Below are 57,033 nucleotides of genomic sequence, written 5' to 3' on the forward strand. Positions count from 1 at the left end.
GAGCCCCCTCCAGCCCGCGCTGGGCGAGCTGCTCGTGGGGCTCAAGTACGTGACGCTGGCGCAGCTCGAGGAGGCGCTCGCCCGCCAGCGCCGCGACGGCCGCAAGCTGGGCGAAATCCTCGTCGAGCTGGGCCACTGCACGTACAAGCAAATCTACGAGGCGCTCGGCCTGCAGAACCGCATCGCCGGTCGGCAGGAGGCCCCGCGGCCCTTCATCGACGGCCGCCGCCGCGTGGTGGTGGTGGACGACAGCCCGCTGGCCTGCGCCTTCGTGCAGGAGGGGCTCGTCGCGCTGAACTACGAGGTGCTCTGCTACCAGGACCCGTTCGAGGCGCTGGAGGGCATGAGCCGCCTGCAGCCCGCCATCGTCCTGAGTGATTTGGAGATGCCCGGCCTGGACGGCGTGGAGCTGTGCCGGCGGCTGAAGGAAGGCCCCAGCCGCGGCGTGCCGGTCATCATCCTCACCGCGAATGACCGCGAGGCCGAGCGCGTGCGCGGCCTGCGCGCGGGCGCCGACGACTACGTCAACAAGTCCGCCTCCATGGACGAGCTGGCCGCGCGAATCGAGAGCGTGGTGCGGCGCACCGGCGAGACGGAGCGCATGCGCAAGCTGTTCGCGCGCTACACGTCCGACGCGGTGGTGGACGAAATCCTCAAGAGCGCGGACGCGGTGGTGCTCACCGGTGAGAAGCGCGAGGTGACGGTGCTGTTCTCGGACATCCGCAACTTCACCGGGCTGGCGGAGAGCCTGCCGCCAGAGCAGGTGGTCGGCGTGCTCAACCAGGTGCTGGGGCGGCTGTCGGACGCGGTCTTCACCTGCGGCGGCACGCTGGACAAGTTCCTCGGCGACGGGCTGATGGCCGTCTTCGGCGCGCCGGTGGCCCGCACGGACGACGCGCTGCGCGCGCTCCAGTGCGCGAAGATGATGATGGACGCCATGGCGGACCTGCGCATCGAGGCGGAGTCGGAGTGGGCCGCCAACGGGCGCGAGGGCCGGCCGCTCGTGCTGGAGCTGGGCATCGGCATCAACTCGGGCGTCGTGGTCGCGGGCAACATCGGCAGCACGGTGCGCGCGGAGTACACCTGCATCGGCGACGCGGTGAATGTGGCCGCGCGGCTGTGCGCGCTGGCCGGCCCGGGGGAAATCCTCGTCGGCGAGCGCACCCGCGAGCTGGTCAACGCGAATGACACCGCCTTCGAGGACCTGCCGCCGGTGCGGCTGAAGGGCAAGCAGCAGCCCGTCCCGCTGTACCGCGCGCTATAAGGGCGCCCATGAGCCCCACCTCGGACGCCCTGCCGCCGCCTTCCCGACGCTCTCCCATCCTCTGGGTGGGGCTGGTGTTCGCGCTCGCGCTCATCGGCACGGTGCTGGGCTCGGCCCTCTTCCGCTCCCGCGCCATCCACTCGGACCGCATCCACCAGGACTTCGCGGTGCTGGAGGACGCGCTGGAGCGCTACCGCGCGGATGGGAACACCCTGCCCGAGGAAGCGGACCTCCAGCAGTTGCTGGTGCCCAAGTACCTCCCGTCCCTGCCGCTGGACCCGTGGGGCCATCCGTACCGCTACACCAGCAATGGCGAGCGGGTGATTCTCATCACCCTGGGCCAGGACGACCTGCGGGGCGGCAAGGGCGAGGAGCAGGACCACACCAACTCCGACGGGCACGGCACGCCGCGCGCGAAGTGACGCCCCGGCCGTCCCTCGAAGCAGGGGGGCGGGCGAGCGGAGGCGTATGCCGCCCGGCGGCGCCGTGTGCATCTGTTCCCTCACGGGGTGGCTCCCGCCACCCCGATGAAGGAGGGCGGCCATGGCCATCGTTTGTGCGACGAACCTCTCCCCCGAGTCGGTCGAGGCAGCGAACGTGGCGGCGGCGCTGGCGGCCAGGCTGGGCGAGCCCCTGCTGCTGCTCGGCGTCCTGGACGGTGAACCCCCCGGCCCCATGGGGAGGGACGCGGAGTCGGCTGCCCTCCAGCGGCTGGAGGCAGAGAGCGCCCGGCTGAGGCCGGTGGCCGGGGTGGTGCGGCCCGTGCTGCGCTCCAGCACCGCGGCGGAGGAGGTGCTCAGCGACGAGGAGTGCCGGCACGGGCGCTGGGTGGTGGTGGCGGCCGACGGGTGGCGCCCCCCGGCGTGGCGGCGCGCCTCCATGCCGGAGCGGCTGGCGAGGCACGGCTGCGCCCCGGTGTTGGCGGTGCGGCGCGAGGCGGCCCTGGTGGACTGGCTGCGCGGGCGCAGGCGGCTGTTGGTGATGGTGGGGGTGGACCCGTGCTCGGCCACCTCCGACGCCGCGGTGACGTTCCTCCGCGAGGTGCGCCGCGTGGGCCCGTGCGACGTGCTGGCCACCTACGTGTGCTCGCCGCTGGAGGCGCGTGAGCGGCTGGGCATCCACACGCCCGTGCACGTGGAGGTGCTGGAGCCGACGGTGCGGAACATGGAGGCGCTGGACCCCGCGGTGGAGCGCGTGCTGCAACGCGACGTCTGCGAGCGGGTGGGGATGCTCGAGGGAGAAGGGCGCCTGGAGGTGGTGCTGGAGCCCGGTTTCGGGCGGCCGGCGGACCACCTGCTGCATGTGGCGCACGCGCGCGGGGCGGACCTGGTCGTGGTGGGCACGCACGCGCGCGGCGGGCTGGGCCGGCTGTGGCACGGCTCGGTGTCCGCGGGGGTGTTGCGGCACGCGGAGCAGTCCGTGGCGTGCGTGCCGCCCTCGCTGCGCGAGCCGCGTCCGGCCGTGGCGCCTCGCAGCGTGCTGGTGCCGGTGGACTTCTCGGAGGCCAGCGCGCGAGCCATCTCCCAGGCGCGCTCGCTGGTGGGGCCCGGAGGCCGCGTCCACCTGCTGCACGTCCACCGCCGGCGCTCGGGGGAGGTGGCCTTCCACGACCACTACGGCGTGCTGCCCGAGCCGCCGCGGGAGAAGGACCGGGTGCTCCAGCGGCTGTGGGAGCTGGTGCCGCGCGACGCGGGGTCGCAGGCGGTGCACTGGAGCGTGGAGGGCGTCTCCGGGGACGACGTGACGCTGGCCATCTGCCAGGCCACGGAGCGCGAAGGGGTGGACCTGGTGTGCGTGGGCACCTCGCCGGAGCCCTCGCGGGAGCCGGATGCCCTCAAGGGCGCGGTGGCCCGCGAGCTGGTGGCCCGCTGCCGCCGGCCCGTCATGGTGGTGCCCACCGCCTGAGGGTAATTCCTGTCAGCCCACCTTGTCTCACGTGAAAGGGATTTCAGGTGGGATGCGATGTGACATACCTGTGAAGACGCGTCACCCATTGAACGGAGGACCCGGTAGGGCGTTAGACTCCCTCAGACACGATTTTCCAGACAGCAGGGGGTCATCCGGTGACACCGCGCGGGTATCGTGAAGAGGAACTCGTCTGTAACCGTTCGTCGCTGCTCATCCATGGCGGCACGGAGGAGGAGCGCCGCTCCTGGGCACAGGAGGCCGCGCGCAGCTTCGACGTGGAGCTGGTGGAAGTGAGGCAGGCGGTGGACCTGCCCGGAGCGCTCAAGCAGCCCAACGGGGTGGTGTTCATCCCCGACGTGGCGAAGCTGGGGCGTGACGCGCAGTTCGCGCTGCTGCGCTGCCTGCAGATGCAGGAGGAGCGGCCCAAGGTGGTGGTGGGCCTGTCCGGCGCGGCGGACGCGGCGCTGACGCGCGGCACGCTGCGCGAGGACCTGCACTACCGGCTGCATCAGGCACAGGTGGACCTGCAGAAGGACGGCCTGCGCGACCTGCTGCGGCAGCGGTGGGCGCGGCAGGCGGAGCAGCTCGCGGCGAAGCTGGCCGCGGCGAAGGCCGCCGAGGAGAAGGCCCGCGCGGCGGCCGACGCCCGACGCCCCGGTACGGTGACGCGAATCGCCCCGAAGCGGAAGGTCGTCGCCGTCACGCGCAAGGCGGCTTCGAGGAACGCGGTTCGCTGAGGCGCGGAGCGCGGTTCGCTGAGGCGCGGAGCGCGGTTCATCGAGGCGAGGCGCGTGGTCCGCTGAAGAAGGGGCCCGCGGTTCATCGAGGCGAGACGCGCGGTTCATCGAGGCGAGACGGTGCCCACCCGTGAGGGGCGCCGTGCTTCACCGAGACGGTGCCACCCGTGAGGGGCGCCGTGCTTCACCGAGACGGTGTCCACCCGTGATGGGGCACCCTGCGGCATCCGTGGCGCCCACCCGTGATGGCGGGCGCCGCGCCCGCGCGTCTGTTCTCAGCCCGAAGCTCGCGGCGGTGCGTTCCGCCATCGTCTCCCTTCCCGTCAGCCGGTGTGCTGGCGTGCCGTCTCCGGTGCGCCGCCATCCACGCGAGGAGGGAACGTGAAGCTGGAGCTCGTGCAGGGAGACATCACCAAGGTCGCCGCTGACGCCATCGTCAACGCCGCCAACAGCTCGCTGTTGGGTGGAGGCGGTGTGGACGGCGCCATCCACCGCGCGGCCGGTCCGGAGATGCTCGCCGAGTGCCGCACCCTGGGCCGCTGTCCTCCAGGTCAGGCGAAGCTGACGAAGGGCTACCGGCTCCCCGCGCTCCACGTCATCCACACCGTGGGCCCGGTGTGGCGCGGAGGGAACCAGGCCGAGGAGGCGGTGCTCGCGCGCTGCTACAAGAGCGTCTTCGCGCTGGTGGAGCAGCACGGGCTGCGCTCGGTGGCGTTCCCCTCCATCTCCACCGGCGCCTACGGCTTCCCCATCGAAAAGGCCGCGCCCATCGCCCTGCGGGAGATGCAGGCGGCGCTGGCGCGGCTGCCCCAGCTCGAGAAGGTCACCGTGGTGCTCTTCTCACCCTGGGATCTGGAGACGTACCAGCGCGCGCTGGCCTCGGCACCGGAGTCCAATCCGGGCGGGAATGTGTGAACCGGGAAAACTGGGCTAAGGTTGACGCACTGCCTCTCCCCACCCCATCCCGGAGCAAGACATGACGCAGGAGAACGCCAACAAGCCGAAGCGGGGTCTCAAGCGGCCCGTCGAGGTGGTCCGTGCCGAGCTGCTCAAGGACCCGGAGACGAAGAAGATCGCCGAAGCCGTGAGCATGAAGCTCGAGGACTACGTGGAGCTGGTCCTCAAGTACGCCCAGGACAAGGACAAGGAGCCCGAGCTCGCAGTCGTCTCCGACGAGGAGCTGAAGAAGAACGGCTTCACCCCCATGACCACCGACGAGGTCGCCACCCTCATCGTCAAGGGCATGAAGGGCGAGCTGCCCGGCTCACCCCCGGACTTCGAGGCGTCCAAGTTCACCCAGGAGAAGGGGTCCGCCGGAAAGCCCTCGCTGTCGCCGCAGCAGGAGCAGGCCGCCGCCCCGCAGGACCCCGCCGCCCAGAAGGCGCTGCTGGATCAGCTCAAGCGGGGTGGGAGCGGCGGTAACCGCGCGTAATGCCGTCCGGCAGGGCGTGCCGGGAATGAAATTCGAACGATAAATCTCGAGGAAACATTTCAGCGGCTCTCCCGAGAATCCTTTCGAGCTTCATCTCCGGCACAAAAATCCTCCTCAAACTTCAAGAAATCCAAGGGGTACTACCATGGGCGGCATCGCTAAGATCGTCAGCAAGGTCACTGAGACGGTTGGCAAGGTTGCGAGCACGGTCAGCAAGGTTGCCGGCGGCATCGCCGACATCGGTGGCAAGGCGCTCGAGTTCCTGAAGAAGCCGGTGGGCGAGCTGGTCGCCCCCATCGCCAAGAAGATTGGCGAGAAGGTCGGCAACCTCCCGTTCGTGGGCAAGTTCCTCGGCCCCATCGCCGAGGGCCTCGTGAAGAAGGGCGCGACGTCCCTGCTGGGCGAGGGTCCCCTGGGCGGCCTGGGCTTCCTCTCGAAGCTGGCCCCCAAGCTGGAGGACCTGACCAAGATCGCGCAGAGCGTGAAGACGGCGGCCGACAAGGTCGGTGCGTTCTCGGAGAACCCGTTCGGCCTCCAGAACTTCCAGAACATCATCGCGCAGAACCACGCCCGCTTCGTGGAGTGAGCGCTCGCGCCCCTGGCGCGATGAAGCAAACGAGAGGGCCGGCTTCCCGCGAAGGTGCGGGGCCGGCCCTCCGGCTTTGCGGGGTACATGTTTCGTGGGGCTGAACAGGGCCCGCGGTGCGCGAGACGGGAGCGACAGAGGCAGATCTGCTGGGGCCCGGCCCGTTTCCCGGGTGCTGCGCGCCCCAGCGACCCGCGTTTGCCGTTCCCATCACCGAGCGATGGGATCGCGGAGGGGAGGCTCATTCCGCTCCCACCCGTGAAGCGGGGCTGCCTCGCGGAATGAGGGTTCCTTCCGCTGCAGCCGATCGCCGGGAGGGGCTGCCTCGCGGAATGAGGGTTCCTTCCGCTGCAGCCGATCGCCGGGAGGGGCTGCCTCGCGGAATGAGGGTTCCTTCCACGGCAGCCGGTCGCCGGGAGGAGGCTGCCTCGCGGAATGAGGGTTCCTTCCACGGCAGCCGGTCGCCGGGAGGAGGCTGCCTCGCGGAATGAGGGTTCCTTCCACGGCAGCCGGTCGCCGGGAGGAGGCTGCCTCGCGGAATGAGGGTTCCTTCCACGGCAGCCGGTCGCCGGGAGGAGGCTGCCTCGCGGAATGAGGGTTCCTTCCACGGCACCCGGTCGCCGGGCGGGGGCTGGTTCCTTCCCGCGTCTTGAATCGGCCCGGACGAGAGCCCCGTATCGACGGAGGGCCTGTCCTGGAGATCGCTGCTCCGCTCAGCGCCCTTCGCGGTTCAGCCGCTCGACGTCGCGGATGAGGCGCTCGGTGGAGTCGCTGTCCGCGCTGTCGTAGTAGCCGCGAATCTGCCCGTCGCGGTCCACGAGGACGAAGTGGGTGCCGTGGAAGATGGAGAGCAGATCGTCCTCGGGTGCGCCGGCCTCGCGGCCCATGCTGATCTTGAATCCGTGGACGATGGTGTCCTTGAGCTGCTCGTAGTCACCGGTGAGGAAGCTCCACCGGGTGAAGTCGGCGCCGTGGCGCTGGCCGTACTCGGCGAGTCGCTCGGGCGTGTCGTACTTCGGGTCGACGGAGAAGGAGACGAGCTGGAGCCCCGTCCCGAGCGACGCGGTGCGCTCCTGCACGCCGACCATCTTCCGCGTGAAGGCGGGGCAGACGGTGGGGCAGCGGGTGAAGATGAAGTTGGCCACGAAGGGCCGTCCCCGGAGCTGGGCGCTGCCGAAGGGCTGGCCGTCATGCCGGGTGAAGGTGAACTCCGGCATGGCGCCGAGCTGGGGCAGCGGCTCGCTCCGGCCACGCACCAGGGTGGCACCCGCCGCGAGCGTGATGCCGAGCGCGACGACGGCGATGCCGGCCCAGAAACCGGGACGCTGGGTGAGACGGACCGGAGGGGCCGCGAGGGTGGATTCGGCGGACATGGGCCCCCAGGTAACGGAAGCCCGGGGCCGGCACAAGCGCGGGCGGCTTCCCTGCGACATCATGACTTCTCACGGGATGTAGGTGGCGCACGGCCGCCTCGGGAGCAGGCAGGCCCGCGGAGAGCGAGCAGGTCCGGCCCGCTTCCACGGTGAATGCGAGCCTGCGCGGTCCGCCAGGCGGCGAAGCAGGGGGAGGGTGGGAGTCGCCGGTGCCTTGAGGGGACCGGGTCCGCGTGCTACCCGAGAGGTGCCGATGCCCGCCGAGCGCTCCACCTCCGGCCGTGACGCGACACCCCACCTGCGGGGCAGGACGCCGTTCCCCATGGCGGCTTCGCTCTTCGCGCTGCTCCTGGGGGTGTTCCCCGCTGAGGTCCTCGCGTGTCCCTCCTGCACGCTGCGGGCACCCGAGTCGACGATGCGCTCGGTGCTGCTGCTCGGAGCGCTGGTGCTCGCGCCGTTCCTGCTCGTGGGAGTCGGTGTCTGGGCCGCACGGCGGGTGATGCGCGAGGAGCGCCAGTGAAGGCGCTGCCCCCTGGCACCGTCGCGGAAGCTCCGCGCACCGCCTTGACGCTGTCGCTCCCCGAGGACGCGAGCACGCACGGACACCGCATCGACGAACTGCTCGCGTGGAGCCACCGCTTCGACGAGGCGCTCATCGCGGTGGCACTCGGGTGGCTGGTGCTGGCCGTCTGGCGATTCCACCAGGCGAAGCAGGCCGCGTCGGACGGAGGCACGCGGCGCTCTCGGGCCTGGGTGCTGGGCCTGGCGCTCGGCGCGTTCGCGGTGGTGGATGGGACGTTGTTGCTCGGCTCGGAGGGCTACCTGCGCGACGTGCTGTGGAACTTCCGCGTGCCCGCGGAGGACCCGCGCACGGTGCGCATCGAAATCAACGCGCACCAGTGGTCCTGGGAGGCGCGGTACGCCGGCGAGGACGGCCGCTTCGGCACTCCCGACGATGTGGTGACGTGGAACGACCTGCGCGTCCCGGTGGGCGTGCCCGTCTGGGTGCAGCTCGTGTCCACGGACGTGGTGCACGGCTTCTCGCTGCCGCACTTCCGCGTGAAGCTGGATGCGATTCCGGGCCGCGTGAATCAGACCTGGTTCCAGGCCGCGCGCGAGGGTGCGTGGGAGGCGGCCTGCTACCAGCACTGCGGCACCAGCCACTACCGGATGCGCGGCGTGCTCACGGCCATGTCTCCGGAGTCCTACGCCACCTGGCTGCGGGAAGCAGCGAAGCAGGCCGTGCAGGCGTACGACGCGGAGGACCTCGCGGCCCATTGGGGCTGGGAGTGGAAGGCGCCATGAGCCTCTTCTCCTCGCAGTCGTACGACGCGGAGGACCTCGCGGCCCATTGGGGCTGGGAGTGGAAGGCGCCATGAGCCTCTTCTCCTCGGACCACAAGGACGTGGCTCGGCGGTACCTGTGGAGCGGGCTGGGCTTCCTGCTGCTTGGAGGACTGCTGGCGCTGCTCATCCGCTGGCAGTGGGCATATCCGGGGCAGCCGGTGCCCGGACTGGCGTGGGCGCTCCCCGAGTCGCGCGGCGCGCTGACTCCGCCGGCGTACACGGCCGTGTTCACCATGCACGGCCTCATCATGATTTTCTTCGCGGTGACACCGCTGCTCTTCGGCGCGCTGGGTCACTTCGTCCTGCCGCTGTCCATCGGCGCGCGAGGCCTCGCGTTTCCCCGGCTGTCGGTGGTGGGCTTCTGGCTCTACGCGCTCGGCGGAGCGCTGGTGCTGGGCTCGTTCGCGGTGCGGCTCGGCCCGGCGAGCGCGGGGTGGACGTCATATCCGCCGCTGTCGACGCCGGCCTTCACTCCGGGCCTGGGGCAGACGCTGGTGGCGGTGGCCGTGCTGTGCGCGGCGGCGTCCGCGTTCCTCTACGGACTCAACTTCGTCGTCACCGTGGTGCGCTGCCGTGCTCCGGGGATGACGTGGGGCCGGCTGTCGCTGACGGTGTGGGGGCTGTTCTTCGCCTCGGTGCTGAACGTGTTGTTCGTGCCGGTGCTGGCGGCGGCCACGGCGCTGCTGCTCATGGACCGGCTGCTGGGCACGCAGTTCTTCATCGCGGGCGCGGCGGCGGTGGGCGGAGGCGGCGATCCGGTGGTGTACCAGCACCTCTTCTGGCTGTTCGGCCACCCGGAGGTCTACATCCTGATTCTCCCCGCGTGGGGGATGGTGGGTGACTTCGTGGCCTTCTTCAGCCGCAAGCCCGCCCACGGCTACCGGCTGACGGCGGGGGCCATGGGTACGGTGACGGCGCTGAGCGGGCTCGTCTACGCGCACCACCTCTTCACGAGCGGGATGTCGCCGTTGCTCGGGCGCACGTTCATGGTGCTGACGCTGCTCATCTCCCTGCCCGCGGAGGTGATGTACCTCAACTGGCTGATGACGCTGTGGCGGGGAAGCGTGCGGCTGACGGCACCCATGCTCGCGGCGCTGTCCACCATGGTGGTGTTCGGCCTGGGCGGGATTACCGGCCTGGCGCTGGGCGCGGTGGCCACGGACGTGCCGCTGCACGGGACGCTGTGGGTGGTGGGCCACTTCCACCTGACGATGGGCGCGGCGAGCTTCCTCGCCGTCTTCGCGGGGCTCTACTTCTGGTTCCCGAAGATGTTCGGGCGGGCGCTGCACGAGGGGCTCGCGAAGGCGCACGTGCTGTCGAGCGCGGTGCTGTTCCTCGGCGTGTTCGGCGGACAGCTCGCGGCGGGCTACGCGGGCCAGTTACGGCGGCTGTATGACCCGTACCAGTACACGTACCTGAAGCACCTGCTGCCGCTGAACCAGTGGACGTCCGCGTGCGCGTTCCTGCTCGGCGCGGCGCAGGTGCTGTTCATCGTGAACCTCGTCTGGACGCTGGCGAGGGGCCGGGTGGTGGGGGCGAACCCGTGGAAGGTGGGGACGCTCGAGTGGACGTGCACCCCGAGCCCGCCGCCCGCCTGGAACTATGACCCCGTGCCCGAGGTCCTGCGCGGGCCGCATGCGCTGTCCCAGCCCGAGGTGCTCGCGAAGCTGGGACGGGACTGGATTGGTCAGGCGGAGCCCCTGCCAGAGGCCGCCGAGACGGAGCCGGGCACGGTGGACGCGGAGGCGCCGGGTCGCGTGTCCACGTCGGGAGGTGCCGCGTGAAGCCCAGGGTGTCCATGCGTGCGCCGTACGAGGAAGAGGTCTCCCGCGAGGACGTGGCGACGCGGTGGCTCGGCACGGTGCTGGGGCTCGCGGCGTGGACGATGTTCTTCGTCTCGCTGACCTTCGCGGTCGGCTGGTACCGGATGCGCGAGCCGTGGCCTCCGCTGCCCCTCTCTCCGTGGCTGCTCGCACTGTCGGGTCTGCCGCTCCTCCTGGGGAGCGCGGTGCTCTCACGGCGTCGCGACGAAGCACGGCGGCTCCTGCGCGGCCTCCGGGTGGCGCTGGTGCTGGGCGCGGCCTTCGTCGCCATGCAGGCGGCGTGGACGCACCTCGCCTGGTGGAACCACCACCTGCGCATCCCCGATGACGGCGTGCCCGCCTCCGCCTTCTACGGGCTCACGGCGCTGCATGGGCTGCACGTGCTCGCCGTCCTCGCGGGTGTGCTCTTCTCCGCCGTGCGCCTCAAGCGGGGCGCGGACGTGCGGGATGCCGTGCGGCGGCAGGCGCTCGGCTGGCACTTCGTGACGGTGATGTGGCTGCTCCTCTTCCTGGCGGTGTACCTCCCATGAAGCTTCCTGCTCCTCGCGCGGGCCTCGCACTCCTGCTGCTCACCGTGGCCGCCTGCCGCTCGAAGCCCGCGCCCACCTTCGAGCCGCTGAAGCTCGCCGACGGGCGCACCGTGCCCGCGCAGACGCTGTCTCGCGGGCACGCGGTGTACACGCACTACTGCGCGTCCTGTCACGGCGAGCAGGGAGACGGGCAGGGCCCGGCGGGGCGGGGGATGCGGCCGGTGCCTCGCAGCTTCCGCCAGGGTCTCTTCAAGTTCGGCGGAGTCGCCGCGGGAGAACTGCCCACCGACGACGCGCTGAAGCGCACGCTGCGCCGCGGGCTGCACGGCACGCCGATGTTCGCGTGGGACGTGCCCGAGTCGGACCTGGAAGCCGTGGTGCAGTACCTCAAGACCTTCAGCCCGCGCTGGAAGGACGAGGCTCCGGGGCAGCCGCTCACTCCCACTCCGGACCCGTGGAAGGGCCGCGAGTCGGAGGCCGTGGAGCGCGGCAGAATCGCGTACCACGTGGCGGGCTCGGGGAACGCGGGCTGCGCGAGCTGCCATGTGGCGTACCTGCCTCGCGCGGAGCTGGCCGTGCTGATGGAGAAGGCGCTGGGCCGCAAGGTGGACCTGTCCCGGATGGACCCGTACACCGCGCAGCCGAGGGACTCCGAGCACCCGGTGGCGGTCGACGCCCAGGGCGAGCCCACGCAGACGGCGAAGCTGCTCCCACCGGACTTCCTCTTCCACCCGCTGCGCACCGTCTGGCAGGAGGGCGACACGGTGGAGGGCACTCCCTACACCGCCGAGCGGCAGCGCGAAGACCTCTACCGCGTCATCGCCGCGGGCGTGGGCGGCGCGGCCATGCCCACGTGGAAGGGCGCCATCCCCGAGGAGAACCTCTGGGCGCTCGCGTACTACGTGCAGACGCTGGTCCGCCTGAGAGACACCGACGAGGCCCGCGCTCTCAAGGAACGCCTCCGCGTCTCCTCCGCGTCCGTGCAGTGAGAGCGGACTGATTCGAGAATCAAATAACTTCGGCCCGGACGAAACACTTTCTCATCGCCGACGAAAATGTGGGCACGGTTCATCTCCTCCCCCCCAGGAGCCCCTTCTCGTGACGACCTACTCTGTCCGCAGCGGCGACACCCTCGGTGCCCTGGCCCGGCGCTTCAACACCACGACGGACAAGCTGGCGAAGGCCAACGGCATCTCCAACCCGAACAAGATCTTCGTCGGCCAGAAGCTCGTGGTGGACGGGTTCGACGCGCCTCGCGCGACGGGTGGGAGCTCGAAGGGCTCCAGCTACACGGTGAAGTCCGGCGACACGCTGAGTGGAATCGCGGGCCGGCACGGCACGACGGTGGGCGCGCTGCAGAAGGCGAACAACATCTCCAACCCGAACCTCATCTACGCCGGGCAGAAGCTCACGATTCCGGGCAGTGGCGCCGCCGCGCCGAGCAAGCCGGCCTCCGGCGGTGGCGGCTCGTACACGGTGAAGTCGGGTGACACGCTGAGCGGCATCGCGGGCCGGTACGGCACGTCCGTGAGCGCGCTCCAGCAGGCGAACGGCATCTCCAACCCGAACAAGATCTACGTCGGCCAGAAGCTCACGATTCCGGGCGGTGGCGCATCGCCGGGCAAGCCGTCGAACCCGCCGCCGGTGGGTGGGGTGAACGGGCCGAAGCCGGCGCCGGGTGGCTCTGCCGGCGTGACGGTGGCGCAGCTGCGCGGGGTGATGCCGAACCTGTCGGAGGCCAAGGCCAAGCAGTACCTGCCCTACCTGAACCAGGCGATGGCCGAGGCGAACATCACCACGCCCCAGCGCAAGGAGATGTTCCTGGCGCAGCTGGCGCACGAGAGCGGCGAGCTGCGCTACATGGAGGAGATTGCCTCGGGCGCGGCGTACGAGGGCCGCAAGGACCTGGGCAACACGCAGCCGGGCGACGGCGTGCGCTACAAGGGCCGCGGCCCCATCCAGCTCACCGGCCGCGCCAACTACCGCGCCGCGGGCAAGGCGTTGGGCATCGACCTGGAAGGCCACCCCGAGCGCGCCAAGGACCCGGACGTCGCCTTCCGCATCGCGGGCTGGTACTGGCAGTCGCGCAACCTCAACAGCTACGCGGACCAGGGCAACTTCCGCGAGGTCACCCGCCGCATCAACGGCGGCTACAACGGCATGGCGAGCCGCGAGGCCTACTACCGCCGCGCGCAGAACGTGTTCTGAGCCATTCCGCCGACATGGCGCGGCGGTGACGCGAGGACCGTGGGCCTGTGGGGCCGCGGTCCTCGTCGTGTTTCCGGGGGAGTCTCTCTCGGGGGACTCGGCGTCCGGCGGATGCGATGCCCCGCCGCACCGTGGGCCCGGGGAAGGGCTGGTCCGTCCGCTGCACCGGGCAGGCGCTCCCACAGGAGCGCGCCCATGTCCCGTATCGACCCGTCCAGCAGCACCCCCGTCCCCATCGACACGCCCACGGAGCCCGGCCCGACGCCGCCCCCGTCACGGGCGAAGGACACCTCGGTCTCCGCCGCCCGCAACGAGGTGCGCGCCTACGATGGGCCCACCCATCGTCCACTCCAGGGGTCATCCTCGAAGCCGGCACCCGCGTCCTCCGGCCCGGCCATCTCCGCGGGAGAGTTGGCGGCACGGGGCGGCAGGCTGGGTCCCGCATCCACCTCCTCGCCCGCATCCACACCCGAGGTTCCGGACAGTGTGTACTCAGCCCTCCGCTCGCACCTGACGCGCAACCTCATCGACTGGCGCGTCAGTGGGAGCGACGTGAAGGCGGTGCACACGGCGCTGGGGACGTTGCAGCCCGGGACCTACCGCGCGGCGCTGGAGCGGATGGAGCGCGACGGCCTGCTCGGCGAGTACGTGAAGGCGCAGGACCCGGACACGCGCAAGGCCTTCCTGGAGCAGGCCGAGTCCAAGGGCCTGCTCGAGCGCCGCAAGGGCACGGCGCCCTCGGGCCCGCTGGGCTACCCGGCCGAGCCTGACTTCTTCCGCAACGACCCGAAGCTGCCGGAGTCCCTGCGCGGCGCGGTGAACGAGCACGCCATGGACGTGGGCTCCGCCTTCTACCGGGCCCACACCGAGTACCTCGGCCGCTACGTGGACGCCGTCAACGGGGCGAAGCGCCTCCGGGAGTTGAGGGCGCTCGGGCCGCCCCAGCAGGCGCAGCTCAAGGACAACGTACTCGGCATCGGCCGGAAGGACCCGGCGGGAGAGGCGTACGCGGCGCAGTGGCGGCGCGCCCTCGGCCCGCCGGACTCGGTGAACCGCGCGTACCAGACGGTCAACGCCCGGATGCGGGAGCTGACCGACGAGCGTCCCGGAGGCAGCATCCAGCTCCATGGCAAGGGCTCGCTCACGTCCCACGGCGTCAAGCTGAGTGACGAAGTGCAGGTCGACACCCGGGGCAGGGTCGGCATGAAGGAGGAGGTCGGGGTGGTGCTGAGCGGCGGACCCCTGGAGGTCGAGCTGGCGCAGAGCCGCTCCGGTGAGAGGAGCGTGGAGACGACGCTGGACCTGGGCCTCCTGAAGCTCAGCGTGGACTCGGAGGGGACGAAGAAGATGGAGCTGGGCGCGGGCAAGGCCGCCAGTGTGTACGTGACGGTCAACGAGCAGAAGGCGGAGCTCGGCGGGGGTGTCATCGCCGAGCTCGAGGCCGGCGACAAGAAGCTGGAGGGTGAGACGGGCTTCAACATGAAGGCCCTGGCGGCCGACCGGGTGCGCGAGTCCTTCGACAAGGACCACCGCGGCCTCTTCGACCCTCCGCGCGAGCTGGAGGCCGGGACGTCCTGGGACGCCCTCACCGCGAAGCAGCGCGCGGCCTACGAGAAGCAGGACTGGACCCGCGAGGAGTGGACGCAGACCCTGGCCCGAGAGCAGCGCAGGCCACGGTAGCGCGCACCGTCAACGGGCGTTCGCGGGCAGCAGCTTCTCCACCACGACGATGTCCTGCCACACGCCCTCCATGGGGGCGTGCTTCTCGTGCACGCCCACCTCGCGGAAGCCGAGGCTCGCGAGCAGGGCGCGGCTGCGCGTGTTGGTGGCGAAGACGCGCGAGGTGAGCTTGTGGAAGCCGGCGGCCTCGACGGCCTCCAGCAGTGCCTCCATGGCGAGCCGTCCGGCGCCCAATCCCCGAGCCTCCGGGGCGACGTAGACGCTGAAGTCGGCGATGCCCGCGTAGCACTCGCGCGGGCTGTACGCGCCGCTGGATGCGAAGGCGACGACGCGGCCCGAGTCCTCCACCACGATGACGGGGTGGCGTCCTCCCAGCCAGCCGGCGATGTCCTCGGGCGTGCGCGGCCGGGTCTCGAAGGTGGAGCGGCGCTCGGCGATGCCGGCGTTGTAGATGCTCGCGATGGCCGCGCAGTCCTCGCGCGTGGCGGCGCGGGGGCGCAGGCGGGCGTGGCTCATGAAGGCTCCGTCGGCGGCGTCGCGAGGGCGGGGGGCTCGCCCCCGGGCTCGGACTTCGCGCGCATGTGGTACGCGGCCGCGAGGGGCAGGTACCAGGGAATCATCACCATCAGGGCCAGCACCTGGCTGGAAGAGGCCCCCATGGCATTGATCCCGCTGAAGGCCAGCCACGCCAACCCCTGGAGCGTCATGCCCCGGGCTCCCAGGGAGCGCAGGCCCTTCGAATCCGCCAGGTGTCCGAAGAGGGCCAGCAGCGGCGGACCCACCAGCAGGCCCAGGCCAATCAGCTGGAACGTCTCCCAGTTCGAGCCGTACACGCTCGACGAGAAGAACAGCACCACCATGATGAGCTGGACGACCATGGCCAGCACCGTGAGGACCACGCCCGTCGTCGAGCCTCCCGCCTTCGAGTCCCGCTTGCTCCCTCCGGCCTGCTGCCGCACGTCGTCCAGCACGTCCGGGTGCACCTCCAGCGCGTACGGATAGCCCAGCTCCAGCAGGGCCTCCACGGCGGCGGCGCGCACCGTCTTCCCGTTGCTCCCCGTCCTGTCCCGTGCGTCCTCGGGCAGGTCCATCAGCGACAGCAGCAGGTCCGCCCGGGCGCGCGGCGTCTCGTCGTCGGCGGGTGGACGGGCCATCGCCGCGAGGAGCGCATCCACCTCGGCCGGGATGACGCCGGGCGAGCTCATGGCGTCCTTCAGCTCGGCCAGGGACTGCGCGGGAGCCCAGGGAGCAAGCGAGGCCTCTTCCGGTGAGGAAGCGGCGGCCTGCGACGCGGAACGGGTTCGGGTGGAGGCCATGGCGGGCGGAGGACAGTCTATCGCCAGGGCGCACGGCTGGTGCTCGCTGCCGTCGGCCGCAGGGCAGGGGAGCAGGCTCCGGGAGGAGCAGCACCAGGCCCGCATGTGCACCCTAACCCCGTGTGGTCCCTTTCACGACGAGCGAGGAAGCGCATGGCGATGGAGCGAGCGCAGCGGTTCGTGGACGCGCTGTTGAAGCTGGAGGAGCACGGCGACCTGGATGGCCTCGTCTCCCTCTTCAGCGACGACGCACAGGTGAGCAACGCGGCCTCTGCCCGGGTCTTCAGGGGACAGGATGGGGCCCGGCAGTTCTGGAAGGAATACAAGGGCACGCTGGGTCAGGTGCGGTCCACCTTCCGGAACATGATTGAGGCGGGGGACCGCGTGGCCCTCGAGTGGGAGACGCAGGGCACCGCGCACAACGGCTCGGCCGTGTCGTACGAAGGCGTGTCCATCATCGAGTGGGACGGGGACGTCATCCGCCGGTTCTACGCGTACTTCGACCCGCACGCGCTCGGCCAGGAGCTGTCGCAGAACACCGGGCCCCGCTCGCAGGTGCCTGACACCACGCCGGCGTAGGCGGATGAGCTCCCTGCATCCCACCGTCCGCACCGGACGGCGCGAGCGGACTCACGTCGGTGCCGGCTCGCGGGGCAGCTCCACGGTGACGGTGGTGCCCACCCCGGGTGCGCTCTCCAGGTGGATGCGCCCGCCGTGGGCCTCCACCACCTGCCGGGAGAACCACAGCCCCAGCCCGAAGCCGCCGTAGTGGCGCAGCGGTACCGCGCGCCCGAAGCGCTGGAAGAGGTGGGCCTGCTGCTCGGGAGGAATCCCGATGCCGCGGTCCCTCACCACCAGCCGCGCGAAGTCCTCCGGCGCGGCCGTCACCTCCAGCTCCACCGGCTGGCCCTGGCCGTACTTCAGCGCGTTGGACACCAGGTGCGTCACCACGCCGTCCACGCGCGCGCGGTCCCACCGGCCGGGCAGGGCGCCGGGGGCGTGCAGGTGGACGGCGGTGCCCGCGCGTTGCATTTCGTGGTCGAAGCGGCCCAGCACCTCGCGGCACAGCTCCACCAGGTCCACCGGCTCGGGGTCCAGGTGCAGGCGGCCCTCGGACAGGCGGGACACCTCCAGCAGCTCGCGCACCAGCCGGCCCAGCCGGTCCACCTGCTGCACCGCGGCCGAGGCACGCGTGCGCACGTCCGCGTCCGGCACGCCCCGCTGCAGGCGCGCGAGCTGGAGCTTCAGGGACGTCAGCGGCGTGTTCAGCTCGTGGCCGGCGATGGCGAGGAAGTCGTCGCGCAGCTGCAGCGCCTGCTGCGTCTGGTGGAAGAGGTGCGCGTTCTGCACCGCCGCGGTGGCACGTCGGGCCAGCTCCAGCGCCAGCGCCAGGTCCTCCTCCGTGTGGTGGCGGCCGGATTGCGAGTGGCCCAGCGTCAGCGAGCCCAGCACGCCCTCCGGTGTCGCCAGCGGCACGGAGAGCCACGAGCACGGCGCCAGCGCCCGCAGCAGCGCGCGTTGCGATTCGGCGCCCTCCACCCATGCGGCGTCCACGTGCGGGTGGAAGGCGGGCTGCCCGGAGTCGAGCGCCCAGACGGAAGGATGGGCCGGCGCGGCCGGCTGCCAGCGACTGGCGGCGAGCAGCGCGGCGGACTCGGGCGCGAGCGCGTGGAAGGTGCGGCGCACCTCCTGGTCCGGCCCGCGCACGTCGATGATGCAGAAGTCGCCCACCGAGGGCACCAGCGCCAGGGCCACGCCGCGCAGGCTCTGCCCCGTGTCCAGCGAGGCGGCCAGCGTGGCGGTGGCGTGCTGGAGCAGCCCGGCGCGCTCGGCCCGGTGGCGCTCGGCGGCGAGCAGTCGGGCCCGCTCCAGCGCCATGGCGGCCTGCTGCGCCAGCATGTCCATGAAGGCGCGCTCCTCGGCGTCGAAGCCGCGCGACTCCAGCCAGGTGAGCGCGAGCACGCCCACCACGCGCCCTCGCGCCAGCAGCGGCAGGGACGCGGAGGAGTAGTCCCCGGCGTAGACGGTGCGGACGAGGGCCTCCGCCTCGGGGAACTCCTCCGGCGGCAGGGAGGGGCCGGCCTGCCAGACGGGAGCGCCGGTGCGCGCCGCGTCGGTCACCGGCATGCGCGTCGTCAGCGGCACGCGGGCCAGGGCGGGCAGCACGGCGCGCTCGTAGCGCACGCTGTGGGCGAGCTCCAGCGTGGTGCCCGCCGCGTCCAGCAGGAAGAGGATGCCGGCATCCGCGGGCAGCGCGCGCACGGCCTCCTCAACCACCGCGCGCGCCACGTCGTCCGGTGTGAGCGCGCCAGAGAGCGCGAGCGTGAGGGCCTGGAGGCCCTGCATGCGCGCGGTGGCCAGCTCCGCCCGGGCGCGCGCCCGGCGCTCGTGGGTCGGGAACTCCAGCAGCGTACCCTGCCAGCGCTTCTCCATAGGCGGTGCCCACCGCGCATGGGGCGGGTGGACGGGGATGACTGAAACGCATCCGGAGCCGAATTGCCGGCCCCGGATGCGACGACTGTCCTGCGCTCGTCAGTCCCCGGCCGTCATTGAACAGACCCCCGAGGTGGGGTGCGAGCGGGCCATCGAGAGACCTGGGCCCGCTGTGTGACAGATGGTCGTGACTCGCATGCGGCTTCCGTCCCGAGCGGCGGAGCGCTACCGTCGCCTGACGCCGCCCCGGTGCAGGCCTGCCGGGCTTCATGGGCAGGTAGGTCATGCGCCGGTCTCCCGAAGCCGCCCCTCCGGTGGCTCCATCCATTGAGTTGCGTTTCCGACACCCCCCTGCCCCGGAGGACGCGGTAGCCTTCGGGGCGGTGAGGGATGCGGAGGACGGGATGGGCCAGGGAGCCCGCGCCGCCCTGGATGAACCGACCGCCTGAACCCGGATGCCTGCCTCGAGCTCACACGGAAACAACTGATGACCCGCCTCATCGCCTTCGCCGTCATCCTGTCCCTGTCGTCCACCTCCACCGCCTGGGCCCAGCGGAGCACCGCGCCCACGAAAAAGGCGCAATACTCCAAGAAGAAGCCCGCGAAGCGCACGAAGGCCGCGCCGGCTCCCACGCCTGCTCCCTCTGCCGCTGACGAGGAGCAGGCCGCGCCCACGCCCATGGAGGCCGAGCCGAAGCCGGCGCAGCCCGCGCAGGACGCGCCCAGGCAACCGCAGGAGCCGCAGACCCCGCCGCCGTCGGCGGGGGACTCCTCGTCCATGGACTTCGACCTGCTGGGAGGCGAGGAGTCGGCCTCGGCCGCGAAGGTGGACCCGGAGCTGGAGAGCAAAATCGCCCGGCGCCGCACCATGCTCAAGCTGCACCAGGGGCTGGGCTTCGCGCTGACGGCGAGCCTGCTCACCACCACGGTGGTGGGGCAGCTCCAGTTCAACGACTCGTTCCGGGGCGGCGGGGATGACCGCAACCTGCTGGGGCTGCACCGGGGCCTGGCCATCGGCACCTCGGCGATTTTCGCCTCCGTGGGCCTGCTGGGCCTGCTGGCGCCCGAGCCCTTCGAGAAGAAGTTCCAGTGGGACACCATCACCATCCACAAGCTGCTGATGTCCGTGGCCACCGTGGGGATGATCGCCCAGGTGGTGCTGGGCATCATGGCCACACACCACTACGGCGGGCTGTCCGAGCGGGACTACGCCATGGCACACCAGGTGGTCGGCTACACGACGCTGGGTGCGGTGTCGGCGGGTGTCGTCACCCTGTTCTTCTGAATCTTTTCGCGCCGCCGCCGTTCGGCTTCGCAAGGCCCTGAATCGAAGGTTCCTGGAGGTTGACGTGATTGCTCGACGACTTGCCCTGCTTGCCACCCTGCTGCTCGCGCTGCCCGCCGCCGCGCAGGCCCCGGCGAAGACGTACTCGGTGAAGAAGGACGCCAGCTCGCTCACCTACAAGCTGATTCACAAGCTGCACGAGGTGGTGGGCACGGCGAAGCCCAGCGTCGGCGTGGCCGTCCTCAAGCCGGACGGGACGCTGCAGGTGCAGGTGCGCGCCAACGTGAAGGACTTCGACTCGCAGAACTCCAACCGCGACGCGCACATGCAGGAGGTGACGGAGGCGGCGAAGTTCCCCCTCATCGAGTTCAAGGGCAAGGCCAGCGGCGTGACGGCGCCCACGAGCTTCCCGGCCACGGTGCCGGTGACCCTCAAGGGCCAGCTCACCTTCCACGGCGTGACCCAGGACGTGAGCGTACCGATGAAGGTGACGTTCACCTCCGAGAAGGAGGCCTCCGCGGAGGGCGCCTTCGACATCAGCCTGGAGGCGTACAAAATCGAGCGTCCGTCGCTGCTGATGGTGAAGGTGGACGACAAGCTGGTCCTGGAGCCGAAGCTGGTTTTCGTGGTGGAGGGTAAGTGAGCACGTCGCGTCGAGGGTTTCTCAAGGGAGTGCTGGGCACGGGTGCGGCAGGGGCGGCGTCCGCCGCGCTGCCGGGGTGCGCGCCGGATATCAACCCCGCGCCGGTGACGGACGTGACGGCGAGCGCCGCCGGCACGGTGGACCTGCTGGTGCCGCGCTACCCGGACCTGGAGCCGGTGGGCGGCGCGATTACGGTGCGCGTGCCGGGGCAGCCGACCCCGCTGCTCCTGGCGCACACGAAGAACGACGGCGGGTCGGACGACTTCTCCACGGTGTCGTCCATCTGCACGCACGTGGGCTGCCCGCTCGGCTTCGACGGCAAGGACGTGGTGTGTCCGTGCCACCTGTCGAAGTTCAACCCCCGGGACGGCTCGGTGCTCCAGCGGCCGGCCACGACGCCCCTGCGCTCGTTCAAGACGACCTACAACCCTGGCACGCGCGTGGTGAGCATCAACGTGCTGGGCGGTGACACCAGCTTCCCGTCGGTGGTGAATGGACAGCTGACGCTGCCGTTCAGCCAGTTCCCGGACCTGCGCAACAACGGCAGCTCGGTGACGGGGGTGCCCTCCGGCTACGGCCTGCGCATCTTCGTCTTCCGGCTGGAGGACGGGACGCTGTCGGCGGTGGACTCCACCTGCACGCACCAGCAATGCGAGGTGGAGTTCAACGCCGCCGAGTCGGACCTCGTCTGCCCCTGCCATGACTCGGCCTTCACCCGTCAGGGGGAGATGGTTCGCGGCCACCTCGAGCCCAACGGGAGCCGGCTGCCCAACCCGCCGCTCAAGAAGTTCACCGTGTCCGAGACGGCCGACGCCGTCATCGTCAGCGGCGTGCGCTGAAGTCCCGCGGGGGCGGGGAGGGGCCCTGTGCGGGTCCCTTCCCGCCGCGTGCGCTCGCGCTAGCCGAGCCGGTTCCAGAAGGAGCGCTTGGACGAGACGCGGTCCAGCGCCTCCTGCAATTCCTCGTCGTAGTCGGCGCGGTTGGCGATGTCGCCCATGGAGATGATGCCGACGACGCGGTCATCCCGCTCCACCACGGGGATGCGGCGAATCTGCTTGCGACCCATCAGGGCGATGACGTCGTGGATGTTGTCGTCGGGCGTGACGGCCTCCACGTCGTCCGTCATCACGTCCGAGACGCGGAGTTGGTCCGGCGACTTGCCCCCCGTGAAGCCGCGCACCACCAGGTCCCGGTCGGTGACGATGCCCACCAGCGCGCCATGCGCGTTGACCACGGGGACGACGCCGCAGTCCTCGTCCTTCATGATTTGAGCGACCTCGCGCACGGGGCTGTCGAGCCGCGCGGTGCGCACGCCGCGCGTCATCACTTCGCGAGCGGTGAGCGGCTCGCGCTGCCAGCGGCGGCGCCCGGTGCCCGGCTCGGTGCCCGCGCGTGCGGTGGGACCCGGAGGATAGGCCCGGCCGCGCTCCTCGCGGAGGCGGTCGCCCATGCGCTGGCGCTCCTCGCGGTAGCGCTCCCCGCCGCGCGGGCCGCCCTCGTGGTAGCGCGAGCGCTCGTCGCGGTACGGCTCCGTGCGAGGGCCCTGCGTCTCGCGGGGTTCCTCACCGCCGTGGCCGTAGCGGTCCCACGGGCGGTAGTCCGCGCGCTGTGGAGGCAATTCATTCTCCTGCATGCCCATGTCGCGCCGGTCGCCGCGGCCGGTGGCGTTGCGGACGTCGCGGTTGTCGCGGCCGTAGGGGCCGGTGCCGTACTCGGTGCCCTCCCAGCCGGCGTCGCGGTCATCCATGCTCGTCAGGCCCGTGCGCCGGGTGCTGGCGTCGCTGTCGTCCACGTTGGTGCGGGTCTGGGCCATGCGCAGGGCCGCGGCGCGGTGGAATCGGCCCTGGCGGGCGGCGGGCTCCTCGTCGCGGGCGGGGTTCCACCCGGTGAGGTCGGACTCACCGCGCTCGCGCGAGCCGGGCGGGGCCACGTCGGCGCTCCGGGGCGTGCCGGGCTCCGGCGGTGGGGAGCGCTGCCCGGTGCGGTTCTCGTCCTTGCCGTTGTCCAGGGTTCTCTGGGCCATGTCATTGCCTCCGGCGACGTCGGGTTGGGGCGCGAAGGGTGGAGACGTCCCCGGTCGTAACCAAGGGGCCCGGCCGCCAGGCCCGGAGGCACTGTCCTGTCCCGGGCGGGGGAGGCGCCGGCCGCTCTCGAGCGGACACCGCGCATGCCGCGTGGCCGACACTGTGCGCGTGGCACCGCGCGCAAAAAAGACGAAGCGCGCGCTCCCCGGCTGGGAAGCACGCGCCTTGTTCACGCCTGGCTGGACGGGCGAAGACACCCCTGTCTCGTCAGCACCTTCCCCCGAAGGCGAAGACGGCCCGGCCCGCCCCGTGCGTGGCCGGAATCAGTCGACCTTGCAGCAGCCGTCGTCGGCCTCCTCGCAGCACGCGAGGGTGGTGTTCGGGGGCATCGGCTTCGAGGGCTCATTCGTCGTGGTGGAACCCTCGCCGCCACGAACGCGGGCCAGGTCCTTCACGAACAGCTCCTTGATGGTCTTCGCCTTGGTGGTCTTCATGGTGTGCTCCCCCTCGTCGGGTGGTGGGCTCGGCCGACCGCGTTATCGGTTGGTGGCGAGTTGAAACAGATACGTCGGGACCTGATTTTTTGGGTCGTTTCACTCCACCCGCATGAGCGCGGTGAGACATCGGGTGCGGGTAATGAGACACGAAAAAGCGCGTGCCCTCGAGTGAGGACACGCGCTGGTTCAGCCACTGCGAGAGCTGGAGCTCAGAAGCAGCAGTTGTCGTTCTTCTCCTCGCAGCAGGCCTGCGTGGTGGGCGCCGGGGCGCTACACGTCATCGTCTCGGTGGAGGAGGTGGTGGTGGGCGTGGTGCCTTCGCCGCCACGAACGCGAGCCAGGTCCTTCACGAACAGCTCCTTGATGGACTTCACCTTGGTGGTCTTCATCGTGTGGCTCCTGTGAGGGGGGAATACCGGTCGACGATTCGACCGGCGAAACAGAGCGTATGCATTTGCGACGAGCGCGGAAAGGAGGGCGTCATCCCACCGCCAGCGCGTCGCCCAACCGTACGAGCCCGCTGAACTCTTCCAGCTCCGCGCCCGCATCCGGTGCGGCGACGGCGATGGCGCCGGTGGGAAGTTGCGCGGTGAGTCGGGCGAGGAGGGTGCGGTGGGACTCGGCGCGTGCGTGCTCGGTGGCGGCGAGTCGGGACAGCGCGGCCACGCCGTGCTCCGCGTGGACGTCGTCGCCCACGTGCTCCAGCAGGGCCTCCGGGTGCGCGAGCGCGTCGTCCTGCGCCCAGCTGCGGTTGAGCACGTAGCCGGCGAAGGGCAGGCCGCGCTCCACGAGCGTGTCGCGGAAGAAGGCGGCTTCGCGCAGTGCGGCGGACTCGGGGGATGTCACGAGCAGGAAGGCCGCCTCCGGAGAGGCCAGCCGGGCGCGCAGCCGCTCCGTGTGCAGGCGGATGCCGCCGAGCAGGCCCCCGAAGGCGCCGACGAAGCCGCGCATCTCCCGCGTGAAGCCCGCGCCGAACACGCCGTCCAGCACGCGGCCCACCATCGCCTGCGCGCCCTTCCACAGCCGGGCGCCGCGCGCCGACTCCTCGGGGCCGAAGAGGGACACGATTCGCTCGTCGAGGAAGCGCGACAGGCGCCCGGGGGCGTCGAGGAAGTCCAGCGCGTGCCGGCTCGGGGGCGTGTCGAGGACGATGAGCTCGTAGGCGTCATCGTGGAGGAAGCCGTCGAGCGCCTCGGTGGCGGCGTATTCCTGCACGCCTGCGACCAGCTCGGAGAGGAAGCGGTAGATGCGGTGCTCGATGATGGCGCGCGCTGCTTCGGGCGAGGGCGCGAGGCGGTGAATCATCCGCTCGAAGACGACGCCCGGCACCAGCATCCACACGTCCAGCCGGCCCGGTCCCGGAGCGCCGTCCGCGAAGAGGCGCTCGGTGGTGACGGTGGTGGGCTCGGTGCCACTCTCGGGCAGGCCCATGGCCTCGGCGAGGCGGCGCGCGGGGTCGATGGTGAGCACCAGCACGCGGCGCCCGGCGCGCGCGGCGGCGACTCCGAGGGCGGCGGCCGTGGTGGTCTTCCCCACGCCCCCCGCGCCGCACAGCACCAGCACGCGCTTGTCGCGGAGCAGTGCGTGCATGTTGAGGGCGCTCACGGTGCCGCCTCCCCCGCCATGTCTCCGGCGGTCGGCGGGGTGAAGACGTCCGCATGGAAGGCGCTCATGGAGTGGCCTCCCGCGCCAGGTCTCCGGCGGTCGGCGGGGTGAAGACGTCCGCGAGGCGCTCCACCAATTCCGCGCCTGTGGCGGGCAGCTCCGGCAGGGTGAGCAGCGGCACGCGCAGTCCCGCGGCCAGCCGGGCCCGGGCGGTCCGCGCGCGCTCCAGTTGCCCGAGCGCGCGCGTCCCCTGGTGCGGTCCATGCGCCGCCAGCAGTCGCTGGAGCGCGGCGTGCGACTCGGGCGTGAAGGGGTCCTCGGGCATGCGGTTGAGGACGGCGGCGGCCAGCGACAACCCCAGCTCCTCCAGCTCCGAGGCCAGGATGAGGGCCTCGCTCACGGGCAGCGGCTCCGGGAGGCTCGCGAGGAGGACGGCGGTGCGGGCCGGGTCCTGGAGGAAGTCGAGCCCCTCGCGCACGGAGCGGCCGATGATGCCGCCCGGCATCAGCGCCAGCACCGTGCGCGGCAGCGAGGCAATCGCCAGCGCGTGGCCGGTGGCGGGCAGGTCGATGATGGACAGCGGGTACTCGAAGCGCCCATCCGGCAGGGTGCGCCGCACCAGCGCGAGCAGCTGGTACAGCAGCCCCATCTCCCGCAGCGCAGGGCCCGCCTCCAGGAAGCGGCGCAGGGCACGGGAGCGCAGCGCGGCGTCGGCCAGCCAGTGCAGGGGCAGGGTGTCCTGGAGGAAGTGCCGGTGTCCCTCCGACGCGGCCAGCCGCACGAAGCGCAGCCCGGGCCGCACCTGCGTCACCCGGGCGCCCACGTCGCTGGCGGCCACCAGCGTGCCCAGCGCGGAGGGGCCGCCCTCGTCTGGAGTCATCTCCACCAGCAGCACGGAGCGCCCGGAGCGCGCGGCGGCCACCGCGAGCGAGGCCGCCAGCGTCGTCTTCCCCACGCCCCCCTTGCCCGACACGAGCAGGGCGCGCTTGTCCCACAGTGCTTCGAGCACCGGTCACCGTCCTGTCGCGCGCCGGAGGGCGCCGTCAGCTCACAGTGAGGAAGGTGGCCCGCCGCGACAACCGCCGCCCGCGCGCGCCGTCCGCTGCCGCGCTGCCGTCCGGCTGCCTGGCAGGCTGCCTGCGAGAACCGATGCGGGAAGACACTGACTCACGCCTGGCCCCGCGGCTCCAGGCGGGTCGGCGTCATGCTTTTGCAACTGGATTGCCAGCAGCAACAGAAGGGCAGGAATGGGTTCGCCAGGCGTCTGGACCCTCAGACGTTCGTGTGAGCGAAGGTCTCGCCGGGTCTTCCCGCTTCAACGTCCAGCCGTAGAGGCATCGCCGGCCTGGAGCCTCATGCGCTCCAGGCCGACGTGGCCGTCAGTGCACGGACCAGCGCTCGGCGATTTCCTCGCAGGCGAGCACCACGTCGCTCAGCCGGCGGATGTGGGCGCGGGGCGCGGTGAAGATGGTGCCGGCGAACACATCCACCACCTGGATGAGCCGGTGGTCACACGGTCCGAGCTGGCACAGGTGCTGCTCCGCGAAGCGTTGGAGCATGGTGCCGATGTACTGGCCGGATTTCTCGTCGAGCGGGGTGTGCTTGGCGAAGTAGAGCTTCATCAGCCCCACGCGCGCGTTGCCATGTTTGTCCATGCGCTGGAGCACCACCTCCGGCCGCACGCTGATGGTGACGCCCGCCATCTCCAGCACGGGCGGCTCGGCGCCCACCGCGCTGACGATGGTCTCATTCAAGTCCAGCCACGGCACCAGGTCCGCGAAGCGCTCGAGCGCCTCCGAGCACAGGTGCAGGCGCTGGGCCTCGAACTCCGTCTGCGGCACGCTGCACGCGAAGCGGCGCTGGTGGTCCCGGAGGATGGACAGGTCCTGCCCGCGACAGAGGAAGTCGGTAATCGCGTGCGACGCCTCCGGATAGCGGAGGTACTGCTGCTCCGGCGGGTGCTTCTGGTCGTAGATGATGCGCTTTCGGCGCGCGGGCGTCGCGGTGAGGTACTCACCCAGCTTGTTCACAGACACGCGCGGCAGCTCACGGATTTCCGCCATGGATTACTCCCCCTGGGTGCTGTCGATTGGGTTCACAGTACAGGAGGGGTCTGACGTTCATGAGACAGCGTGAGTGCTTGAAAATACGGGTGTGACGGGCCGCGTAGGTCGCGGTTGGGAGACCTGACTTCGCGAGGCGGGCGGTGCGCGGCGGCTTCGTGCGGGGGCCTGGCAACCGGGGCGGAGCGCGCGGCGCGGTGGGCTCGCGCGGCAGGCTCCCAGAGGGGAAACCCGGCGTCATTTCCGTGAGCGCCAGGCTCGGGGTCCAGGGGAAGGGAGAGGACTCGGGAGGTCTTCGCGTGAAGCCGCGTGGTGCCGGGGGCGGATCAGCGTTGGACGAGCATTGGTGGGAGAGACCGTGGAGCGTGGGGCAGGCGGGCGCTCCGGGGCTTTCGCCGCGCGTGGAGCGCCCGCCGGGTGAGGAGGACTCAGTCTTCTTCGGGTTTACGGTCCGGGTATGCGGACCAGTAGACGTCCGGCAGCGGGTTGGTGCCGGCGTCGCTGCGCGGGCCGTCGCCGTCGGGTATCTCGTCGAGGATGGCGCCCGGCGTGCGCTCGGTCGGGTCGATGGCGTGCGCGTGTTTCTCCTGCTCGTGCTCCTCGTCGGGAGCCGCGGTCCGCTTCTCCTGCTTCCCGTTCCGTGGAGCCGTCTCGCGCCCGTAGTAGTCCTCCGAGGGCTGGATGCCTGGCTGCTTCTTGTCGCGCTCGGCCATGGTGAAAACCTCCGTCCCAGTACGGTCGTGACTGGGAATGAAAGCCGCAATGGGGCCCGTGGCCCCGCCGTGACGCCAGGAGGGCAGGCGGGCGGGCGGCACCGGGGACGGGGTGCGAGCGCTACGGGGCTGGAAGTGTGAGGGGGACGTCATCCACGCTGGAGAGCGGCTCGTCATCACCCAGGTGCCGCGTGTGGCCGTACCCGAGCTGGCCGGAGGTGTTGTCTCCCCAGCAGCGCGCACCGCCCGTGCTCAGGAGCACGCAGGTGTGGTGGGCGCCCGTCGCCATCCGCCACGCAGTGGCGTCCCCCAACTCCACCGAGGCGGAGGGCGGGGCGTATAACGTGTTCTGGTGCCCCTGCCCGAGCTGGCCGGAGGCGTTGTCTCCCCAGCACGTCACGGCGCCCGTGTTCAGCAGGGCGCAGGTGTGGTGGCCTCCCGCGCTCACCTGGAGCGCGAGGGCCGTGGGGGAGCCGAGGGTCACGTCGCGCGCGTCGGAGGCGCTCAGCACACGCTGAGTGCCACCATGTCCGAGCTGTCCATCCAGGCCGCTGCCCCAGCAGCGCACGGCGCCGCGCTTCAGCAGCGCGCACGTGTGCAGGGCGCCGGCGGAGAGCATCGAGACGGGTTCGCCGAGCTCCACGAAGCCCGCCGAGGAAGGCAGCTCATCGTCGCCAATGTCGCGGGTATGCCCCAGGCCGAGCGCGCCCTGGGCCCCGCCGCCCCAGCAGCGCACTCGGCCGTCCGTGAGCAGCGCGCACGTGTGGTGCCAGCCCGCGGCGAGGTCCTGCACGGTGCCACCGAGGCTGACCTCGCCCGCCTCCCAGGGCTGCTCATCGTCACTGACGCTTCGGGTGTGCCCGTAGCCGAGCTGGCCTGCCTGATTCCGGCCCCAGCAGCGCACGCGGCCCGTGTCCAGCAGGGCACAGGTATGGGACTCGCCGGCGGCGAGCTTCACCGCGCCGCCGCCGAGGTTGACGAAGCCCTGGCTGGCGATGGGCTCGTCGTCTCCCACGTTGCGGGTGTGGCCGTAGCCGAGCTGGCCGGAGGTGTTGTCGCCCCAGCAACGGACCCAGCCAGAGTCGAGCAGGGCGCAGGTGTGGTGGCCTCCCAGAGCGAGCTGGACGGCCTTGCCTCGCAGGGCGACGTCGCCCGCGGTGTAGGGCGGCTCGTCGTCGCCCACGGCGAGGGTGTTGCCGTAGCCGAGCTGGCCGGAGGTGTTGTTGCCCCAGCAGCGCACCGCGCCGTGGGCGAAGAGCGCGCAGGTGTGGCTCGCTCCGGTGTGGAGGCTGCTCAGCAGATAGGGGAAGACCAGCTCGTCGGGGAACTGGTTGGGCGCGAGCCGGTACTCGAGCGTGGTGGTGCCGCCGTCCACGTCGGTGACGGCGAGCTTCAGCCGGCCGCGCAGGGTAGGGGTGTACGGCCGCAGCGTGGTGGGGTTGGTCTGGTGTGGGAAGGAGGGGCGGGGTGCATCGTCGCCCTCGGGCTCGAAGCTCCAGGCGTAGGTGAGGCGGTCCTCGGGTGTGTCGTCGGAGACGGTGGCGGTGAATGCGACGTCGCCGGTGATGGCCTGCCGCCGGCCGTCGAGCGCGTGGATGACGGGGTTGAAGAGCGCGGTGACGGTGGTCTCCTTCACGCCGTCCGTGGAGCCCCGGGGCTTCACCTTCGTCTTGAAGGTGGCGGTGACGGAGTGGCCTGACGCGCTGGTGACCTTCACCGTGTGCACGAAGTCTGTCTTCACGGCGACGTCGGGTGGGACGTACCGGCTGACGAAGGTCCCGGCGGCGCCGAGCAGGGTGAGTGTGCCGCTGGCGGGAAGGAAGGTTCCGCTGTCGGGCGCGGCGTCGGCGGTGATGGACCAGGTGAGGCGCTCGCCGGAAGCGGCCTCGACGGAGACGCTGATGTTGCCGCCGTCGTGACCGGAGTGGATTTCCGGGGGAAGGCTGATGCGCTTGATGAGAGGAATGGGATTGGGAGCGCCGGCCTTGGAAGCGGCGAGCCCGATGATGACCTGCTCGGAGCTCGTGGAGAGCCGCTGGTCTGTGGAGCCGCTGAAGAGCAGCGAGCCGTCAGCGTGGTACGCGCGGGCGAAGAAGGTCAGCGCCTCGCCGCGAGGCAGGGACGCGAGGGCGCCGGACCAGGCTCCGGCGGTGGCGGTGAGCTCGAAGTCGTTGAGCAGGGGCGTGTCGGGCTGGCCCTGCTCGAGGACGTCGACCTGGAGGCGGGAGACCTCGAGGGCGGTGACGGCCGGGGTGCGCGTGAGGGGCTCATCGATGTGGATGGCGAAGCGGGCCTCGGCGGCCCGCGAGGGCGGCAGGGGCGGGCTGTCCTGACGGTTGCAGGCGAGGAGGAGCGACAGGGACAGCAGGGCACCGGGCACGCGCCGGGTCCACGTCCGGAGCTGGGACCGCCTGTTCATTCGGGGCTCCTGGGGGAGTGAGGGCGTGGGGCTCGTGCGCGAGGGGAGGGCCGGGGACGGTGCCCCTGCCCTTCCCTTCGCGGCTTCACCAGGGCCGCATCACGGCGCCAGCAGGGAGATTCCGTCCTGGGACGAAGGCAGCTCGTCGTCGCCGATGGAGTTCGTGTTTGCGTAGCCGAGCTGGCCGCTGCTCCCCAGGCCCCAGCAGAGCGCCTTGCCGTTGGTGAGCAGGGCACAGGTGTGATTGGCACCCGCGGTGAGGAAGTAGGCGGGGATGTTGTTCAGGCCCGTGTGGTTGCCCGGAGGCGAAAGCAACTGGGTGGTGTTTCCATAGCCGAGCTGGCCGCTGCTCCCCAGACCCCAGCACTTGATGAGGCCCGAGCCGAGCAGGGCGCAGGTGTGGTTTGCGCCCGCGGTCACCTGGATGGCCTTGTTGCCCGCGCCGAGGCCCACGTCGTAGACGACGGGGTTGAAGGTGGCGCCGCTGCTGCCGTTTCCAATCTGGCCCTGTGCGTTGTAGCCCCAGCACTTCACGGTACCGGTGTCCATCAAGGCGCAGGTGTGGCTGCCTCCCAGGGCGAGCTGGATGGCCGTCCCCCCCAGGTTCACGTCGCCAACGGAGGAGGGGTGCTCATTGTCTCCAATGGGGTTGCCGCCGTTGCTGTAGCCGAGCTGGCCCAGGCCGTTGTCGCCCCAGCAGCGCACCTTGCCGGAGAGGAGCAGGGCGCAGGTGTGGTTGCCCCGGGCGAACACGTCCTGCACCGGCGCGCCCACCTGCACGTCCACGGACGAGGGCTCGTCGTCGTCGCCGATGTTGTTGGTATGTCCATAGCCGAGCTGGCCTGTCCCGTTGAAGCCCCAGCAGCGGACCTTGTTCGTGGTGAGCAGGGCGCAGGTGTGAGAGGCACCGGCGGTGATGCGCACGGCGGGGGTGCCCAGGTTGACATACCCCATGCTGGTGACGGGCTCGGTGTCGCCAATGTGATTGGTGTGTCTGTAGCCGAGCTGGCCGTACTGGTTGTTTCCCCAGCACCGCACGAGGCCGCTGACGAGCAGCGCGCAGGTGTGCGAACCGCCCGTTGCCAGCTGGGACACCTTCTCCGGCAGCGGGACGGCTCCGCGTGAGGAGGGGAGCTCGTTGTCACCGATGGTGTCGGTGTTGCCATACCCGAGTCGGCCCAGGCCGCCAGCGCCCCAGCAGCGGACGGAGCCATCGTTGAGCAGCGCGCAGGTGTGCGCGTCACCCGCGCGGAGCTGCGCGATGTCGGTGCCGCCGCCGGTCTGTCCCGGCTGGTCCGGGAACTGGTTCGCCGCCAGCAGGTACTTCACCGTCGTCTTGCCCGAGTCGCCGTCCGTCACCTCCAGCGTCAGCGCGCCCTCCAGCGTGGGCGCGTACCCTTGCAGCACGGTGGGGTTGGTCTGCGCGGTGAAGGACGGGGCCGGGGTGACGGTGCCGGTGGGCGTGAAGCTCCACGCATAGGTGAGCCCGTCCAGGGGCTTGTCGTCCGCGACGTTGGCCGTCCAGGTGACCTTGTTCGTGCCGAGCGTCCGGCTGGCGGCGAGCCCGTTGATGACGGGGTTGAAGACCACGCGCACGGTGGGCGTGTTCGACGGCGAGCCGCCGGTGCCGTCCGGTGGCACCACCCGCGTCTTGAAGGTGGTGCTCACCGAGTGGCCTTCCTGGTTGGTGACCTTGAGCTCGTGCGTGAACTCGGTGGGGGTTGCCAACGTGAGGGGCGGGGCGTAGCGGACGACGAAGGCACCGCTGGCGCCCGGCATGGTGAAGCTGCCCGAGGCGGGCTGGAAGCCGCCGCCCGAGGCGGCGGCGGTGAGGCTGTAGCTCAGCGCCCTGTTGGCGGTGGCCTCCACGAAGAAGGTGATGTTGCCGCTCTGCCCGAGGGCGAACTCGCCGGGGATGCTGATCTTCTTGATGCGCGGCAGCTCGATGGTGGCCCCGTCGTTGATGGGGACCAGGGTGATGCCCACCGTCTCCGCGGAGGAGGTGAGCGCCACCGTCGTGCTGCCATTGAAGAGCACCGAGTCACCCGCGCCGGCGTCCGCGTCGGCATTCACTCCGCGAGCGCGCGCGATGAAGGTCAGCAGCTTGTTCTGGGGCAGGGTGGGCAGCACGCCCGCCCACCCGGAGGCGGTGGGTGCCAGGTCGACGTTGACGAAGAGGGGATTGCCCGTCGACGCGTCCTTCACGTCGACCTGGATGCTGGTGACGTCCGCGAAGGAGAAGCCCAGCGCGGACACCGCTCCGGCTCCCAGGCGCAGGGACATGGCGGACGGGCCCGAGGGTCGTGCCTCCGAGGAGGTCTCGTCCACGGCGATGAGAATCGTGACGGTGGACGTCGCGGACGCGCCGGGGTCCGTCGGCTCGGACGGAGTGCTGCAGCCCGTGGCGAGCCACACGGTGGCGACCAGGAAGGCCAGCGCGGCGAGCGGGACTCGGACATGCGGGCGGAAGGCGGCGGGATTCATCACGGAGGCGACTCCTTCATGCGGCGGGGGACGCGCCCGGCGCCCGTGTGACGAGGCGTCACCGCGCCGGTAGGCGGCGCGGCGGCACCTCGTCACACGGGCCAATGCGCGGGCTGCGTGCAACGGGACAGCGCGGGGACCCCGGCGCGGCGGGTCCCCGCTCGAGGGATGCGGGCTACGGCGCGGGCGTCGGCGGGGAGAGCTTCACGTCTTCCGTGGGCAGGTTGCTGGCGCCGACGTTGGACGTGCTGCCGATGCCGAGCTGGCCGGAGGCGTTGGAGCCCCAGCAGCGGGCGCTGCCCGTGCTCAGCAGGGCGCAGGTATGGGAGGCGCCCGCGGTGAGCTGGTAGACGCTGGTGCCGTCGAGGTTGACGGTGGCGGCGGGCGGCGACGCCTGCGCGGTGCTGGTGCCGTAGCCGAGCTGCCCGGACGAGGCGGTGCCCCAGCACTTGACGGTGCCGACGTCGAGCAGCGCGCAGGTGTGCTGCTCGCCCGCGACCACCTGGATGGCGCGGGTGGTGGGCGTGCCCAGGTTCACGTCGGAGGTGGGGGTGTAGACGTCATAGCCGCTGCCAGCGGTGCCATTGCCGAGCTGGCCGTAGAAGTTATGGCCCCAGCACTTGACGGTGCCGGTCTCCAGCAGGGCGCAGGTGTGGTTGTAGCCCGCCGCGAGCTGCCGCACGGGGCCGCCCACATTCACATTGCCGACGCTCGCCGGGTTGTTGACGTTGGTCGTGCTCCCATAGCCCAGCCGGCCGTTGGCGCCGTTGCCCCAGCAGCGCACATTCCCATCCGTGCGCAGGGCGCAGGTTTGACCGCTCCCCGCGACGATGTCCTTCACCGGGCCGCCGACGTCCACGTCACCGGCGCGCCAGGGCTGCTCGTTGTCGCCGATGTTCTGCGTGTTGCCGTAGCCGAGCTGGCCGGAGTTGTTGCGGCCCCAGCAGCGCACCTTCTGGGTGTCCATCAGCGCGCAGGTGTGCTCCAAGCCGGCGGCGAGCTTCACCGCGTTGCCGCCCAGGTTGACGTAGCCGAAGCTGGAGATGGGCTCGCCGTCGCCCACGTTCTCCGTGCTGTTGTAGCCGAGCTGGCCGTACAGGTTGGAGCCCCAGCAGCGCACCAGGCCGCTGCTGAGCAGGGCGCAGGCGTGGTTGCCGCCCACGGCCAGCCGCGTGCCCGTGCCGAGCAGGGGGACGTCCCCCGCGGTGTGCGGCAGGTTGGACGCGGTGGTGCCGACGGGCAGGGTGTTGCCGTAGCCGAGCTGGCCCTGGAGGTTGCGGCCCCAGCAGCGCACGTTGCCGTTGTTGAAGAGGGCGCAGGTGAAGTTCTCGCCGGCGCGGATGGTGTTGATGCCGGAGAGCGGGCCTTCCTGGGTCTGGTTGTTCGGGAACTGGTTGGGCGTCAGGTTGTAGCTGAGGGTGGTGGTGCCGCCCGCGCCCGCCTCGTCCGTGACGGCGAGCCGGAGGGTGCCGCGCACGCTGGTGGCGTAGTTCTGGAAGGTGGTGGGGTTGGTCTGCCCGGAGAAGACGGGCAGCGGGTCCGGGGTGGTGCCATCGGCGGGCGTGAAGCTCCAGGCGTAGCGCAGGGCGTCGGCGGGGCCGTCGTCATCGACGGTGGCGGTGAAGACGACGTCGCTGGAGTCCGGGGCGCGGTAGCCGTCGAGGCCGTTGATGACGGGGTTGAAGAGGACGAGGACCTCGGTGTTGTCCACGCCGGAGGTGGTGCCGGCGGGCTTCACCTTCGTCTTGAAGGTGGTGGTGACGGAGTGGCCGGCCTCGTTGGTGACCTTGACGGTGTGGGTGAACTCCGTGTCGGTGGTGACGCTGCCGGGGAGGTACTGGCTGACGAAGGTGCCGCTGGTGGTCAGCAGGGTGATGGCGCCGGAGGTGGGGAAGAAGGCCCCGCTGCTGGAGCTGGTGGAGGCCGTGACGGCGTAGGTGAGGCGCTCGCCCGTGTTGGCCTCGACGAAGAAGCTGATGTTGCCGGCCTGGCCCGCGGTGAATGCGCTGGGGATGCTGATGCGGGCGATGCGGGGCAGCGCAATCTGGGCCGCGTCGGTGGCGGGCTTCAGGCGGATGGCGACGCTGGAGAAGTCGGCGTCGAGCTGCTGGTAGGTGGTGCCGCTGAAGATGGGCGTCGTCGGGCTGGCGGCGCTGTAGGCCTTGGCGAAGAAGACCAGCACCTTCCCCCGGGGCAGGAAGGGCAGGGTGCCGGCCCACTCGGTGGTGGTGCCGGGCTTGAGGGCCAGGTCGAAGTTGATGAACAGAGGCGAGTCGGGCTGGCCGGCCTGGCCCTGCTCGAAGACGTCCACGGTGATGCGCGTGACGTCCTGGGCGCGGATGGCCTGGGCGGAGACGAAGCCCGGCTTCTGCGGACCGGCGTCTTCGTCGAGGCTGATGGAGAAGCGGGCCTCGGACGTCAGACTCTGCGAGTCCACCGGCGTCGGCTCCGCGGGCTTGGACTCGCTACAGCCCAGCCAGGGGGCGGACAGCAGGGTCAGCAGGGCTCCGAGCATGGCTCGGGAGCGGACCGGACGGCGGGTCTGCTTCTTCATGGGCTCTCCTTGTGTTGCATTGCGTTGAGGCATGACACGGCCAGGCGCCCGTGAGTCCTCACGGGGCGCAGGAAAACGTCGGTGTTCATGAATTGCGGCTTGCTAAGACAGGGCTTGTTTGTCTATGAATACAGCCAGACAGCCCGCGAGGGTTGTCGAGGGAGACACGCCTCCCGTCACCGCGGGCGCAGTGTGGGCATGGGGTGGGGTGGGAGCGCCGCCCGGGCACACGCTTCCCGTGCCGCGGGAAGCGGTGAGCCAGCCTCGGACGCCATGGGGTGGGTGCTCCTCCGGAGGACCGACAAGGCCCTGACCGCCCAGGAGCTCGGTGTGACAGCGATTTGGACGACTGTCTGCCTTCTACAGAAAGGCGGCTGTCTTCTACCAGCGGTGTTCACGCCCTGTCATCACTATTTTACAAGGGATTGATGGGGCTCTGATGTCTGGGTTTGATATGACCGCCCCGGGTAACCGCGGCGCCGGTTGCCCATGACCTGCGGGGTGACAGGAATTGTCAGCGGCGCCGCCCGCCATTGCCAGAGAGGGAGTGGACGGCCCGGGGTTCGCGGAGCCCCAGTGTCTCCGCCGTGACTGACGAAACGCGCTCACGCCGGGCTACTTGTGGCGAAAAAGGCGGTCGGCGGAGACTCCACCCCGACGGTACCTGCACCGGGGAGCGCGCATGTCCGAGCCGATGATGACCGCTGTAGCCGGGCCACTGTTGCACCTGGGCTGTCCGTCGTGTGGTGCGCAGCTGGTGGTGGAGGCCTCGCTGCGCACCATGCGGTGCCCGTACTGCGCCGCGCCCAACGTGGTGGAGCGCCCGCCCGCCGCGGGAGTGCCGGAGCCCGTCTTCGCGCTGGGCTTCGCGCTCACCCACGTCGCCGCGAAGGAGCACGTGGCGCGGTGGCTGAAGACGCGCAGCCGCTTCACCCGCTCCGGCATCCGCTCCGCCGAGCCCGGTGAGGTGCGCGGCGTCTACGTGCCCGCGTACCTCTACAGCGTGCTGGCGCACTCGCGCTTCCGCGCGTCCATCGGCGAGGACTACCAGGAGCAGGAGACGTACACGACGACGGAGAACGGCAAGACGGTGACGCGCACCCGCACCGTGACGCGCACCGAGTGGCGCTCGCTGAACGGGGAGCTGAAGGGGTACGTGGCGGACGTGCTCGTCACCGCGTCCACCGGCCTGCGCAACGACGAGCTGGAGGCGCTGGAGCCCTTCGACTTGCGCGGGCTGGCGCGGTACACGCCGGCCCTCATCTCCGGCTGGGTGGCCGAGGAGCCGTCCCTCACCCGCGAGCAGTGCCTCGCGCAGGCGCGCCAGGAGGCGGAGGAACGGGTGGGAGGACGCCTGGGTCGGTTCATGCCGGGGGACTCGCACCGTGAGCTGGAGCACGAGTCGCGCCTGGAGTGGGAGGCGCTGGACGTGTGCCTGCTACCCGTCTGGGTGCTGGCCGTGCGCTACGCGGAAGGAGCGCCGCCGCTGCGGGTGCTGGTGAATGGGCAGACGGGTGAGGTGCACGGCAAGGCGCCCATCTCCGTGTGGAAGGTGGTGGCCGCCGTCACGGTGGTGCTCGTGCTGGTTGCGGTGGGGTGGCTGTTGGCGCAGGGAGGTGGACGGTGAGCACGGCCGTGCCCACGGTGGCGCCGTGTCAGCGCTGTGCGAGCGCGCTGGAGGCGGAAGACTTGCGCTGCCCCATCTGCGGGCTGACGACACCGCCTCCGGTGCACGGGGCGGTGGAGCGCGAGACGGCGCGGGTGGTGCGCTGTGAGAACTGCGGCGCGGCCATGGAGTACTCGGCCGAGGCGAAGGCGCCGAGGTGCGACTTCTGTGGCTCGGTGACGCGCGTGGAGACGACGGCGGACCCGGTGGAGCAGGCGGAGGTGTGGCTGCCCTTCACCGCGGACCCGGCGGCGGCGCGCGCCGCGCTGATGGGCTTCCTGGGGAAGGGGGGCTTCTTCCGTCCGTCGGGGTTGGCCGAGGAGGCCGCGGTGGAGTCGCTGCAGCCGTTGTGGTGGCCGGCGTGGAGCTTCCAGGCGGGCGTGGATGTGAGCTGGACGGCGGACTCGGACGCGGGGTCGGGACGCTCGAGCTGGGCGCCGCACGCGGGGCGCACGCGCTTCGACTTCGAGAACATCCCCGTGCCGGCCTCGAAGGGGCTGAAGGTGAAGGAGTGCGAGGCGCTCGCGCCCCACTACCAGCGCGGCTCGGCGGAGGGCGCGCCGCGAGGGCCGGAGGGGGCGCACGTGGAGCGCTTCGAGGCCACACGCTCGGGGGCCCGGCGCACGGTGCTGGAGGCGGTGGAGCGGCTGTCGCGCGAGCGGCTCCAGCAGGGCGTCATTCCCGGGCGGCGCTTCCGGAACGTGCATGTCGCCGTGGCCCTCTCCAGCCTGCACACCACGCGGCTCGCGCTGCCCGCGTACGTGCTCGCGTACCGGTACAAGGGCAAGGCGTACCGCGTGGTGGTGCACGGGCAGGACGCCGGAGTCGTCCTCGGCGAGGCCCCCATCTCCGGATGGCGTGTGGCTGCGGTGGTGGCAGGGGTGCTCGTCCTCTTGCTGGCGGTGCTGCTGGTGATGGGCGTGTTCGGACGGTGAGCCGTGGCTTGTTCAGGACTCCGAATCCTCGGGGTCCGACGGAGGCTCGTTCGTGTCCCGGCGCTGTGGAGAGTCCGGGGCTTCGCCAGCGGGCTGCACCGGAGTGGCCGAGGTCTGGGCGTCGCTGAGCGGCCCGACCTCGGGAGGCCGTGCGGCCGCTTCATCCCGGGCGGGATGCCCCGGGGCTTCCGGCGTCCGCGCTGCAACGGGCGGCTGTGCCGCGCCTGGGTCACCGGTCTCCTCCGGCGCGCTGCCTGACGGGGACGCGGGTTCCAGTGCGATGGCGGCTTCGTCGGCCGTGAGCTCGTCCGGATGGAGGCCGCCTTCGAGCAGCTCCGCCTGATTGCGCCGGCCCGTGGCCTCCACCGCCGCCCGGGCGAGCTCCTCCGCTGCCTCGTGCCGCCCGTAGCCCGGTGCATGTGCACGCACCCAGGCGCGCAGCGCCGTCGCCATCTCCGCGCCCGACTGGAAGCGCTCGGAGGGGTCCTGGCGCAGGGCACGGATGGCGAGGGCGCGCAGGTCCTCGGGGATGCTCGTCGCCAGCCGGGCCACCTGCTCGGAGCCCAGGCGCACCATTCGCGCGGCCACCTCGTTCACCGGCATCCAGGTGGGGCCCTGGGCCTCCAGGGGCTTCGCCTCCGTGGGCACCGGCACGGTGTCCTCCACCATCAGCGGGTGCCGGCTCGTGAGCAACTCCAGCAGCACCAGCCCCAGCGAGAACAGGTCCGAGCGCGCGTCCACCGCCGTCCTCTTCAGGGCCTCCGGAGAGGCATAGGTGATGTCGCCCTTCACCAGCGGGCGGCTCGTCACCTCGCGGCCCGTCAGGGAGGACGCCGCGGCGGTGAAGTTCGTCAGCTTCACCTCGCCGTGGATGCCGACCCGGATGTTCCGTGGGCTCACGTCGCGGTGGACGATGTGGAGCGGCCGGTTCAGGTCATCCGTCAGGCAGTGCGCGTGGTGCAGGGCCTCGGCCACCTCGGCCACGACGTATGCGGCGAAGGCGGGGGACATGGGACTGCGCCGCATGGCCGCCAGGTTCAGCACCGTGTCGAGCGAGCGGCCCTCCACATACTCCATGACCACATGCGGGGCGCCTCGGTACAGCTTGAGGTGGTGCACCTTGGCGATGCCCGGGTGGTTGAGCCGGAAGGTCAGCTCGACCTCCTCCACCAGGCGGCGGCGCTCCACGAAACTCGCCGGGTTGCTCAGCCGCTTCACCACCACCGGGCCTCCGAGTCCTCCCCGGTAGCGTCTCCGCGCGAGCATCAGCAGCTCGCCGGTGGAGCGCACCTCCAGCTTGCGGACGAACTCGAATGCCGTGCCGCCCACGGTGAACAGCACCCGTGGCCGGCGAGGAACTCCGGGAACCTCCTCCGTCGTCGTGTCGGGCGTTCTCATCTCCTGCCTTTGGACCTCTGAAGTCGGGTTGGGAATGCTCGACTCGTGAGGTAGCACGAATGCAGGCCCGCAGGGAACCTCCTACGTTGGGTGAAGTGGAGTTGACCTGGAGGGTTTGATGAGGAGGAAGGGGCTACGGCACTTCCGTGAACTTCACACCGGTGCGCTCAGCGTCGGCGCCGCGACCGCAGCGCGGCCAGTCCCCGTCGCAAGCTGCTCAGCCGCTTCCGCAGCCACACCTGCCACAGCGACGGCTTCACGGCCTCCACGTCCCCAGGCTCCGTGCGAGGCGTGCGTCGCCGGGACGGTGGCGGCGTGTCCGTGTCCCAGTCCCCACCGTGCCGCTCCGGAGCGCGCATCCAGCGGCGGAGCTCGCGCGCGTCCTCGTCGCCGTCGAAGAGCTCCTCGGCCTCCTCGGTGATGGCGTCCTGGAGCGGGCGCGGCGGGAAGAGGGGCTCGTCCCACGACGCATCCGCCGTCTCCAGCGCCGCGCTCAGCGCGCCGTACAGCTCCGCGCCCGTGAGGTAGCGGCCCTCGGCGCGCTTGTGCAGCAGTCGCAGGGCGATGGGGTCCAGCGCCGGGGGAGCACGCGGGTTGACCACCGAAGGAGGCTTCGGCTCCGAGGACTCGATGCTGGCCAGCAGCGCGGTGGGTGGCAGGTTGGCCGGGTAGGGGAAGCCGCCGGTGAGCACCTCATAGAGCACGAGCCCCAGCGAGTAGAGGTCATCCGTGGGCTCGAAGCGGTAGCGCGAGCCAGACTCGCGCGGCCCCGTCCAGAAGCGCAGCGCCTCCGGGCTGCGGTAGCTGGGCGTGCCGGGCGGCAGGCTGCTCTCGGTAATCGCGGCCGAGCACGCGTGGTCTCCCGAGCCGAAGTCCACCAGCACCGGCTGCCCGTCCGACGCGCGGATGAGGATGTTGCTGCCCTTGATGTCGCGGTGGAGCACGCCCTCGCGGTGGATGGCGTCGAGCGTGAGCGCCACCTGCGAGAACACCTCCGTCACGCGCCGGGCCGTGGGGCTCGAGCGCCGGGACCACTCGGACAGCGTGGGGCCCTCCACGTAGTCCAGGATGAGCACCATGTAGCCGTCGTGCGCATCCGGCCAGCGCCGGTAGCCCAGCAGCTCCACCACGTTGGGGTGCTCCAGGCGCATGAGGACGTTGGCTTCCTTCTTCGTGCGGGCGTCCACGCGGGCCTCGTCGTCCAGTGAGGGCCCCTGCAGCGCGAACTTGAGCGCCACGGGTCGGTGGGTCTCCGACTCGGCGAGGAAGATGGCGCCATAGCCGCCGGTGGCCAGCCTCCGGATGATGCGGAAGGCGCCGATCTCCTCCGAGCTGCGCAACAGCAGCGGGTGCACGTCCTGGGTGGAGTTCATGGCGCGTGCCTCCCGAGCCCGGTGCGCGGGCGTCCCCGGGAAGGGTGGTCCGGAAGCGTTCCTCTCCCCGCACGCGGGGCGTCAGCGGGAGGATGTTGGAGGTCCAGCATGCGTCTGAAAGTGGGGGCGGATGGCATCGTACGTGGCATGGAGATTCAACCTCTGAGGTCCATAGCACGCGGGCCGCCTCTTCGGGTAGTCTCCTGCCTTGGACGGTAGGGTTCCGGACATGGGACGTGACGGTTCCCATCAGGGAGAGGCGCGAGGACGATGAACGAGGAACTGGCCATCACCGTGGGGGCCGCCGCGCGGGCCGCGCGGGTGAGGCTCGGGCTGACCCAGGCGGACGTGGCCGAGCGCGTGGGCATCGCCATGGAGGTCTACAGCCGCATGGAGCGCGGCAAGGTGCTGCCCAGCGTCACCACGCTGCGCAGGCTGTGCCAGGTGCTGCGCATCGGCGCGGACACGCTCCTGGGCCTGGAGGTCGAGGCGCGGGTGGATGCCCCGGTAGAGGAGGCCCCCGTCACCACTGCCTCTGGAGAGGACCCGCCCCGCCTGCGCCGGATGGTGCGCGCGCTGCGAGCGCTGGACGCCGAGCAACTCCGCGCCGTGTCCCAGGTGGTCCACGGCGCGCTCGGCCTGCTGCGCCGGTCGTCGCTACCTTGAAGCCGGGCGGGAAACTTGCGTGGCCGGAAGCCCGTGCGACGCTCGTCTGCCATGCGTGAGCCTGTCGACCATAAGCTCGCGGTCCTCCTGGGAGCGGCCGCTCGCGAGGCCCGCACGCGCCTGGGCCTCACCCAGGGTGACGTGGCCGAGCGCATGGGCATGGCCATGGAGGTCTACAGCCGCATGGAGCGCGGGAAGATGCTGCCCCGTGCGCAGACGCTCCGGCGCCTCTGCGACGTGCTGCAGGTCTCCGCGGACACGCTGCTGGGCGTGGGCCGCACCGGCGCCCCGGTGCCGCTGGCGCCCCGCAGGTCGTCTCAAGAGGACCCGCTGGAGCTGCGCCGCATGACGCGCAAGCTCCGGGATTTGGAGCCCGCTCAGCTCCGCGCGGTGTCCCGGGTGGTGAACGCCGTCGTCACCGTGATGCCCCGTCCCAGTGCCGCGGTCGCCGCGCGCCCCGTCCGCAAGCGCCGCGCGACGGGGTAGGGGCCGCCCGCGGCTCCACTCCCGCGGGAGGGGAGCCTGGCGGGCGTCGTGACGCTCAGCCAATCTCGAGCTTGCAGACCGAGCTGCAGCCGTCGCGGCTGGTGGTGTTGCCGTCATCGCACTCCTCGCCGCCCTCTTCCTGGCGGATGCCGTCGCCGCAGCGCGGGCCCCACACGCAGCCGTGGGCGCACTGGCCGTAGCCGCCGTCATTCACGCCGTCGTCGCACTCCTCGCCCTTCGAGGTGTCGACGATGCCGTCGCCACAGGTGTTGATGCACACGGTGCGGCGGGTCTCGAAGTTGTTGAGGGTGAGCTTGTACGAGGAGCCGGAGGTGTGGCGCTCGGCCTGGAACACGACGACTTCGTAGATGCCGCCCACGCGCAGGCCCAGCTCGGAGGCCTTCTGGGACATGGTGATGGTGCCGTCCTGCGCGGGGTGCACGCCGCCCAGGTCCAGCGCCCGCTTCCCGTTGATGAACACCCACACGTCGTCGTCGCCGCGGAAGGTGAGCACCTCGGTGCCCTTGTACTCGAACCAGTAGCGGGCCTCGCTGGTGAAGCTGAAGTTGTGGTTGCCGTCGCGGGTGATTTCGTCGCCGGACGCCACCCAGCCCTTGTCGTCGAGCGGGAAGAAGGTCGGGTTGTCGAACAGGTACGAGCCGTTGGCCTGGCGGTTCAGTTCCAGCGTCCCGACGACGGGCTTGTTGACGTTGGCCACGTCCCGGTACCACTGGTCGAAGCTCTCCTTGCCGTGGGTGGAGCCGGAGCTCACGCCCTCCTTCGCGTACACGGGCTTGCCGTCGGCCCCGAGCGTCGTCGCGACGATGCCCGTCTCGGCGACGCTCGCGTTCTGGAAGTCGATGTGGCCGCGCGGCAGGCTGCTCGTCGCCTCCAGGTCATGGCCGCGGAAGTCGCGGTAGACAGTGGGGAGGGTGACCTTCGTCGGCGGGTCCTCCGTGATGACGGTGCAGGCAAAGCCGTCCTCCAGGCGGCACGTCGGCGAGCAGCCGTCGTTGGCGCGGGTGTTGCCGTCGTCGCACTCCTCGGCCGTGCTGTTGGGCAGCATCACCCCGTCGCCGCACACGGCCGTGCAGGTGCCGTCGGTGCATTCCGGCTCCTTCTTGCACTGGGGAGAGCAGCCATCTCCCATGTCGTGGACCTTGACGGGGCCGTCATCGCACTGCTCGGTGCCCTCCACGACGCCGTCGCCGCAGACGGTGGCCTGGCAGCGCTGGCCGAGGTCGGGGCACTTGTAGCCCTCCTCCAGGCGGCACTGCGCGCTGCATCCGTCGTTCGCGGCGGTGTTGCCGTCCTCGCACTCCTCGTCACCGGCGATGATGCCGTCGTTGCACGCCGCCGCACGGCAGCGCCCACCGGACTGCGGGCAGTTGTAGCCGGGCTCCACGGTGCATGTGCCGCTGCAGCCGTCGTTGGAGGAGAGGTTGCGGTCGTCGCATGCCTCGGGCGCCTCGACGTGGCCGTTGCCACAGGCGCCAGTGCCCGCATCCGTCCCCGCGTCCGTGCCCGCATCGGTGCCGGGGTCGGTCCCCGCGTCCGTGCCCGCATCGGTGCCGGGGTCGGTCCCCGCGTCCGTCCCCGCATCGGTGCCAGCGTCACTCCCTGCGTCCTGGCCAGCATCGGTGCCAGGGTCGGTCCCTGCGTCCTGGCCCGCGTCGGCCCCCGCGTCCAGACCGGCATCGGTATCAGGTTGAGTCCCCGCATCGGTGCCGGCATCGCGCGTGGAGGCATCCTGCACGTCTGGGTTCGAGCCGCCGTCGGGCTCGCGGGAGCCGTCGTCCCCGCACGCCGTCAGGGAGATGGAGAGGCAGGCGAGCAGGATGCTCACGAGTCGCGCTGGCTGGGTCTTCATATGCGCCGGATGGTGAAGTCGGTCCGTGCGGAGTGTCAATTGCAACCTGATGGCGAAGCCTTCGTGAGGAGGCGGCTCCGGGACAGCACCTCCACCCCTCTCCCCATTCGCGGGCATGTGGGCTGGTACTGCGGCGCTCTCCCGGTGTGCGCGTCCGGGACGACGTCGAGACGGAGCCGGGCCCGGTCAGGCACCGCGCCTTCAGGAAACAGCCGACGGCCTGATGGCGCCGGACCTGCCCGGACTGCGCGTCGGGCCTGACGTCGAGCCTCTTCCGAGAAGAGCCGGACGGTGCGAAGGAGGGCGTTCCCGGAGGCGTTTCTGGCGTAGCCTGCCCGCGGCTCCAAGCCGGAGGGACCATGGGGTGGATGGATTGGTTGAAGCGCAAGCCCTCGAAGCAACTCGCGGACGGTGCGCAGGCGGGGCCGGTCGCCGCGCAGGACCTCTACGCGCCGCTGCGCGAGTTGATATTCGCGGATGAGTCGCTGGAAGGCGTGGCCCGCTTCGTCCTTCAGGAGGAGGCGTCCGGCACGCAAGCGAGGCCGTTGTGGACGCGCCTCGCGAAGGTGGCGGCCCAGGTCGCCCAGGGACAGCGGCGGCCCGCCATCGAGGAGCTGTACCGGTTGCTGGACGACGAAGGAGAGGACGCGCGCTCCTGCTTCCAGTTCTGGAACTACCTGCGGCAACTGGACGAGCAGCCCGGCCCGGCCGTCGCCACGCGCGTCCTGGGGCTGGTCATCGAGCACGCGAGGCAGGGCGGCCCGGAGATACTGTCCGCCTACTGGGACGGCACCGCGCGGATGCTGCCCGCGAGCGGAGACTTCCGGATGTACACGGAGCCGGCGCCCTTCATGGTGGCCGAGGTGCGGCGGTGGCTGCGGGTATGCAAGCCGCTGGCGGAAGGGGTGGAGCCGCTGAAGGGCCCGAGGCCGCCTCCGCCGTCCGGCTCCCGGGGCCGCATCACCGTGCTCACGCCCGGGGGTCTGCGCACGCGCGAGGCCGAGTGGGACGCGTTGTGGGAGGACGCGTTGTGCGGCCCGGTGCTGGAGATGGCGGGGGCGCTGTCCGAGCGCCTGGTGGCGGTGCTGGAGCAGAACGGGACGTGGCGCAGCGGCGTGGCGCCCTGGCCCCGGCGAGGAGGGCAGTACGCGGGCGGCTCGCAGGTGCATTGATGCGCTGGCGCCCCGTGCCTTGGCGTCGGAGGGTGCGCTGAAGTCGGAGGCGGCGCGGAGGCGTCTGGCGAGGACGGGACTCGGCTTGATTTCCGTCGATGGGCCATGACGCCCGGCGTCGCATTCGTTGACGACAACACCCTGCCTGCTCGCCCGACACCCCTCGGAGCGGGCCGCCGCTGGTCGCCCTCTCCCCATTCGCGGGCATGTGCGCTAGCACTGCGGCGCCCTCCCATGATTCCCCCCTCCCTACCCCCGGACGAGGCCCACCGCCTCCAGGCCCTGCGTGGCCTCTGCGTACTGGACACGCCGTCGGAGGAACGCTTCGACCGCATCGTCCGCACCGCGGCGAAGCTGTTCCGCGTGCCCATGGCCCTGGTGTCGCTGGTGGACGAGGGCCGGCAGTGGTTCAAGGCCCGCGTCGGCCTGGACGGCTCCGAGACGCCGCGCGAGCACTCCTTCTGCGGCCACGCCATCCTCGGCTCGAGCACCTTCGTGGTGCCGGATGCCGTGCGTGACGTGCGCTTCCACGACAATCCGTTCGTCATCGGCGAGCCCTTCGTCCGCTTCTACGCGGGCCACCCGGTGCGCGCCCCGGACGGCAGCCGCGTGGGCACCCTCTGCCTCATCGACTCGACGCCGCGCGAGTTCTCCGACGCGGAGCGCGCCGCGCTCGCGGACCTGGCGGCGTGGGTGGAGCTGGAGCTGGACGCCATCACCGTGCGCCTGGCCCACGAGGCCTTGCGCGAACAGCAGCGGCTGAAGACGGAGTTCATCTCCACGGTGAGCCATGAGCTGCGCACGCCGCTCACCTCCATCCGTGGCTCGCTGGGCCTGCTGACGGGCGGCGTGGCCGGACCGCTGCCCGGGCCGGTGGCGGAGATGGTGGACATCGCCCACAAGAACAGTGAGCGGCTCATCCGCCTCATCAACGACATCCTGGATCTGGACAAGGTGGAGGCCGGCAAGCTGGACCTCTACCTGGAGGTGGCGGACCTGGCGCCGCTGCTCCTCCATGCGGCGCAGGCGCACCAGGGCTATGCGGGCGAGTACGGCGTGCGGGTGGAGCTGGAGCTGGATGCGTCCGGCGCCCGGGCCCGGGTGGACGCGGACCGGCTGGAGCAGGTGCTGGCCAACCTCCTGTCCAACGCCATCAAGTTCTCCCCGCGAGGCGAGCCCGTCACCCTGCGCCTGTCCCGCCACGCGGGCCGGCTGCGCGTCAGCGTGGAGGACCGGGGGCCCGGCGTGCCCGAGGACTTCCGCGCCCGCATCTTCCAGAAGTTCGCCCAGGCGGACGGCTCGGACACCCGCAGGCGCGGTGGCACGGGCCTGGGGCTGAGCATCGCCCGTGCGTTGACCGAGCGGATGGGCGGCGCGCTGGACTTCACCTCCGCCCCGGGCGCCGGCACCACCTTCTGGTTCGACCTGCCCGAGTGTCCGCCGGAGGCGAAATGAATCCGGAAAACCGCCGCAGCCGTACCCCGACCCGCACCCCGGACCGAGGCCCGAATCCATGACCACGCTACGCAAGGTGATGCTCGTCGACGACGAGGATGACATCCGCACCATTGGCAACCTGAGCCTGAGCCGCGTCGGCGGCTGGCAGACGGTGCTGGCCGCGTCCGGCGCGGAGGCGCTGGAGAAGGCCGCCGCGGAGAAGCCGGACCTCATCCTGCTGGACGTGATGATGCCCGGTATGGACGGGCCCACGACGTTCGGCAGGCTGCGCGCCCAGGAGGCCACCGCGCACACGCCCATCATCTTCATGACGGCGAAAATCCAGAAGCAGGAGGTGGCGCGCTACCTGGAGCTGGGCGCGCTGGGCGTCATCGGCAAGCCGTTCGACCCGATGACGCTGCCGTCGGAGATTCGCAAGCTGGTGCCGGCATGAAGATGGGTTCGCGCCTGTCGAAGCGGTCGGTGATGCTGGCGGCGGGCGCGTTGGTGCTCCTGTGTGGCCTGTTCGTCGTCGGCCGCCCGTGGGAGGTGTCGCAGAACGACCGCTACCGCACCGCCCTGCGGCAGCTGCGCGTGGCCAGCGCCGAGCTGGAACTGGACGTGCTGCGCGCGCGCCAGGGGCTGCCGGAGGTGCACGGCTCGGGCAAGTCGGACTTCGCCGCGCTGCGGGCCCGTGCGGAGGCGCTGCGCGAGTTTCCCTCCTTCCTGACGGACGAGGACCGCCAGACGCTCACCGCGTCGCTGGACGCGTACCAGCGCGCGCTCGGGGATGCGGAAGTGCTGCTGGTCCGCAGCCGGGATGCGGACTCGCGAGGCGAGCGGCGCGAGGCGAACGCGGCCCTGCAGGCGCTGCTGGAGCGCACCGCGAGCGTGCAGGCGGAGCGGCTCATCACCACCTACCTCCAGCTCTACGAGCGGGCGCAGGGGCGCAACGAGCGCTCGCGCGTGGCCTTCTTCCTGGTGTCGCTGGCCCTGGGCGCGTACGTGGTGGTGGTGCTGGTGCGGCTGTCGCGCGCCACCACGGAGCTGGCCGCGTTCAACGAGGGGCTGGAGCGCCGGGTGGAGGAGCGCACCGCCGCGCTGTCCACGGCCAACGGCGAGCTGAGCGCGAGCGAGGCGCGCAAGGCGGCGATTCTGGAGGCGTCGGCGGACGGCATCCTCCTGGTGGATGGGGAGGGGCGCCTGCTGGAGGTGAACCCGTCCGCGGAGCGCACCCTGCGGCTGGAGCCCGGGCAGGGCGTGGGCCGGGACTTCCTGACGCTGGCGCTGCCCGCGTCGCTGCCGGCCGGAGAGCGGGAGCGCGTTGCCGCCGCGATGGACGCGCCCGCGGGTCGCTCCACCCGGCTGGAGTCACAGTGCCTGCGCGCGGACGGGGGAATGTTCCCCGCGGAGCTGACGCTGGCCCGCGTGCCCGGAGACGGGCCGCCGCGCTTCACCGTCTTCGTGCGCGACATCACCGAGCGCAAGGCGGTGGAGCGGATGAAGAACGAGTTCATCTCCACCGTGAGCCATGAATTGCGCACGCCGCTCACCTCCATCCGCGGCTCGCTGGGCCTCCTGGAGGGCGGCATCATGGGCGAGCTGCCCCCGCAGGCGCTGGACATGGTGCGCATCGCCCGCACCAACACCGAGCGCCTCATCCGGCTCATCAACGACATCCTCGACCTGGAGAAGATGGAGGCCGGCAAGCTGGAGCTGAAGCTGGCGCCGCTGGAGTGCGCGGAGTTGGTGGAGGCGACGCTCGCCGGTGTCCAGGGCATGGCGGACACGGCCGGGGTGACCCTGCGCTCGGAGGTGGAAGGCGCGCCGCGCGTGCGCGGAGACCGGGACAGGCTCATCCAGGTGCTGACCAACCTGGTGTCCAACGCGGTGAAGTTCTCTCCTCGGGGCTCGCCGGTGGTGGTGCGCGCGTGGGACGTGGAGGGCGGCCGGGTGCGCTTCAGCGTGGTGGACCAGGGGCCGGGGATTCCGCCCGAGCAGCGCAGCCGGCTCTTCGGGCGCTTCCAGCAACTGGACGGCTCGGACACGCGCTCCAAGGGAGGCACGGGGCTGGGGCTGGCGATTTCGCAGGCGATTGTGGACCAGCACGGCGGCCGCATCGAAGTGGAGAGCGAGGAGGGGAAGGGCTCCACCTTCACCTTCGCGCTGGACGCGATGAGGCCCGAGACGCACGCGGCGCCCGCGTCGGTGCCGCGCGACGAGTCCCGCCACAACGTGCTGGTGACGACGGCGGACACGGAGCTGTCCACGCTGCTGCGCGGGCTCTTGGCGGCGGAGGGCTACCGCGTGGTGCGTGCCGCCAACCTCGCGGAGGCGGCGAAGGCGCTGGACGAGTCGCTGCCGGACGCGCTGGTGGTGGACACGCAGATGCCGGACGGGCAGGCGCTGGAGTGGGTGCGGGGGCTGCGCGAGCAGCCGCGCACGCGGGAGCTGCCGGTGCTGGTGTTGTCCGGGCGCTCGTCCGAGGGCGAGGGCGTGGGCATGCCGATGTGGGTGGACTGGATGGCGAAGCCGCTGGAGGAGACGCGGCTGCTCAAGACGCTGCGCTACGCCATGCGGCAGCCCGGACAGGCGCGTGTGCTGGTGGTGGACGACGACGCCGCCACGAGGCGCGTGTTGTGCGCGCAGTTGGAGCGGCTGGGCGGCGTGCAGGTCTTCGAGGCGGCGGACGGCGAGAGCGCGGTGGAGCTCGCGCGCGAGACGACGCCGGACCTCATCGTCCTGGACGTGGGCCTGCCGAGGCTGGACGGCTTCGAGGTGGTGGACATCCTGCGCCAGGGCAAGGGGCGCACCACGCCGCTGATTGTGTTTACCGGCCGCGAGCTGTCCCGTACGGACCAGCGGCAACTGACGCTGGGAATCACCCGGCACCTCACGAAGGCGCGCTCCTCGGAGGACGAGCTGGTGTCCTCCGTGCGCGAGCTCCTCAACGGCCTGCTGTCGCGGCGAGATGCCGTGACGGCGGCGGCGAGAAAGGTCTGAAGGGTTTCATATGAGCAGCACTCAGACGCTCCTGTTCCTCGAGGACGACAAGGATTTGCAGTCGCTGGTGTGCACCTTCCTGCGGGAGAAGGGCTACCGCGTGGAGCCCGCGCGCACCGCCGCCGAGGCCATGGCCGTGCTCGCGCGCGTGCCGGTGGACGCGGCGATAGTGGACGGCCTGCTGCCGGGGATGACGGGCGCGGACTTCATCCGCGAGCTGCGCAAGACGCAGCCGGACCTGCCCATCCTCTTCGCGTCGGCCTTCTGGAAGGACCTGAAGAGCCACGAGCTGCTCACGCGGCAGCTGCGGGTGGCGCGCATCATCCACAAGCCGTACCGGCCGGAGGAGCTGCTCGTCTGGGTGGCGCAGCTCTTCGCGCCCGTCACGCCGCCGCCCCCGCCGCCCGAGGCGCTGGAAGAGGCGGACGCGGTGGCCGGGGACGACCTGGCCGCGAGCCTCGCCGCGCTGAACGCGGAGTACGGCGCGAGGCTGCGGGAGAAGGTGTCCGGGCTGGAGGCGCTGCTGGGCCGCGTGCGCGCGGGTGAGACGGAGGCGCTGGACGAGGCGTACACGGTTGTCCACAAGTTGCACGGCACGGCGGGCAGCTACGGCTACGCGGAGGTGAGCAGCGCGGCGGGCCGGCTGGAGCTGGTGCTGAAGCCGGCGCGCGAGGGAGGGGGGCTGGACGTGGGAGCGATGGAGGAGGCCTTCCGCGAGCTGGCGGCGAAGGCGGCGGTGTCGGTGAAGCCGGCGCCCGTGGCGAAGGCGCCGGGGCCGCTGCTGCCCACGGAGGGCGTGCTGCTGGTGGTGGACAGGGACGCGGCGGTGCTGGCGGAGGCGGAGCGGCTGGGGAAGGCGCACGTGGTGCGGGTGCTGACGGCGCGCACGGCGGACGAGGCGCTCGCGGTGGCTCGGCGGCAGTGGGTGGACGGAGTGCTGGTGCACATGCACCTGGACGGCCCGCTGGGTGGAATCACGGTGGCGCACGCGCTGCGAGCGGAGGAGGGGCTGGGGATGTTGCCGCTGGCCTTCACGGGGGCGGGAGGGGCGCTGGAGGACCGGGTGGCGGCGGCGCACGCGGGGGCGTCGTTGTTCCTGCCGAGGCCCTTCACGTCACAGGACTTCACGGCGGCAGCGGAGCGGATGGTGGCGGCGCGGCGTCCGGAGCGCGCGCGGGTGCTGGTGGTGGACGACGACCCGGAAGCGATTACGGCGCTGACGCACGCGCTGGCGAGCGACCACATCGAGGTGGTGGGGCTGGGGGACGCGCACGGGCTGATGGAGGCGCTGGCGGAGCACCGGCCGGATTTGCTGTTGCTGGACGTGCAGATGCCGGGGCCGAGCGGGTTCGATTTGTGCCGGATTCTGCGGTCGACGCCGGAGTGGCAGGAGCTGCCGGTGTTGTTGATTACGGCGCACGTGGGGCTGGAGTTCCGGCTGGCGGCGTTCCAGGCGGGGGCGGACGACTACCTGTCGAAGCCGGTGCTGCGCGAGGAGTTGAGGGCGCGCGTGCAGGCGAGGCTGGAGCGGGCGCGGCTGTCGAAGGAGCGCGCGGAGCGGGACGCGCTGACGGGGCTGCTGTTGAGGAGGCCGTTCATCGACGGGGTGAGGGCGCGGCTGGCGGAGGCGCAGCGGCAGAGCAAGCCGCTGGCGCTGTGCTTCCTGGACGTGGACCACTTCAAGCAGGTGAACGACAAGTACGGGCACCTGGCGGGAGACCGGGTGCTGACGCGGCTGGGTCGGCTGCTCGGGGCGAGGTTCCGTCGCGAGGACGTGCGGGGACGGTGGGGTGGAGAGGAGTTCGTGGTGGCGCTGCTGGGAGAGACGGCGGCGAGCGCGAAGGAGATTCTCTCGCGCACGGCGGCGGAGCTCGCGGGGATGACGTTCGAAGGAGACGCGGGCGAGTCCTTCCACATCACGTTCAGCGCGGGCATCTCCGTGTCATCGACGGACGGTGCCTCGGTGGAAGAGCTGCTGAAGACCGCGGATGCACGGCTGTACCGCGCCAAGGCGAACGGGCGGAACCGTATCGAGACGTGAGCGGCTTCAAGGTCTCACGATTCTGTGAGGCGCTTGAATGTGTCCATGCGCTCCTGGAGTTCGGGGGGAATGGGGCGCTTGAGGAGCTCATGGAGCTCCTTGGCGTGGGCCAGCATGACGCCGGTGTTGAGCTCCAAGGGCTTTGGAAAGCGCAGGAAGAATGGCCAGAGCGTCTCGATGGCTCCAATGACTGCGAGAACAGCCTCTTCCCGTCGGCCCAGGTCGTTCAGCCTGTTGCCCAGGTTGTTGAGGCTGGCGGCGAGGTCGGGCTGGAAGGCGTCCGGGTTGCGTGCCGTGAGGTCCCGGTAGAGGGACACGGCTTCCTCGGTGGCCGTCAGCGCCGCCTGCCGCTGGCCCAGTGCGCTCAGCATGGCGCCCAGGTTGTTGAGGCTGGTGGCGAGGGCGGGCTGGAAAGCGTCCGGGTTGCGTGCCGCGAGGCCCCGGCGGAGTGACACGGCTTCCTCGGTGGCCGTCAGCGCCGCCTGCCGCTGGCCCAGTGCGCTCAGCATGGTGCCCAGGTTGTTGAGGCTGGTGGCGAGGGCGGGCTGGAAGGCGTCCGGGTTGCGTGCCGCGAGGCCCCGGCGGAGTGACACGGCTTCCTCGGTGGCCGTCAGCGCCGCCTGCCGCTGGCCCAGTGCGCTCAGCATGGCGCCCAGGTTGTTGAGGCTGGTGGCGAGGTCGGGCTGGAAGGCGTCCGGGTTGCGTGCCGCGAGGCCCCGGCGGAGTGACACGGCTTCCTCGGTGGCCGTCAGCGCCGCCTGCCGCTGGCCCAGGTCGCTCAGCATGGTGCCCAGGTTGTTGAGGCTGGTGGCGAGGTCGGGCTGGAAGGCGTCCGGGTTGCGTGCCGCGAGGCCCCGGCGGAGTGACACGGCTTCCTCGGTGGCCGTCAGCGCCGCCTGCCGCTGGCCCAGGTCGCTCAGCATGGTGCCCAGGTTGTTGAGGCTCATGGCGAGGTCGGGCTGGAAGGCGTCCGGGTTGCGTGCCGCGAGGCCCCGGCGGAGTGACACGGCTTCCTCAGTGGCCGTCAGCGCCGCCTGCCGCTGGCCCAGGTCGCGCAGCCTGTTGCCCAGGTTGTTGAGGCTGGTGGCGAGGGCGGGCTGGAAGGCGTCCGGGTTGCGTGCCGCGAGGCCCCGGCGGAGTGACAAGGCTTCCTCGGTGGCCGTCAACGCCGCCTGCCGCTGGCCCAGGTCGCTCAGCATGTTGCCCAGGTTGTTGAGGCTGGTGGCGAGGGCGGGCTGGAAGGCGTCCGGGTTGCGTGCCGCGAGGCCCCGGCGGAGTGACACGGCTTCCTCGGTGGCCGTCAGCGCCGCCTGCCGCTGGCCCAGTGCGCTCAGCATGTTGCCCAGGTTGTTGAGGCTGGTGGCGAGGGCGGGCTGGAAGGCGTCCGGGTTGCGTGCCGTGAGGTCCCGGTAGAGGGACACGGCTTCCTCGGTGGTCGTCAGCGCCGCCTGCCGCCGGCCCAGTGCGCTTAGCCTATTGCCTAAATTGTTAAGAATCTCGGCGCGCTCAGCGCTTACCTTGTCGTTATCCGGAGCCGGAAGGGCCCGCAGACGTATACGGGTCGTCCATTCGGCAACCCGGTCAAGCGAGACTGTGGGGAAAGGAATACCCACTGCGTCAAGCCGGCGCGCGTGCTCGATGGTGCCCGCCGCTTCAAGCCTGTCAGCCAGAACATCACCCAGAGCGGAGAAGGCGGTTCGCTGTCCAACGGCCAGCGCAGCCTTCAATGAGAAGGCCGCGCGCTCGTCGAGCAGCGATCCTGCGAGCAGCCGTTCAATCCACGGCCGCGTCGACGCAGGCGATACCGCGGATACATGCCCCAGCACCCGCAGTCCCGTTCCGACGACTTGCTCACGCTCGTTTGACGAAAAGACCCGGTCTATCCAATCAGAAGGCACGCGCTCGTCAGACGAAGGACTGAAGGAAGCGACTCGCAGCACCATGGCTTCGCCGAGAAGGTCTGGTTCCAGAGGGGGCAGGAAGAGCACGGGACTTCCAGCACTGCGCTGGTAGACCCAGTGGAGCAGTCGCAACAAGACTGCGTCGTTCTCGGTCGCAGGACGCCGTAGGAGCCTACCGATGACGAGCTCCGCTTCCTCCTTCTCCGGAAACCCACCTCGGAGCGTGGCGGCGGCGACCACCTGGCGGGCCAGGGAGCGCTGCACCGCGTGCCCAACGTGGGCCTGTCCAGCACGCACCTCCCAGAAGTGTTCTTCATGGTCGAGGATGACATCCATGAGCGTGTTCGGCTCGAACGCCAATCCTTCTACCGACGCGAGCGCGGCCATGTGTACGTAGAGCACGCGATAGAAGCACTCGTCGCCGAGGAGCGTCTCCACGGGCCGTCGCACGTATGTCTTGCTCAGCTTCTCGGCGAACCTCTTCGCCGCTTCGTGGAACACCAGGACACGGTCGGCCAGGGAATTCGAGAGCGACGGCAGCTGGCGCACCGGCATCGAGTCGAGCCAGGTCGCCAGCGACGAGTCCCGCTCGCGCAGCGACTTCCACCAGTCACCGTTGTTCCGTGCAAGCAGCAGTAGACGAATCGGGCGTCGCTCTGCGGCACCCGGCTGTTGCGCGTACTGGTGCAGCCGCGAGAGCATCTCGTACAGCCTCGGGTGGCTCTCCGCGTAGTCGATCACCACCAGTAACGGCTGTCCAAGTGACCAGAGCCGTTCAAGCCAGTCCTGGGTGGCATCTCTGGAGACGCTCTCCGGCAGAAAACCTGCGGCCCACTCCAGCTCCCTGCGCCGACGTATCCACTCAATCGCTACGCGTGTCTTGCCCGCCCCACCCTCGGCATGAAGCAGTCGAACAGCGACAGAGGGACTCTCGTCGCACCACTGGTCGAGTTCCGCGAGGAGGGTCTCTCTCCCATGGAACGGTACGACCTCGTGGTGCGCATTGAGGAGCGCTGAAGGAGGTGCGTTCTCGGGAGGCGCACCGACGCTTCCCGTGATCAGAAGGTCATCAATTCCAGGGACTACCTCCGGGTCAAAGTGCTCGCGGAGGAACGCCATCAGGCACTCGGCCGACGACCGGGCCGCGTACTGCTTGAAGTGGTCATCACGCCCCGAGTTGGCGAAGTCCATCACGCTCTTCATCACCAACGCATCGAGCTTCCGGTGCGGCTGGGTATAGGCCATCGCTCCGACCGCGGCGGCTTCCATCTCCAGGCCCAGCGCCTTGCGCATGTACTCATTCACTTCGCCCCAATAGGCCACATCCTCGACGACCTGGCTGCCGCTGCCCATGGGCTCGAGATGGACGCGGAAGGGGAACAGCTCACCCGTGGGGGAAAGGTCAGGAAGGCGCCCCTTGTGCCGGAACAGGAGCGCCTTGACCCGCTTGCGTCCCTCGTCGGTGAGCTCCCCGCCGTCGGACACGTGGCCGGACTTCACGAGCGCGTCGACGACCTTCTCCCAGTGAGGGCAGTACTGCTCGCACTCCGGACGCGTCCATGGCTCCGAAACGCCTTCATGGAGCTTCATCAGCGCCCAGTTCTCCTGCCACTCGTAGGGTACCGGGCGGTTGTGCCACCACGCCTCGCCCTTCAAATACTTGAGGAAGTCGAAGTGCTTGAGGTCTTCCTTCCAGTCGTAGCGCAGGTTGTACGTCGTGAGGTCCTGCTGCACGCCCTCGGGGCGCCGCTTGCCCGTGTCATGGAAGAACAGCCTGTCAGGCGCGATGACATCGCCCAGGTTCGTCTTCCCGGGGCGTCCCGCGCAGACGCCGCACATCGCCACGCACCTCGGGTGGTACTCCTCGACCAGCGGCAGCAACGCGGAGGTTGCTTCCACCGCACCCATGCCGCCTGCCAGCGCCAACGCGACGCGCAGCGGGCGAGCCCCCTTCTTGCCGTGAAACGAGCGGAACGACACCCGGAGGCCGTTCGGGCGTCGCTCCTCCTCCCACTGACTCCCCGCGACTGCACCCGCGCTCACCTGAAGCGCCGCCTCGTACTCCAGCGGGATCGCCGTCAGGATGACCACATCGACGCGGCGCGAGCGCCCCCCATGCGTTGACATGCCCGACAGTGTACGGACCTGCATGAAGCCCCGACAATCACGTCAGGACCACGCCCGGCGTCCAACTCGACGTGGACTGCCGTCTCCATCTGGAAACACCCGAACGCCCAATCGCCGCTGCACCGCGCTCGCGACCCAGCAGGTACACACCTCGGCCCACCTCTTGCTTTGCCTCGTCGCTCCACAAGGACGGGAACAGGGCTGGGACGCGCATGGCGGAAGCAAGGTCGGAGGAAGTCTCGGACGAGCAGGTCGGGAGGGAAACAGTCACACGGCAGGCAGTTGACCTCCAGGGTAGGATGCCGCACGCTCATCCCATGAGGCCCAATTCGGGGAAGCGCGGAGACAAGTACCCTCGCGCTCCCTCCCAGGCGGAGTGGGATGCGATGACGCCCGAGGAGCAGGCTCGGGTGTATGCCGCGATTCCGGGGTGGGTGACCGACGCGGAGATGTCTCCGCCAGAAGGAGACCGGCACTTCCTCCCCAAGGTGCGCGCGCTCGACACGCTCAAGGGGCACTTCGGTCGCGAGCGCCGCCGTGTCTACCTGGCCTGCGAACTACCCGTCTACTACCCCGACGAGCGCCGCTTCGCGCCGGACCTCCTGGTCGTGATGGATGCTGATTCGCACGTGCGCGACAAGTGGATGGTGAGCGCCGAGGGCAAGGGCCTCGACGTCGTGCTCGAGGTCCACGTCGGCGGCCTCCGCAAGAAGGACGCGGTGCAGAACGTGGAGCGCTATGCCCGTCTGGGCATCCCGGAGTACTTCATCTACGACGGCGGCAGGCAGACGCTGTGGGGATACCGGCTGGCGAGCACCAAGTCGCGGAAGTACGTCCCCATCAAGCCGGTGGACGGGCGGCTGCCCTCGAAGCGGCTTGGCCTGGAGATCCAGGCAGAGGGTGACCGGCTGCGTTTCTACGAGAACAACGTCCAGATTCCGGAGTCGGCGGAGCTCATCGACCAGCTGCACAAGCTGACCGAGGGGCTGCAACGGCGCGCGAAGAAGCGGGTGCGCAGCCTGAAGAAGGAAGCCCGGCTCCGCGAAGACGCGCAACAGCGACTGGCGGAGGAAACCCGACGGCGCGAGGAAGAATCCCGGCGCCGCGAAGAGGCGGAGCGGCAACTGAAGCAGCTCAAGGCCGAGGTGGCCCGGCTCAAGGCGCGGGAAGCCCACCCCGCACCCCGACGCTGACACCTCCGCCGCGCTACGGCTCCTTGAAGATGAACAGCCCGCGCGCGGTATCCACGGCGTACACGTACCCGTCCCCCGGCACGCGGATGCCGATGGCACCTTCGAACATTCCCTCGGACCTGCTCGGGTCCTTATCGCTGAACGTATTGAAGTGGGCCACCTGCCGCGGCTGCGTGGGGTTGGACACGTCCAGCACGCGCACGCCCTCGTGATACCAGGCGACGTACAGCCGCTCGTCCTTGAGGAGGATGTTGTGGATGGACGCGACGTCGCGAAGCTTGAACTCGCCAATCTTCACGATGTTCGCCGGGTCATCCACCTTCAGCACGCGGAGGTGGGCGCCCATCTGCTCTCCGCCGTCGAACGCAATCGTCTGGCCCGCGATGGTGCCCACCGCGCTGTGGTGGGCGTAGTTGTTCTCGAACGTGTAATCGCCCAGGTGCTCGAAGCGGGTCGGGTCGCTGACGCCCACCACCTGGTACCCGCCCTGCGCGTGGCTGACATACAGCCGTCCTCCAAAGGCGAAGGCGTCATGCGGATAGCCCGGAACCCCGAGCACATGTCTGCCGAGCAGCCGGGGCTCCAGGGGCGAGGAGACGTCGAAGATGAGCGTCTCCGCGTTGGGCGACGGTGACATGGCATAGAGCCGGTCTCCGTCCACCAGCACCGTGTGCACGTTGATGGCCGGGCCGCCCGGAAGGTTGCGCAGGAAGACGGGCGCGCCGGGGTTCGAGATGTCGAACACGACAACGCCCGTGTTCTTGCTGGCGACGTACAGCGCATCCCCCTTCGCCCACACCCCGTTCCAATAGTTGTCCCCCGCCATGCTGATGGACGTCTTG

The 57,033-nt window shown here is 70.7% G+C and carries 47 protein-coding genes (2 of these 47 running past the window's edge); 28 read left to right on the forward strand and 19 right to left on the reverse strand.

Annotated elements, in window-relative coordinates; translation table 11 throughout:
* The 7 genes from OV427_RS21645 to OV427_RS21675 all read left to right on the forward strand — a co-directional run.
* Positions 1-1,264, forward strand: the 3' portion of a protein-coding gene (locus OV427_RS21645; protein WP_267858041.1) for an adenylate/guanylate cyclase domain-containing protein. 197 nt of this gene lie to the left of the window's left edge; the window shows 1,264 of its 1,461 coding nt (coding positions 198-1,461); its start codon lies beyond the left edge, outside the window; the stop codon is at positions 1,262-1,264.
* Positions 1,265-1,272: 8 nt separating this feature from the next.
* On the forward strand, positions 1,273-1,686 hold the full coding sequence (locus OV427_RS21650) for a type II secretion system protein GspG (RefSeq protein ID WP_267858042.1): 414 nt from the start codon (positions 1,273-1,275) through the stop codon (positions 1,684-1,686).
* Between the two features lie 121 nt (positions 1,687-1,807).
* On the forward strand, positions 1,808-3,169 hold the full coding sequence (locus OV427_RS21655; RefSeq protein WP_267858043.1) for a universal stress protein: 1,362 nt from the start codon (positions 1,808-1,810) through the stop codon (positions 3,167-3,169).
* A 158-nt stretch (positions 3,170-3,327) separates the two neighbouring features.
* Complete coding sequence (locus tag OV427_RS21660) at positions 3,328-3,909, forward strand: Fis family transcriptional regulator (protein WP_267858044.1); 582 nt, start codon at positions 3,328-3,330, stop codon at positions 3,907-3,909.
* A gap of 381 nt (positions 3,910-4,290) precedes the next feature.
* A complete protein-coding gene (locus OV427_RS21665) occupies positions 4,291-4,824 on the forward strand; it encodes an O-acetyl-ADP-ribose deacetylase (RefSeq protein ID WP_267858045.1) in 534 nt (177 codons plus the stop codon).
* A gap of 61 nt (positions 4,825-4,885) precedes the next feature.
* Entirely contained in the window at positions 4,886-5,341 is a 456-nt protein-coding gene (locus OV427_RS21670) for a hypothetical protein (RefSeq protein ID WP_267858046.1), read from the forward strand.
* A gap of 145 nt (positions 5,342-5,486) precedes the next feature.
* The gene (locus tag OV427_RS21675) at positions 5,487-5,927 is read left to right on the forward strand and encodes a hypothetical protein (protein ID WP_267858047.1); all 441 of its coding nucleotides are present in this window, start codon (positions 5,487-5,489) and stop codon (positions 5,925-5,927) included.
* Positions 5,928-6,640: 713 nt separating this feature from the next.
* Here the strand turns inward: OV427_RS21675 and OV427_RS21680 are convergent.
* Complete coding sequence (locus OV427_RS21680) at positions 6,641-7,300, reverse strand: SCO family protein (RefSeq protein WP_267858048.1); 660 nt, start codon at positions 7,298-7,300, stop codon at positions 6,641-6,643.
* 253 nt (positions 7,301-7,553) lie between these two features.
* Here OV427_RS21680 and OV427_RS21685 point away from each other — a divergent pair, with 253 nt between their 5' ends.
* The 7 genes from OV427_RS21685 to OV427_RS21715 all read left to right on the forward strand — a co-directional run bounded on the left by OV427_RS21685 (position 7,554) and on the right by OV427_RS21715 (position 14,887).
* Positions 7,554-7,820, forward strand: coding sequence for a hypothetical protein (locus OV427_RS21685; RefSeq protein ID WP_267858049.1), 267 nt, complete (start codon positions 7,554-7,556; stop codon positions 7,818-7,820).
* Positions 7,817-8,605 carry a cytochrome c oxidase subunit II gene (locus OV427_RS21690; protein ID WP_267858050.1) on the forward strand — a complete coding sequence of 263 codons (789 nt, stop codon included), beginning with the start codon at positions 7,817-7,819 and terminating at the stop codon, positions 8,603-8,605. The genes OV427_RS21685 and OV427_RS21690 overlap by 4 nt, the downstream gene beginning before the upstream one ends.
* 70 nt (positions 8,606-8,675) lie before the next feature.
* A complete protein-coding gene (locus OV427_RS21695; protein ID WP_267858051.1) occupies positions 8,676-10,430 on the forward strand; it encodes a cytochrome c oxidase subunit I in 1,755 nt (584 codons plus the stop codon).
* Complete coding sequence (locus OV427_RS21700) at positions 10,427-10,999, forward strand: cytochrome c oxidase subunit 3 (RefSeq protein WP_267858052.1); 573 nt, start codon at positions 10,427-10,429, stop codon at positions 10,997-10,999. Before OV427_RS21695 ends, OV427_RS21700 begins: the two co-directional genes overlap by 4 nt.
* The gene (locus tag OV427_RS21705) at positions 10,996-11,988 is read left to right on the forward strand and encodes a c-type cytochrome (RefSeq protein WP_267858053.1); all 993 of its coding nucleotides are present in this window, start codon (positions 10,996-10,998) and stop codon (positions 11,986-11,988) included. Before OV427_RS21700 ends, OV427_RS21705 begins: the two co-directional genes overlap by 4 nt.
* Positions 11,989-12,097: 109 nt before the next feature.
* Complete coding sequence (locus tag OV427_RS21710; protein WP_267858054.1) at positions 12,098-13,207, forward strand: LysM peptidoglycan-binding domain-containing protein; 1,110 nt, start codon at positions 12,098-12,100, stop codon at positions 13,205-13,207.
* A gap of 195 nt (positions 13,208-13,402) precedes the next feature.
* Positions 13,403-14,887 (forward strand): hypothetical protein, encoded by a 1,485-nt coding sequence (locus OV427_RS21715; protein ID WP_267858055.1) that lies wholly within the window; start codon positions 13,403-13,405, stop codon positions 14,885-14,887.
* Between the two features lie 9 nt (positions 14,888-14,896).
* Here OV427_RS21715 and OV427_RS21720 read toward each other — a convergent pair whose 3' ends face one another.
* Both OV427_RS21720 and OV427_RS21725 read right to left on the reverse strand, forming a co-directional pair.
* Positions 14,897-15,403: an arsinothricin resistance N-acetyltransferase ArsN1 family A gene (locus OV427_RS21720; protein WP_267858056.1), complete on the reverse strand. Its 507-nt coding sequence runs from the start codon at positions 15,401-15,403 to the stop codon at positions 14,897-14,899.
* Complete coding sequence (locus OV427_RS21725) at positions 15,400-16,203, reverse strand: hypothetical protein (RefSeq protein ID WP_267858057.1); 804 nt, start codon at positions 16,201-16,203, stop codon at positions 15,400-15,402. Before OV427_RS21725 ends, OV427_RS21720 begins: the two co-directional genes overlap by 4 nt.
* A 153-nt stretch (positions 16,204-16,356) precedes the next feature.
* Between OV427_RS21725 and OV427_RS21730 the strand changes: the two genes are divergently transcribed.
* Positions 16,357-16,782, forward strand: coding sequence for a nuclear transport factor 2 family protein (locus tag OV427_RS21730; RefSeq protein WP_267858058.1), 426 nt, complete (start codon positions 16,357-16,359; stop codon positions 16,780-16,782).
* A gap of 51 nt (positions 16,783-16,833) precedes the next feature.
* On the opposite strand, the gene OV427_RS21735 is transcribed toward OV427_RS21730, so the two are convergent.
* Positions 16,834-18,636, reverse strand: coding sequence for a sensor histidine kinase (locus OV427_RS21735; RefSeq protein ID WP_267858059.1), 1,803 nt, complete (start codon positions 18,634-18,636; stop codon positions 16,834-16,836).
* A 487-nt stretch (positions 18,637-19,123) separates the two neighbouring features.
* Here OV427_RS21735 and OV427_RS21740 point away from each other — a divergent pair, with 487 nt between their 5' ends.
* From OV427_RS21740 to OV427_RS21750, 3 genes are all read left to right on the forward strand, one after another.
* Positions 19,124-19,921, forward strand: a complete 798-nt coding sequence (locus OV427_RS21740) for a hypothetical protein (protein WP_267858060.1) — start codon at positions 19,124-19,126, stop codon at positions 19,919-19,921.
* A 64-nt stretch (positions 19,922-19,985) separates the two neighbouring features.
* Positions 19,986-20,564: a YceI family protein gene (locus OV427_RS21745; protein ID WP_267858061.1), complete on the forward strand. Its 579-nt coding sequence runs from the start codon at positions 19,986-19,988 to the stop codon at positions 20,562-20,564.
* Positions 20,561-21,403: a ubiquinol-cytochrome c reductase iron-sulfur subunit gene (locus OV427_RS21750; RefSeq protein ID WP_267858062.1), complete on the forward strand. Its 843-nt coding sequence runs from the start codon at positions 20,561-20,563 to the stop codon at positions 21,401-21,403. Before OV427_RS21745 ends, OV427_RS21750 begins: the two co-directional genes overlap by 4 nt.
* A gap of 59 nt (positions 21,404-21,462) precedes the next feature.
* On the opposite strand, the gene OV427_RS21755 is transcribed toward OV427_RS21750, so the two are convergent.
* The 10 genes from OV427_RS21755 to OV427_RS21800 form a co-directional block, all read right to left on the reverse strand.
* Positions 21,463-22,587 (reverse strand): CBS domain-containing protein, encoded by a 1,125-nt coding sequence (locus OV427_RS21755; RefSeq protein WP_267858063.1) that lies wholly within the window; start codon positions 22,585-22,587, stop codon positions 21,463-21,465.
* Positions 22,588-22,911: 324 nt separating this feature from the next.
* Entirely contained in the window at positions 22,912-23,082 is a 171-nt protein-coding gene (locus tag OV427_RS21760; protein ID WP_267858064.1) for a hypothetical protein, read from the reverse strand.
* Between the two features lie 212 nt (positions 23,083-23,294).
* A complete protein-coding gene (locus tag OV427_RS21765; protein WP_267858065.1) occupies positions 23,295-23,474 on the reverse strand; it encodes a hypothetical protein in 180 nt (59 codons plus the stop codon).
* Positions 23,475-23,565: 91 nt separating this feature from the next.
* Entirely contained in the window at positions 23,566-24,690 is a 1,125-nt protein-coding gene (locus OV427_RS21770) for an ArsA family ATPase (protein ID WP_267858066.1), read from the reverse strand.
* 64 nt (positions 24,691-24,754) lie between these two features.
* Positions 24,755-25,699, reverse strand: coding sequence for an ArsA-related P-loop ATPase (locus OV427_RS21775; protein ID WP_267858067.1), 945 nt, complete (start codon positions 25,697-25,699; stop codon positions 24,755-24,757).
* A gap of 370 nt (positions 25,700-26,069) precedes the next feature.
* Complete coding sequence (locus OV427_RS21780) at positions 26,070-26,753, reverse strand: hypothetical protein (RefSeq protein WP_267858068.1); 684 nt, start codon at positions 26,751-26,753, stop codon at positions 26,070-26,072.
* Between the two features lie 428 nt (positions 26,754-27,181).
* Positions 27,182-27,466: a hypothetical protein gene (locus OV427_RS21785; protein ID WP_267858069.1), complete on the reverse strand. Its 285-nt coding sequence runs from the start codon at positions 27,464-27,466 to the stop codon at positions 27,182-27,184.
* Between the two features lie 121 nt (positions 27,467-27,587).
* Positions 27,588-29,885, reverse strand: coding sequence for an RCC1 domain-containing protein (locus OV427_RS21790; protein ID WP_267858070.1), 2,298 nt, complete (start codon positions 29,883-29,885; stop codon positions 27,588-27,590).
* A gap of 99 nt (positions 29,886-29,984) precedes the next feature.
* Positions 29,985-32,369: an RCC1 domain-containing protein gene (locus OV427_RS21795; RefSeq protein ID WP_267863459.1), complete on the reverse strand. Its 2,385-nt coding sequence runs from the start codon at positions 32,367-32,369 to the stop codon at positions 29,985-29,987.
* Positions 32,370-32,544: 175 nt separating this feature from the next.
* A complete protein-coding gene (locus OV427_RS21800; RefSeq protein ID WP_267858071.1) occupies positions 32,545-34,923 on the reverse strand; it encodes an RTX toxin in 2,379 nt (792 codons plus the stop codon).
* A gap of 682 nt (positions 34,924-35,605) precedes the next feature.
* Between OV427_RS21800 and OV427_RS21805 the strand changes: the two genes are divergently transcribed.
* Both OV427_RS21805 and OV427_RS21810 read left to right on the forward strand, forming a co-directional pair.
* The gene (locus OV427_RS21805; protein ID WP_267858072.1) at positions 35,606-36,550 is read left to right on the forward strand and encodes a hypothetical protein; all 945 of its coding nucleotides are present in this window, start codon (positions 35,606-35,608) and stop codon (positions 36,548-36,550) included.
* The gene (locus OV427_RS21810; RefSeq protein WP_267858073.1) at positions 36,547-37,524 is read left to right on the forward strand and encodes a zinc ribbon domain-containing protein; all 978 of its coding nucleotides are present in this window, start codon (positions 36,547-36,549) and stop codon (positions 37,522-37,524) included. Before OV427_RS21805 ends, OV427_RS21810 begins: the two co-directional genes overlap by 4 nt.
* A gap of 12 nt (positions 37,525-37,536) precedes the next feature.
* On the opposite strand, the gene OV427_RS21815 is transcribed toward OV427_RS21810, so the two are convergent.
* Positions 37,537-38,922 (reverse strand): serine/threonine protein kinase, encoded by a 1,386-nt coding sequence (locus OV427_RS21815; protein ID WP_267858074.1) that lies wholly within the window; start codon positions 38,920-38,922, stop codon positions 37,537-37,539.
* Positions 38,923-39,089: 167 nt separating this feature from the next.
* Positions 39,090-40,295, reverse strand: a complete 1,206-nt coding sequence (locus OV427_RS21820) for a serine/threonine-protein kinase (protein ID WP_267858075.1) — start codon at positions 40,293-40,295, stop codon at positions 39,090-39,092.
* A 270-nt stretch (positions 40,296-40,565) separates the two neighbouring features.
* On the opposite strand from OV427_RS21820, the gene OV427_RS21825 reads away from it, so the two are divergent.
* Complete coding sequence (locus OV427_RS21825; RefSeq protein WP_267858076.1) at positions 40,566-40,961, forward strand: helix-turn-helix domain-containing protein; 396 nt, start codon at positions 40,566-40,568, stop codon at positions 40,959-40,961.
* A 51-nt stretch (positions 40,962-41,012) separates the two neighbouring features.
* Positions 41,013-41,447: a helix-turn-helix domain-containing protein gene (locus OV427_RS21830; protein ID WP_267858077.1), complete on the forward strand. Its 435-nt coding sequence runs from the start codon at positions 41,013-41,015 to the stop codon at positions 41,445-41,447.
* Positions 41,448-41,502: 55 nt separating this feature from the next.
* Here the strand turns inward: OV427_RS21830 and OV427_RS21835 are convergent, their stop codons facing one another.
* The gene (locus OV427_RS21835) at positions 41,503-43,317 is read right to left on the reverse strand and encodes a DUF4215 domain-containing protein (RefSeq protein ID WP_267858078.1); all 1,815 of its coding nucleotides are present in this window, start codon (positions 43,315-43,317) and stop codon (positions 41,503-41,505) included.
* A gap of 368 nt (positions 43,318-43,685) precedes the next feature.
* Here OV427_RS21835 and OV427_RS21840 point away from each other — a divergent pair, with 368 nt between their 5' ends.
* The 5 genes from OV427_RS21840 (at position 43,686) to OV427_RS21860 (ending at position 50,970) form a co-directional block, all read left to right on the forward strand.
* On the forward strand, positions 43,686-44,489 hold the full coding sequence (locus OV427_RS21840) for a hypothetical protein (protein WP_267858079.1): 804 nt from the start codon (positions 43,686-43,688) through the stop codon (positions 44,487-44,489).
* 234 nt (positions 44,490-44,723) lie between these two features.
* Positions 44,724-45,944, forward strand: a complete 1,221-nt coding sequence (locus tag OV427_RS21845) for a GAF domain-containing sensor histidine kinase (protein WP_267858080.1) — start codon at positions 44,724-44,726, stop codon at positions 45,942-45,944.
* A 58-nt stretch (positions 45,945-46,002) separates the two neighbouring features.
* Complete coding sequence (locus OV427_RS21850) at positions 46,003-46,380, forward strand: response regulator (RefSeq protein ID WP_267858081.1); 378 nt, start codon at positions 46,003-46,005, stop codon at positions 46,378-46,380.
* The gene (locus OV427_RS21855) at positions 46,377-48,929 is read left to right on the forward strand and encodes an ATP-binding protein (RefSeq protein WP_267858082.1); all 2,553 of its coding nucleotides are present in this window, start codon (positions 46,377-46,379) and stop codon (positions 48,927-48,929) included. Before OV427_RS21850 ends, OV427_RS21855 begins: the two co-directional genes overlap by 4 nt.
* A gap of 10 nt (positions 48,930-48,939) precedes the next feature.
* Positions 48,940-50,970: a response regulator gene (locus tag OV427_RS21860; protein WP_267858083.1), complete on the forward strand. Its 2,031-nt coding sequence runs from the start codon at positions 48,940-48,942 to the stop codon at positions 50,968-50,970.
* A 14-nt stretch (positions 50,971-50,984) separates the two neighbouring features.
* Here OV427_RS21860 and OV427_RS21865 read toward each other — a convergent pair whose 3' ends face one another.
* Positions 50,985-54,998 carry a tetratricopeptide repeat protein gene (locus OV427_RS21865; protein ID WP_267858084.1) on the reverse strand — a complete coding sequence of 1,338 codons (4,014 nt, stop codon included), beginning with the start codon at positions 54,996-54,998 and terminating at the stop codon, positions 50,985-50,987.
* Between the two features lie 317 nt (positions 54,999-55,315).
* On the opposite strand from OV427_RS21865, the gene OV427_RS21870 reads away from it, so the two are divergent.
* Positions 55,316-56,191, forward strand: coding sequence for a Uma2 family endonuclease (locus tag OV427_RS21870; RefSeq protein ID WP_267858085.1), 876 nt, complete (start codon positions 55,316-55,318; stop codon positions 56,189-56,191).
* 13 nt (positions 56,192-56,204) lie between these two features.
* Here OV427_RS21870 and OV427_RS21875 read toward each other — a convergent pair whose 3' ends face one another.
* Positions 56,205-57,033, reverse strand: the 3' portion of a protein-coding gene (locus tag OV427_RS21875; protein ID WP_267858086.1) for an LVIVD repeat-containing protein. It continues 746 nt past the right edge of the window; the window shows 829 of its 1,575 coding nt (coding positions 747-1,575); its start codon lies beyond the right edge, outside the window; its stop codon occupies positions 56,205-56,207.

The organism is Pyxidicoccus sp. MSG2 (genome assembly GCF_026626705.1).
Classification (GTDB): domain Bacteria; phylum Myxococcota; class Myxococcia; order Myxococcales; family Myxococcaceae; genus Myxococcus.

Excerpts from the sequence above, each read along its gene's own strand:
- OV427_RS21650 (WP_267858042.1), top strand. The coding sequence starts at position 1,273 with ATGAGCCCCACCTCGGACGCCCTGCCGCCGCCTTCCCGACGCTCTCCC.
- OV427_RS21655 (WP_267858043.1), top strand. The coding sequence starts at position 1,808 with ATGGCCATCGTTTGTGCGACGAACCTCTCCCCCGAGTCGGTCGAGGCA.
- OV427_RS21670 (WP_267858046.1), top strand. The coding sequence starts at position 4,886 with ATGACGCAGGAGAACGCCAACAAGCCGAAGCGGGGTCTCAAGCGGCCC.
- OV427_RS21675 (WP_267858047.1), top strand. The coding sequence starts at position 5,487 with ATGGGCGGCATCGCTAAGATCGTCAGCAAGGTCACTGAGACGGTTGGC.
- OV427_RS21680 (WP_267858048.1), bottom strand. The coding sequence starts at position 7,300 with ATGTCCGCCGAATCCACCCTCGCGGCCCCTCCGGTCCGTCTCACCCAG.
- OV427_RS21685 (WP_267858049.1), top strand. The coding sequence starts at position 7,554 with ATGCCCGCCGAGCGCTCCACCTCCGGCCGTGACGCGACACCCCACCTG.
- OV427_RS21695 (WP_267858051.1), top strand. The coding sequence starts at position 8,676 with ATGAGCCTCTTCTCCTCGGACCACAAGGACGTGGCTCGGCGGTACCTG.
- OV427_RS21705 (WP_267858053.1), top strand. The coding sequence starts at position 10,996 with ATGAAGCTTCCTGCTCCTCGCGCGGGCCTCGCACTCCTGCTGCTCACC.
- OV427_RS21715 (WP_267858055.1), top strand. The coding sequence starts at position 13,403 with ATGTCCCGTATCGACCCGTCCAGCAGCACCCCCGTCCCCATCGACACG.
- OV427_RS21720 (WP_267858056.1), bottom strand. The coding sequence starts at position 15,403 with ATGAGCCACGCCCGCCTGCGCCCCCGCGCCGCCACGCGCGAGGACTGC.
- OV427_RS21725 (WP_267858057.1), bottom strand. The coding sequence starts at position 16,203 with ATGGCCTCCACCCGAACCCGTTCCGCGTCGCAGGCCGCCGCTTCCTCA.
- OV427_RS21730 (WP_267858058.1), top strand. The coding sequence starts at position 16,357 with ATGGCGATGGAGCGAGCGCAGCGGTTCGTGGACGCGCTGTTGAAGCTG.
- OV427_RS21735 (WP_267858059.1), bottom strand. The coding sequence starts at position 18,636 with ATGGAGAAGCGCTGGCAGGGTACGCTGCTGGAGTTCCCGACCCACGAG.
- OV427_RS21740 (WP_267858060.1), top strand. The coding sequence starts at position 19,124 with ATGACCCGCCTCATCGCCTTCGCCGTCATCCTGTCCCTGTCGTCCACC.
- OV427_RS21755 (WP_267858063.1), bottom strand. The coding sequence starts at position 22,587 with ATGGCCCAGAGAACCCTGGACAACGGCAAGGACGAGAACCGCACCGGG.
- OV427_RS21760 (WP_267858064.1), bottom strand. The coding sequence starts at position 23,082 with ATGAAGACCACCAAGGCGAAGACCATCAAGGAGCTGTTCGTGAAGGAC.
- OV427_RS21765 (WP_267858065.1), bottom strand. The coding sequence starts at position 23,474 with ATGAAGACCACCAAGGTGAAGTCCATCAAGGAGCTGTTCGTGAAGGAC.
- OV427_RS21780 (WP_267858068.1), bottom strand. The coding sequence starts at position 26,753 with ATGGCGGAAATCCGTGAGCTGCCGCGCGTGTCTGTGAACAAGCTGGGT.
- OV427_RS21785 (WP_267858069.1), bottom strand. The coding sequence starts at position 27,466 with ATGGCCGAGCGCGACAAGAAGCAGCCAGGCATCCAGCCCTCGGAGGAC.
- OV427_RS21790 (WP_267858070.1), bottom strand. The coding sequence starts at position 29,885 with ATGAACAGGCGGTCCCAGCTCCGGACGTGGACCCGGCGCGTGCCCGGT.
- OV427_RS21795 (WP_267863459.1), bottom strand. The coding sequence starts at position 32,369 with ATGAATCCCGCCGCCTTCCGCCCGCATGTCCGAGTCCCGCTCGCCGCG.
- OV427_RS21800 (WP_267858071.1), bottom strand. The coding sequence starts at position 34,923 with ATGAAGAAGCAGACCCGCCGTCCGGTCCGCTCCCGAGCCATGCTCGGA.
- OV427_RS21805 (WP_267858072.1), top strand. The coding sequence starts at position 35,606 with ATGTCCGAGCCGATGATGACCGCTGTAGCCGGGCCACTGTTGCACCTG.
- OV427_RS21815 (WP_267858074.1), bottom strand. The coding sequence starts at position 38,922 with ATGAGAACGCCCGACACGACGACGGAGGAGGTTCCCGGAGTTCCTCGC.
- OV427_RS21820 (WP_267858075.1), bottom strand. The coding sequence starts at position 40,295 with ATGAACTCCACCCAGGACGTGCACCCGCTGCTGTTGCGCAGCTCGGAG.
- OV427_RS21825 (WP_267858076.1), top strand. The coding sequence starts at position 40,566 with ATGAACGAGGAACTGGCCATCACCGTGGGGGCCGCCGCGCGGGCCGCG.
- OV427_RS21830 (WP_267858077.1), top strand. The coding sequence starts at position 41,013 with ATGCGTGAGCCTGTCGACCATAAGCTCGCGGTCCTCCTGGGAGCGGCC.
- OV427_RS21835 (WP_267858078.1), bottom strand. The coding sequence starts at position 43,317 with ATGAAGACCCAGCCAGCGCGACTCGTGAGCATCCTGCTCGCCTGCCTC.
- OV427_RS21840 (WP_267858079.1), top strand. The coding sequence starts at position 43,686 with ATGGATTGGTTGAAGCGCAAGCCCTCGAAGCAACTCGCGGACGGTGCG.
- OV427_RS21845 (WP_267858080.1), top strand. The coding sequence starts at position 44,724 with ATGATTCCCCCCTCCCTACCCCCGGACGAGGCCCACCGCCTCCAGGCC.
- OV427_RS21850 (WP_267858081.1), top strand. The coding sequence starts at position 46,003 with ATGACCACGCTACGCAAGGTGATGCTCGTCGACGACGAGGATGACATC.
- OV427_RS21855 (WP_267858082.1), top strand. The coding sequence starts at position 46,377 with ATGAAGATGGGTTCGCGCCTGTCGAAGCGGTCGGTGATGCTGGCGGCG.
- OV427_RS21860 (WP_267858083.1), top strand. The coding sequence starts at position 48,940 with ATGAGCAGCACTCAGACGCTCCTGTTCCTCGAGGACGACAAGGATTTG.
- OV427_RS21865 (WP_267858084.1), bottom strand. The coding sequence starts at position 54,998 with ATGTCAACGCATGGGGGGCGCTCGCGCCGCGTCGATGTGGTCATCCTG.
- OV427_RS21870 (WP_267858085.1), top strand. The coding sequence starts at position 55,316 with ATGAGGCCCAATTCGGGGAAGCGCGGAGACAAGTACCCTCGCGCTCCC.